This window comes from Rhodococcus sp. MEB064 (assembly GCF_000834565.1).
GTDB lineage: Bacteria > Actinomycetota > Actinomycetes > Mycobacteriales > Mycobacteriaceae > Rhodococcoides.
This window is the reverse complement of the sequence record NZ_JXQS01000018.1, coordinates 115343-172853: the sequence shown is the minus strand read 5'-3', so window position 1 is coordinate 172853 and position 57511 is coordinate 115343. Positions and strand designations below refer to the sequence as shown.

At 66.7% G+C, this 57511-nt stretch carries 59 protein-coding genes (2 of these 59 cut by a window edge); 38 read left to right on the top strand and 21 right to left on the bottom strand.

The genetic code is table 11. From position 1 onward, the window contains the following. Positions 1-372, bottom strand: the 5' portion of a protein-coding gene (locus RU01_RS10165) for a TetR/AcrR family transcriptional regulator (protein WP_027504457.1). 267 nt of this gene lie to the left of the window's left edge; only the first 372 of its 639 coding nucleotides appear in the window; the start codon lies at positions 370-372; its stop codon lies beyond the left edge, outside the window. 60 nt (positions 373-432) lie between these two features. Next, positions 433-1248 carry an esterase/lipase family protein gene (locus RU01_RS10160; protein WP_052493218.1) on the bottom strand — a complete coding sequence of 272 codons (816 nt, stop codon included), beginning with the start codon at positions 1246-1248 and terminating at the stop codon, positions 433-435. A 196-nt stretch (positions 1249-1444) separates the two neighbouring features. On the opposite strand from RU01_RS10160, the gene RU01_RS10155 reads away from it, so the two are divergent. The 8 genes from RU01_RS10155 to RU01_RS10120 are packed head-to-tail and all read left to right on the top strand — an operon-like array spanning position 1445 to position 9878. Beyond that, complete coding sequence (locus RU01_RS10155; RefSeq protein ID WP_052493233.1) at positions 1445-2185, top strand: MlaE family ABC transporter permease; 741 nt, start codon at positions 1445-1447, stop codon at positions 2183-2185. Between the two features lie 11 nt (positions 2186-2196). Then, on the top strand, positions 2197-3036 hold the full coding sequence (locus RU01_RS10150; RefSeq protein ID WP_197074732.1) for an ABC transporter permease: 840 nt from the start codon (positions 2197-2199) through the stop codon (positions 3034-3036). Between the two features lies 1 nt (position 3037). Beyond that, the gene (locus RU01_RS10145; protein ID WP_042574407.1) at positions 3038-4231 is read left to right on the top strand and encodes an MCE family protein; all 1194 of its coding nucleotides are present in this window, start codon (positions 3038-3040) and stop codon (positions 4229-4231) included. Between the two features lie 35 nt (positions 4232-4266). Beyond that, a complete protein-coding gene (locus RU01_RS10140; RefSeq protein ID WP_269430118.1) occupies positions 4267-5250 on the top strand; it encodes an MCE family protein in 984 nt (327 codons plus the stop codon). Then, a complete protein-coding gene (locus RU01_RS10135) occupies positions 5247-6302 on the top strand; it encodes an MCE family protein (protein WP_052493217.1) in 1056 nt (351 codons plus the stop codon). The genes RU01_RS10140 and RU01_RS10135 overlap by 4 nt, the downstream gene beginning before the upstream one ends. Further along, positions 6299-7456 (top strand): MCE family protein, encoded by a 1158-nt coding sequence (locus tag RU01_RS10130; protein ID WP_042574404.1) that lies wholly within the window; start codon positions 6299-6301, stop codon positions 7454-7456. The genes RU01_RS10135 and RU01_RS10130 overlap by 4 nt, the downstream gene beginning before the upstream one ends. Next, the gene (locus RU01_RS10125; protein WP_042574403.1) at positions 7453-8595 is read left to right on the top strand and encodes an MCE family protein; all 1143 of its coding nucleotides are present in this window, start codon (positions 7453-7455) and stop codon (positions 8593-8595) included. The genes RU01_RS10130 and RU01_RS10125 overlap by 4 nt, the downstream gene beginning before the upstream one ends. Next, a complete protein-coding gene (locus RU01_RS10120) occupies positions 8592-9878 on the top strand; it encodes an MCE family protein (RefSeq protein ID WP_042574402.1) in 1287 nt (428 codons plus the stop codon). The genes RU01_RS10125 and RU01_RS10120 overlap by 4 nt, the downstream gene beginning before the upstream one ends. Before the next feature lie 9 nt (positions 9879-9887). Here the strand turns inward: RU01_RS10120 and RU01_RS10115 are convergent, their stop codons facing one another. Both RU01_RS10115 and RU01_RS10110 read right to left on the bottom strand, forming a co-directional pair. Next, the gene (locus tag RU01_RS10115; RefSeq protein WP_052493216.1) at positions 9888-10460 is read right to left on the bottom strand and encodes a hypothetical protein; all 573 of its coding nucleotides are present in this window, start codon (positions 10458-10460) and stop codon (positions 9888-9890) included. Beyond that, on the bottom strand, positions 10457-10945 hold the full coding sequence (locus RU01_RS10110) for a hypothetical protein (protein ID WP_156148869.1): 489 nt from the start codon (positions 10943-10945) through the stop codon (positions 10457-10459). The genes RU01_RS10115 and RU01_RS10110 overlap by 4 nt, the downstream gene beginning before the upstream one ends. 185 nt (positions 10946-11130) lie before the next feature. Here RU01_RS10110 and RU01_RS10105 point away from each other — a divergent pair, with 185 nt between their 5' ends. Genes RU01_RS10105 through RU01_RS10080 form a run of 6 tightly spaced genes read left to right on the top strand, consistent with a single transcriptional unit; the run spans position 11131 to position 18188 of the window. Continuing rightward, positions 11131-12288 carry an alpha/beta hydrolase gene (locus tag RU01_RS10105; protein ID WP_197074731.1) on the top strand — a complete coding sequence of 386 codons (1158 nt, stop codon included), beginning with the start codon at positions 11131-11133 and terminating at the stop codon, positions 12286-12288. Next, positions 12285-13529, top strand: coding sequence for an oxygenase MpaB family protein (locus RU01_RS10100; RefSeq protein ID WP_042574400.1), 1245 nt, complete (start codon positions 12285-12287; stop codon positions 13527-13529). The genes RU01_RS10105 and RU01_RS10100 overlap by 4 nt, the downstream gene beginning before the upstream one ends. Continuing rightward, a complete protein-coding gene (hmgA, locus tag RU01_RS10095) occupies positions 13526-14839 on the top strand; it encodes a homogentisate 1,2-dioxygenase (protein ID WP_042574399.1) in 1314 nt (437 codons plus the stop codon). The genes RU01_RS10100 and hmgA overlap by 4 nt, the downstream gene beginning before the upstream one ends. Then, the gene (locus RU01_RS10090) at positions 14836-16317 is read left to right on the top strand and encodes an aldehyde dehydrogenase family protein (protein WP_042574398.1); all 1482 of its coding nucleotides are present in this window, start codon (positions 14836-14838) and stop codon (positions 16315-16317) included. Before hmgA ends, RU01_RS10090 begins: the two co-directional genes overlap by 4 nt. After that, complete coding sequence (locus RU01_RS10085; protein WP_042574397.1) at positions 16314-17384, top strand: lipocalin-like domain-containing protein; 1071 nt, start codon at positions 16314-16316, stop codon at positions 17382-17384. Before RU01_RS10090 ends, RU01_RS10085 begins: the two co-directional genes overlap by 4 nt. A gap of 48 nt (positions 17385-17432) precedes the next feature. Then, positions 17433-18188: a hypothetical protein gene (locus tag RU01_RS10080; protein WP_156148868.1), complete on the top strand. Its 756-nt coding sequence runs from the start codon at positions 17433-17435 to the stop codon at positions 18186-18188. A 24-nt stretch (positions 18189-18212) separates the two neighbouring features. On the opposite strand, the gene RU01_RS10075 is transcribed toward RU01_RS10080, so the two are convergent. Beyond that, positions 18213-18605, bottom strand: coding sequence for a hypothetical protein (locus RU01_RS10075; protein ID WP_042574395.1), 393 nt, complete (start codon positions 18603-18605; stop codon positions 18213-18215). Positions 18606-18700: 95 nt separating this feature from the next. Next, complete coding sequence (locus tag RU01_RS10070) at positions 18701-20008, bottom strand: NtaA/DmoA family FMN-dependent monooxygenase (protein ID WP_042574394.1); 1308 nt, start codon at positions 20006-20008, stop codon at positions 18701-18703. Positions 20009-20148: 140 nt separating this feature from the next. Here RU01_RS10070 and RU01_RS10065 point away from each other — a divergent pair, with 140 nt between their 5' ends. Both RU01_RS10065 and RU01_RS10060 read left to right on the top strand, forming a co-directional pair. After that, complete coding sequence (locus tag RU01_RS10065) at positions 20149-20772, top strand: TetR/AcrR family transcriptional regulator (RefSeq protein ID WP_042574534.1); 624 nt, start codon at positions 20149-20151, stop codon at positions 20770-20772. A 56-nt stretch (positions 20773-20828) separates the two neighbouring features. Beyond that, positions 20829-21536, top strand: a complete 708-nt coding sequence (locus RU01_RS10060) for an NADPH-dependent F420 reductase (RefSeq protein WP_042574533.1) — start codon at positions 20829-20831, stop codon at positions 21534-21536. 65 nt (positions 21537-21601) lie between these two features. Here RU01_RS10060 and RU01_RS10055 read toward each other — a convergent pair whose 3' ends face one another. Further along, positions 21602-22285 (bottom strand): GntR family transcriptional regulator, encoded by a 684-nt coding sequence (locus RU01_RS10055; protein WP_042574393.1) that lies wholly within the window; start codon positions 22283-22285, stop codon positions 21602-21604. 96 nt (positions 22286-22381) lie between these two features. Here RU01_RS10055 and RU01_RS10050 point away from each other — a divergent pair, with 96 nt between their 5' ends. From RU01_RS10050 to RU01_RS10035, 4 genes are all read left to right on the top strand, one after another. Further along, positions 22382-23545 carry a mandelate racemase/muconate lactonizing enzyme family protein gene (locus RU01_RS10050; RefSeq protein WP_042574392.1) on the top strand — a complete coding sequence of 388 codons (1164 nt, stop codon included), beginning with the start codon at positions 22382-22384 and terminating at the stop codon, positions 23543-23545. 134 nt (positions 23546-23679) lie between these two features. Then, positions 23680-24189, top strand: a complete 510-nt coding sequence (locus RU01_RS10045) for a PaaI family thioesterase (RefSeq protein ID WP_042574391.1) — start codon at positions 23680-23682, stop codon at positions 24187-24189. Positions 24190-24192: 3 nt separating this feature from the next. After that, positions 24193-24708 carry a winged helix-turn-helix transcriptional regulator gene (locus RU01_RS10040; RefSeq protein ID WP_042574390.1) on the top strand — a complete coding sequence of 172 codons (516 nt, stop codon included), beginning with the start codon at positions 24193-24195 and terminating at the stop codon, positions 24706-24708. Between the two features lie 118 nt (positions 24709-24826). After that, entirely contained in the window at positions 24827-25852 is a 1026-nt protein-coding gene (locus tag RU01_RS10035) for a YncE family protein (protein WP_042574389.1), read from the top strand. A gap of 24 nt (positions 25853-25876) precedes the next feature. Here the strand turns inward: RU01_RS10035 and RU01_RS10030 are convergent, their stop codons facing one another. From RU01_RS10030 to RU01_RS09990, 9 genes are all read right to left on the bottom strand, one after another. Further along, a complete protein-coding gene (locus RU01_RS10030) occupies positions 25877-26323 on the bottom strand; it encodes a GtrA family protein (RefSeq protein ID WP_082043014.1) in 447 nt (148 codons plus the stop codon). After that, positions 26275-26955, bottom strand: a complete 681-nt coding sequence (locus tag RU01_RS10025) for a TIGR04282 family arsenosugar biosynthesis glycosyltransferase (protein ID WP_042574387.1) — start codon at positions 26953-26955, stop codon at positions 26275-26277. The genes RU01_RS10030 and RU01_RS10025 overlap by 49 nt, the downstream gene beginning before the upstream one ends. Then, on the bottom strand, positions 26952-27608 hold the full coding sequence (locus RU01_RS10020) for a glycosyltransferase family 2 protein (protein ID WP_042574386.1): 657 nt from the start codon (positions 27606-27608) through the stop codon (positions 26952-26954). Before RU01_RS10020 ends, RU01_RS10025 begins: the two co-directional genes overlap by 4 nt. A 2-nt stretch (positions 27609-27610) precedes the next feature. After that, positions 27611-28672 (bottom strand): NAD-dependent epimerase/dehydratase family protein, encoded by a 1062-nt coding sequence (locus tag RU01_RS10015; protein WP_042574385.1) that lies wholly within the window; start codon positions 28670-28672, stop codon positions 27611-27613. A 40-nt stretch (positions 28673-28712) separates the two neighbouring features. Continuing rightward, positions 28713-30092, bottom strand: coding sequence for a hypothetical protein (locus RU01_RS10010; RefSeq protein ID WP_042574384.1), 1380 nt, complete (start codon positions 30090-30092; stop codon positions 28713-28715). Further along, positions 30089-30790 carry a class I SAM-dependent methyltransferase gene (locus tag RU01_RS10005; RefSeq protein ID WP_042574383.1) on the bottom strand — a complete coding sequence of 234 codons (702 nt, stop codon included), beginning with the start codon at positions 30788-30790 and terminating at the stop codon, positions 30089-30091. Before RU01_RS10005 ends, RU01_RS10010 begins: the two co-directional genes overlap by 4 nt. A gap of 189 nt (positions 30791-30979) precedes the next feature. Further along, on the bottom strand, positions 30980-31669 hold the full coding sequence (locus RU01_RS10000) for a hypothetical protein (RefSeq protein ID WP_042574382.1): 690 nt from the start codon (positions 31667-31669) through the stop codon (positions 30980-30982). 164 nt (positions 31670-31833) lie between these two features. Next, complete coding sequence (locus RU01_RS09995) at positions 31834-32346, bottom strand: hypothetical protein (RefSeq protein ID WP_042574381.1); 513 nt, start codon at positions 32344-32346, stop codon at positions 31834-31836. Next, a complete protein-coding gene (locus RU01_RS09990) occupies positions 32343-33569 on the bottom strand; it encodes a molybdopterin-dependent oxidoreductase (protein ID WP_042574380.1) in 1227 nt (408 codons plus the stop codon). The genes RU01_RS09995 and RU01_RS09990 overlap by 4 nt, the downstream gene beginning before the upstream one ends. Positions 33570-33789: 220 nt before the next feature. On the opposite strand from RU01_RS09990, the gene RU01_RS09985 reads away from it, so the two are divergent. The 6 genes from RU01_RS09985 (at position 33790) to RU01_RS09960 (ending at position 38081) form a co-directional block, all read left to right on the top strand. Further along, positions 33790-34164 carry a VOC family protein gene (locus RU01_RS09985; RefSeq protein ID WP_042574379.1) on the top strand — a complete coding sequence of 125 codons (375 nt, stop codon included), beginning with the start codon at positions 33790-33792 and terminating at the stop codon, positions 34162-34164. Then, positions 34161-35033: a hypothetical protein gene (locus tag RU01_RS09980; RefSeq protein WP_197074730.1), complete on the top strand. Its 873-nt coding sequence runs from the start codon at positions 34161-34163 to the stop codon at positions 35031-35033. Before RU01_RS09985 ends, RU01_RS09980 begins: the two co-directional genes overlap by 4 nt. A gap of 124 nt (positions 35034-35157) precedes the next feature. Next, positions 35158-36015: a GAF and ANTAR domain-containing protein gene (locus RU01_RS09975; RefSeq protein ID WP_052493215.1), complete on the top strand. Its 858-nt coding sequence runs from the start codon at positions 35158-35160 to the stop codon at positions 36013-36015. Beyond that, positions 36012-36368 (top strand): STAS domain-containing protein, encoded by a 357-nt coding sequence (locus tag RU01_RS09970; RefSeq protein ID WP_042574378.1) that lies wholly within the window; start codon positions 36012-36014, stop codon positions 36366-36368. The genes RU01_RS09975 and RU01_RS09970 overlap by 4 nt, the downstream gene beginning before the upstream one ends. A gap of 98 nt (positions 36369-36466) precedes the next feature. After that, on the top strand, positions 36467-36871 hold the full coding sequence (locus RU01_RS09965) for an ATP-binding protein (protein ID WP_042574530.1): 405 nt from the start codon (positions 36467-36469) through the stop codon (positions 36869-36871). A gap of 52 nt (positions 36872-36923) precedes the next feature. Further along, complete coding sequence (locus tag RU01_RS09960) at positions 36924-38081, top strand: N(5)-(carboxyethyl)ornithine synthase (RefSeq protein ID WP_042574377.1); 1158 nt, start codon at positions 36924-36926, stop codon at positions 38079-38081. Between the two features lie 392 nt (positions 38082-38473). Here RU01_RS09960 and aztA read toward each other — a convergent pair whose 3' ends face one another. After that, positions 38474-39121, bottom strand: a complete 648-nt coding sequence (gene aztA / locus RU01_RS09955) for a zinc ABC transporter ATP-binding protein AztA (RefSeq protein WP_052493213.1) — start codon at positions 39119-39121, stop codon at positions 38474-38476. Between the two features lie 55 nt (positions 39122-39176). On the opposite strand from aztA, the gene aztB reads away from it, so the two are divergent. Genes aztB through aztD form a run of 4 tightly spaced genes read left to right on the top strand, consistent with a single transcriptional unit; the run spans position 39177 to position 43483 of the window. Continuing rightward, complete coding sequence (gene aztB, locus RU01_RS09950; protein ID WP_231568661.1) at positions 39177-40043, top strand: zinc ABC transporter permease AztB; 867 nt, start codon at positions 39177-39179, stop codon at positions 40041-40043. Positions 40044-40097: 54 nt separating this feature from the next. Continuing rightward, on the top strand, positions 40098-41309 hold the full coding sequence (locus RU01_RS09945; RefSeq protein ID WP_042574375.1) for a hypothetical protein: 1212 nt from the start codon (positions 40098-40100) through the stop codon (positions 41307-41309). Positions 41310-41311: 2 nt separating this feature from the next. Beyond that, positions 41312-42238 (top strand): zinc ABC transporter substrate-binding protein AztC, encoded by a 927-nt coding sequence (aztC, locus tag RU01_RS09940; protein ID WP_042574374.1) that lies wholly within the window; start codon positions 41312-41314, stop codon positions 42236-42238. Between the two features lie 33 nt (positions 42239-42271). Next, positions 42272-43483: a zinc metallochaperone AztD gene (gene aztD / locus RU01_RS09935; RefSeq protein ID WP_156148866.1), complete on the top strand. Its 1212-nt coding sequence runs from the start codon at positions 42272-42274 to the stop codon at positions 43481-43483. Between the two features lie 77 nt (positions 43484-43560). Here aztD and RU01_RS09930 read toward each other — a convergent pair whose 3' ends face one another. Beyond that, positions 43561-44364 carry an alpha/beta fold hydrolase gene (locus RU01_RS09930; RefSeq protein WP_197074729.1) on the bottom strand — a complete coding sequence of 268 codons (804 nt, stop codon included), beginning with the start codon at positions 44362-44364 and terminating at the stop codon, positions 43561-43563. Between the two features lie 612 nt (positions 44365-44976). Here RU01_RS09930 and RU01_RS09920 point away from each other — a divergent pair. The 3 genes from RU01_RS09920 to RU01_RS09910 are packed head-to-tail and all read left to right on the top strand — an operon-like array spanning position 44977 to position 47594. Continuing rightward, complete coding sequence (locus RU01_RS09920) at positions 44977-46227, top strand: MCE family protein (protein WP_042574371.1); 1251 nt, start codon at positions 44977-44979, stop codon at positions 46225-46227. Positions 46228-46255: 28 nt separating this feature from the next. Beyond that, complete coding sequence (moaA, locus tag RU01_RS09915) at positions 46256-47344, top strand: GTP 3',8-cyclase MoaA (RefSeq protein ID WP_042574370.1); 1089 nt, start codon at positions 46256-46258, stop codon at positions 47342-47344. Further along, on the top strand, positions 47337-47594 hold the full coding sequence (locus RU01_RS09910) for a MoaD/ThiS family protein (RefSeq protein WP_231568660.1): 258 nt from the start codon (positions 47337-47339) through the stop codon (positions 47592-47594). The genes moaA and RU01_RS09910 overlap by 8 nt, the downstream gene beginning before the upstream one ends. A 28-nt stretch (positions 47595-47622) precedes the next feature. Here the strand turns inward: RU01_RS09910 and RU01_RS09905 are convergent, their stop codons facing one another. Together RU01_RS09905 and RU01_RS09900 are read right to left on the bottom strand one after the other, a co-directional pair. Beyond that, positions 47623-47835 (bottom strand): TOBE domain-containing protein, encoded by a 213-nt coding sequence (locus RU01_RS09905; RefSeq protein ID WP_042574369.1) that lies wholly within the window; start codon positions 47833-47835, stop codon positions 47623-47625. Between the two features lie 125 nt (positions 47836-47960). Continuing rightward, the gene (locus RU01_RS09900; RefSeq protein WP_042574368.1) at positions 47961-50204 is read right to left on the bottom strand and encodes a molybdopterin-dependent oxidoreductase; all 2244 of its coding nucleotides are present in this window, start codon (positions 50202-50204) and stop codon (positions 47961-47963) included. Between the two features lie 283 nt (positions 50205-50487). Between RU01_RS09900 and fdxA the strand changes: the two genes are divergently transcribed. From fdxA to RU01_RS09885, 3 genes are all read left to right on the top strand, one after another. Further along, positions 50488-50814, top strand: a complete 327-nt coding sequence (gene fdxA, locus RU01_RS09895; protein WP_042574367.1) for a ferredoxin — start codon at positions 50488-50490, stop codon at positions 50812-50814. Between the two features lie 26 nt (positions 50815-50840). Beyond that, complete coding sequence (locus RU01_RS09890; RefSeq protein ID WP_162245360.1) at positions 50841-52022, top strand: molybdopterin molybdotransferase MoeA; 1182 nt, start codon at positions 50841-50843, stop codon at positions 52020-52022. A 146-nt stretch (positions 52023-52168) separates the two neighbouring features. After that, a complete protein-coding gene (locus RU01_RS09885; protein ID WP_231568659.1) occupies positions 52169-52600 on the top strand; it encodes a molybdenum cofactor biosynthesis protein MoaE in 432 nt (143 codons plus the stop codon). Positions 52601-52608: 8 nt separating this feature from the next. Here the strand turns inward: RU01_RS09885 and RU01_RS09880 are convergent, their stop codons facing one another. Further along, entirely contained in the window at positions 52609-53619 is a 1011-nt protein-coding gene (locus tag RU01_RS09880; RefSeq protein WP_042574365.1) for a LacI family DNA-binding transcriptional regulator, read from the bottom strand. A gap of 113 nt (positions 53620-53732) precedes the next feature. Between RU01_RS09880 and RU01_RS09875 the strand changes: the two genes are divergently transcribed. After that, positions 53733-55964, top strand: a complete 2232-nt coding sequence (locus RU01_RS09875; RefSeq protein WP_042574364.1) for a glycoside hydrolase family 3 C-terminal domain-containing protein — start codon at positions 53733-53735, stop codon at positions 55962-55964. Next, on the top strand, positions 55964-57511 hold the 5' portion of the coding sequence (locus RU01_RS22100) for an alpha/beta hydrolase fold domain-containing protein (RefSeq protein WP_197074728.1). Its footprint extends 432 nt past the window's final position; the window shows 1548 of its 1980 coding nt (coding positions 1-1548); it begins with the start codon at positions 55964-55966; the stop codon falls past the right edge of the window. Before RU01_RS09875 ends, RU01_RS22100 begins: the two co-directional genes overlap by 1 nt.

The window sequence follows — 57511 nt, the reverse complement described above, 5'->3', positions numbered from 1 at the left end:
CTGCAGAAGCAGTTCCGCCATCACCTGCAGTCTCGCGTCCACGGGTACGGTGTCCACCTGCGCCAGCCCGCGAAGCGTGTCGTTCTGCTCGTCGCACCACTTGTCGGCGATGGCGGTCATCAGCTCGTCGATGTCGGCGAAGTGCCAGTAGAAGCTGCCCTTGGTCACCTTCAGCCGCTCGCACAGCGTCGTGATCTTCACTTCCGACACGCCCTCGCTCACCAGCAGTGCGAAGGCGGCGTCGATCCAGTCGTCGACGGTGAGCCGCGGAGCCCGTGGCGCGGGCGCCGACTTCTTCTCACTGCCACGCCGTCGACGCGCGGGGGCGCCACTCCGGGTGCGGGCATCGCCGGACGCGGCTTCGGGTGCCATCGCTCTCCTTCGTGTCGTGATGCTCGACTGATCCGTCGATCGTACGATCACCTCGCCGGGTCACACCCGACCGAGGGCGTCCAGCGCGAGTCGCCGGACCTGCTCGTCGCCCGAGAGCTGGGCGTGGTCGACCGTGCTCGTCGGATCGACGGACTGCACGACGATCACCTCACTGCCCGGCATCGCACTCGTGAGCGGATCGGTCACGAGTCCGTCGGTCGCCGTGGCGACGTCGACATACCGCACGCCGACCACCGGTACATCGACGGGCGGAGTCGTGAGAAACGTCGACCCCGTGACGATCTCACCGCACGCCCCGCACCATGGACCCACCACTGGCTTCTCCAGACGGGCCAGCTCGTCGTAGATACCGATACCGCGGTTGAACGCCGCAATGGTGCCGGCCCCGGCGAGGTTCGTTCCGCGCCAGAGCGGTCCGAGCGTGACCAGTGTGGACACGGGGGCAAGTCCGTCGTTCATAGAGCGGGTCAGTGCAGACTGCACGGCCAACGCTCCCGCACCGCGTGCCACGACGCGGATTCGCGACTCCCCGGTGCGGTACAGGATCCCGTCGATCGCCGACCGAATCTGCGACGCGGAGTCCTCGAGGGCAGCCAGACCGGCGACGGTGGCGACCGGCCGGAGCGCCTCCGTGAGAGCCGATTCGCCGTAGGTCAGCGCGACCGGACACCACCCCCGACTCGTCAGATCATCGGCCCACCCGTCCCACTCCGCCGCGGAGGAACCGAGATCGTGCACCAGGAGAACAGTGTCGACGCACGGATCCGCCGGGCCGGCCATGGACGGAGCCACGACACACGCCTGGACTCCGATCGCGATGAGCACCGCGTAAATGAGCCTGCTGCACAACGACATTCATGTCTCCCAGGGCCGGATCGTCGAAACCGTTCGAACACACCATACAGTGCGGTATGGTGGCCTGAGTCACAGACGCTGTGCCGAGGATCGCCGGAAGGGCAGGTCGCATGGACCACGAACGGACACAACCCGGTCGGGTAGGCCGGTGAGCGTCTCCACCTCGAGAGCAGTCACGTCCGCGGCACGCGGCGCGGTGTCGTCTCTCGGGGAGTTCTACGCCTTGACACTCGACACCGCCCGAGCCGTCGCGAAGCGGCCGTTCCAGTGGCGGGAGTTCGTCGATCAGAGTTGGTTCATCGCACGGGTCTCCCTGCTGCCGACGATCCTGATGTCGGTCCCGTTCACGGTGCTGGTCGTCTTCACTCTCAACTCGTTGCTCATCGAGATCGGTGCCTCCGATCTGAGCGGTGCGGGCGCAGGTCTGGGCGCCGTCACCCAGATCGGGCCGCTCGTGACCGTTCTCGTCGTGGCCGGCGCTGCGGCCACCGCCATCGCCGCGGACCTCGGATCGCGCACCATCCGCGAGGAGGTCGATGCGATGGAGGTGCTGGGCATCGACCCGGTACACCGCCTCGTCCTGCCTCGCGTTCTCGCCTGCACCCTTGTCGCGGCTCTTTTGAACGGCGCCGTGTGCACCATCGGACTGGTGGGCGGGTTCTTCTTCTCCGTGTACCTCCAGGACGTCACGCCGGGTGCCTATGCCGCAGGAGTCACGCTGCTGGTGGGACTTCCGGAACTGCTGCTCTCCGAGGTGAAGGCAGCACTGTTCGGTCTCCTCGCCGCGCTGGTCGCCTGTTACCGCGGACTGTCCGTGCGGGGTGGACCGAAGAGCGTCGGGGAGGCGGTCAACGAGACCGTGGTGTTCTCGTTCGTCGCCCTGTTCCTGGCCAACCTGGTCCTCACCTCCGTGGGCCTCGCCGTGAGCGGCCGCTGATGGTTCTCGAGATGAGCGACGTCGCCGCTGCGATGCGACGCCGGACGAACGCTGCCTCCGGAGCGGTCGATGTACTCGGCGAACGCGCGATCTTCTTCACGCGTGCACTTGCGTCCACCGGCCGAGCCGTCCGGTCGTACCGTGGGGAGACGATGCGCGTCATCGCCGAAATCTCCCTCGGCACCGGGGTTCTCGCCGCGATCGGCGGCAGTATCGTCATTCTCGGCTTCCTCACGCTGTTCGCCGGTGCCACCGTCGCGGTGCAGGGTTTCGACTCGCTCGGGAGCATCGGGGTCGACGCGTTGACCGGGTTCCTCGCCGCCTACGTCAACGTCCGGGTGGTCGCACCGGTCACCGCGGGAGTGGGCCTTGCCGCGACCATCGGCGCCGGGACCACGGCGGCCCTCGGCGCCATGCGGATCAGCGAGGAGATCGACGCGCTCGAGGTCATGGCGATCAAGTCGCTGCCGTACCTCGTCGGCACCCGCATCGTCGCGGGCATCGTCGCCGTGGTGCCGCTCTACGCGTTGTCACTCATCACGTCGTTCCTCGCGAGCCGGGTCGCGACAGTCGTGGTGCTGGGCCAGTCCGGAGGGGTCTACGACCACTACTTCTCCACGTTCCTCGTCCCGACCGACGTTCTGTGGTCGTTCGTCCAGGTCATCGTCATGGCCGTCGCGGTCATGGTCATCCACACCTACTACGGCTACACCGCCTCCGGGGGTCCCGCGGGCGTCGGCACGGCCACCGGACGCGCCGTGCGACTGTCCCTCATCACGGTCGTCAGCGTCACGCTGCTGATCTCGCTCGCGCTGTACGGCAGCGCACGATCCGTGCACCTGGCAGGGTGAGATGACGCAATCCTCCGCTCGCCTCAAAGGTGCTGCGCTCCTGTCGATTCTGCTGATCATCGGAGTGGTCGCGGCGGCCTACCTCGCCTATCGGGGCACCGTCACCGAAGCGATCATGCCGTCGGTCTCGGTGTCGGTGCAGTCCGATCGCGCCGGGCTGGTGATGCAGCGGGGCGCCCTGGTCAAGATGAACGGCGTCGAGATCGGCACCGTCTCGCAGGTCCGCCCGTCGACCCGCGGCGCCGTGATCGACCTCCGCCTCCGCGGCGACATCGCGCGTTCGGTGCCCTCCGATGTCGGGGCAACCATTGCCGCCACCACCATCTTCGGATCGAAGATGGTCACTCTCACCGCTCCCCCGGCACCGTCCGCCGTACCCATCGCCGACGGCGCCGTCATCGCCGCCTCCTCCGTCACCGTGGAGGTGAACTCCGTGTTCGAATCGCTGACGTCCGTTCTCGTCGCGTCGCAACCCGAGAAGCTGAACACCACCCTGGGAGCGCTCTCGACCGCCCTGAACGGTCGCGGCCGCGCATTGGGCGCGACGATCGAGGACCTGGACACCGTGCTCGGGGCGGTCACTCCGCTCGTCCCCACGCTCCGACGCGATCTCCGTTCCGCAGCAGTCACGTCCGGCGCGCTCGGCGACAGCGCACCGGATCTGGTCAGCACCCTGGCCTCGCTGACCACGACCGCGCGCACGATCACCGACAGCACCGATGCGCTGGGCCCCGCCCTGACGTCGCTGACGGCAGCGGCGACCGACGCTCGCACCGTTCTCGCGGAGAATGCCGACGGAGTGACAGCCACGGTGGCCGATCTCGTCCCGACGACCGGGTTGCTGCGGGAGTACTCCCCCGAGTTCACGTGCTTCCTTCAGGGCGCCGACATCGCACGGCAGGCCGCGGAGAAGGTCTCCGGCGGCAACGGCCGCACGATGTTGCTGAACAGCACCGTGCTGTTCGGGGTGCCGGCGTACGAGTACGCCACCGACCTGCCGAAGGTCGCTGCCACCGGCGGGCCCCGGTGCGGTGCGCTGCCGCTGCTGGCCGACAGCGACATTCCGGCTCCCTACGTCCGCGCCGACACCGGATCGAACCCGTTCCGCGCCGGTCTCACCGCTCCCGTCCTCGACCCGGCGTCCATCATCGACTTCCTGCCCGGCGGTCTCGCAGCACCGAGCACGACTCGATGAGTCACCGGGGCAAGCTTGTTCGGCTCACGAGCTTCGTGGTCACCATGACCCTGGTGCTCGCCGCGCTGGTGGTCGTCTTCGGCCAGGTCCGCTTCGACTCGACCACCACCCACCGGGCGCTCTTCACCAGCGCGTCCGGTTTGCGCAGTGGTGAATTCGTCCGAGTGGCGGGTGTGGAGGTCGGATCGGTGGGCACGGTGGACATCGTCGACAACGACCACGCCGTGGTGGAGTTCGACGTGACCGATGCGTACACCGTGACCGAGTCCACCACGGCCACGATCCGCTACCAGAATTTGGTCGGCGATCGTTACCTCGAATTGGCCGACACTGCCGGTGACGCAGCTCCTCTGGCCGCCGGCGCCACCATCCCGGTCGACCGGACCTCTCCTGCACTGGATCTGGACCGACTCCTGGGCGGATTCCAACCGTTGTTCTCCGGCCTCGACCCCAGCACCGTGAACAGAGTGACCGGCGAACTCGTCGACGTCTTCCAGGGGCAGGGCGGCACCGTCGCCTCGGTGCTGGCGCGGCTCGCGAGTCTGACGTCGTCGTTGGCAGACCGTGACGAGGTGATCGGACAGCTGATCACGAATCTGCGGACCACCCTGGCGACACTCGCAGGGCGCCAGGACGACGTGTCCCTCGCGATAGACAGTGCTCGGACGCTGGTGTCCGGCCTCGCTGTCGACACCCGTACATGGGGTGAGGCACTGACGAGCATCGACAGTTCGGCCGCCACGATCGGTGACCTGCTCGTCGACGCACGTCCGCCGTTGGACACCACCGTCGACCAGTTGCAGCGCACGGCAGCACAACTCGATGCCGGCAAGGACACCATCGCGAGCATCACCACTCGCCTTCCGGACACGTACGCCTCCCTCAGCCGCCTCGGCGCGTACGGGAACTTCTTCAACTACTACCTGTGCGGCATCAGGTTGAAGATCGACACGCCCGACGTCAAGGGCCTGACGACACCGCTCATCGGTCAGAACACGGGAAGGTGTGCCCCAGCATGATGGAACGCTTTCGCACGGTCGACACCGTCCGCACCGGCATCGTCGGCACCTTCCTCGTGGTGATCGCCGCAGCAGCAGCGATGAACGCGGCCGCACTGCCGATCGTCTCCGCCGGAACGTCGTACAGCGGATTGTTCCTCGACACCGGAGGACTCGAGACAGGCGCCGCCGTGGAGGTCGCGGGGGTGCGGGTAGGGACGGTCACTGATATCGCGGTCGCGGGACAGGCCGTCCTGGTGACGTTCTCGATCGAGGGAAAGGTGCTGCCCGGCAACGACACCCGTCTCGCCATCGCCACCGAGACCGTCCTCGGCACCAAGAACCTCCGGATGGATCCGCGTGGCGCCGGCCGCCTGTCGACGACGGAACCCGTCGGACTCGACCGCACCACCAGCCCGTATCAGCTCACGGACGCTCTGGGCGACCTCACCGACGACGCGGCCGGTATCGACACGGAGCAGCTCACCGACTCACTCGCCGCCACCACCGAGATGCTCGACCGCACACCGGACGACCTGGGCCGCGCCATCGACGGGGTGGGTCGTTTGTCCGCGACGGTCGCGTCGCGGGACGAGAGCTTGCGTGACCTCCTGGCGTCGGCCGAGAAGGTCACCGGCGTCCTTGCCGACCGCAGTGCGCAGGTCGACACGCTCATCGTCGATGCGGCCACGGTTCTCGCCGAACTCGACCGACGACGCGGCGCCGTGGACACACTCTTCGGAACCGTGACGCGGTTGGCAGACCAACTGCGCGGACTGGTGGCCGACAACGAGGCCGAGCTCGCACCGACACTGGCCTCGCTCGACTCCGTCCTCACCGTCCTGACCGACAACAAGGCGGACATCTCCGCCGCGATCGAGAACCTGGGGCCGTACGTGACACAACTCGGCGAGGCGGTGTCCAGCGGACCGTTCTTCAACTCGTACATCCAGAACCTGATCCCCGGCCAGGTCATCAGCCCGTTCATCCGGGCTGCCCTCGGACTGGGCCCGGCTCCGGCCGATTCCACCTCCGTCAATCCGCTGACTGCGTTGAACGGAGCACCCCGATGACCAGGAGGCTCGTCGGTGTCGTGCTGTTCCTCGTCGTCGCTGCGACCGCGTCCTATGCGATCGTGCCGCGGTTCACTTCGGTTGCGGTGACGGCGGAGTTCGCGAACACCACCGGTCTCTACGTCGGTGACGACGTGCGCCTGATGGGAGTGACCATCGGCTCGGTGACCTCGATCGAGCCTCGCGGCGACCACGCGGAGGTGGGACTGCGCTACGACTCGTCGTATTCCATTCCGGCCGACGCGAAGGCGGTCATCGTCTCGCAGAGTGTGGTGGCTTCGCGCTTCGTCCAGCTCGCCCCGGCGTACGACGGCGGCGACACCCTCCGATCCGCCGACACCATCCCGCTCGATCGGACCGCAGTGCCCGTCGAGTGGGACCGCATCACCGAACAACTCGCTCGCGTGTCCGAAACGCTCGCGCCGCAGGGCCCCACCGGGCCCGACTCGGTCGACGCCGCCAGGCCCCTCGGAGCGCTCGTCGATGCGGTGGACGCCAATATCGGCGGGCGTGGGCAGGACATCCGCACCACGCTGACCCAGCTGTCCGACGCGATGCGCACGCTCTCGGACGGTAGAACCGACCTCTACTCCCTCGTGCGCAACCTCCAGGTCTTCGTGTCGGCACTCGCTGCGAGTGATCAGCAGATCGTCACGTTCAACGAGACGATGGCCTCGGTCACCTCCGTGCTGGCCGACGATCAGGACGAGATCGGCAGCGCGCTGGCATCATTGGACGGCGCGGTGTCGGACGTGGAGCGCTTCGTCCGCGAGAACAGGACGGGCGTCGCAACCGCGCTGGGCAGCCTGGAGGAGCTTACGGCCGAGCTGGCGTCCCAGCGGGACGGCATCGCGCAGATCCTCCACGTAGCGCCTACTGCGCTGTCGAATCTGAACAACATCTACCAGCCGGCGCACAACGCGATCGTCTCGTCGTTGGCGCCGAACAACTTCGCGAATCCGATGGACTTCGTCTGTTCGGCCATCGCCGCCGCCGAGCAGGTGGGAGCGCAGGAGGGAGCAGAGTCGTGTGTCCGGTACCTGGGTCCTTTGCTGAAGACTCTCGCGTTCGACTACCTGCCCCTGCAGGCGAACCCCATCAAGGGTGTCGGCGCTCTGCCGGGCCAGATCGTCGACAGCGAGGGTGGGCGATGACGACACGAAAGGCCGCGGCGTCGGTGGCACTCGTTCTGTGCACGTCGACACTGCTGTCGGCGTGCGGATGGCAGGGCCTGAACTCGCTTCCGCTGCCGGGCACAGCGGGGGACGGTCCCGGATCGTACGAGGTGGTCATCGAGATGCCGGACGTCTCGACGATCGAACGCAACGCGCGAGTCCTCGTCGGCGACGTCACCGTCGGACGTGTGGCCGATCTGGCGCTCGTCGACGGGCACGCCGAGGTGACCGTGCGTCTCGACGGCAGTACTGCACTCCCTGCCGATGCCGTCGCATCGGTGGGGCAGACGAGCCTCCTCGGATCGACCCACATTGAATTAGTCTCTCCGACAACGGGAAACGCCCAGGGTCGACTCTCCGATGGCGATGCGATCCCCCTCGACCGGGCGGGCGCGTATCCGACGACCGAGCAGACGTTGTCGTCGTTGTCCCTGGTACTGAACGGGGGTGGGCTCGCCCGCATCAACGACATCACGACCGAGGTGGACGCGGCACTGGACGGCAACGAGGAGTCGCTGCGCTCGGTCCTGGCGGGTCTGGAGACACTGCTCGTCGGACTCGACGATCAGAAGAGCGACATCCAGAACGCCATCGTGGATCTGGACCGATTCGCCGGGACGGTCGCCGCGAACGACGCGGTCCTGGGCGACGCGGTCACCGCGCTGGCTCCGGCTCTGACCGTGTTGTCGGATCGCCGGGGGGACCTGGTCTCGGCCCTCGACTCCCTCGGACGCCTCGGCACGACGGCGGAGGCCATCGTGAACGACACCGGCGACGACCTCGTCACAGCACTGGACGATCTGGGCCCGGTCCTGAAGTCTCTCGCGGATTCGGGAACATCACTCACCGAATCATTCCGGTATCTCCTCACCTATCCGTTCCCCATCGACGTCTACAAGAACGCGGTGCGCGGCGACTACGCCAACGGCGAGGTGACGCTCGATCTCCGGATGGCCACGCTGGACAACGCTCTTCTCCTCGGCACACCGTTCGAAGGGATGCTCGCCGGGCTCGAGGGAGCCGTGGGCGCCATGGCACCCACACCGACGCCCACGCTGCCCACCGTGAACGACCTGCTACTGCCCCCGAACCTTCTGCCACAGAACGGCGCACCATGACTCCGACTGTCCGACTACGTGTTCAGCTGACGGTCATCGCCGTGGTGGCAGTGCTGTCGGTGGGGATCACGGGTGTCCACTACGCACGCATTCCGCAAGAGCTCGGGCTGGGCCGGTACAGCGTGACCGTGGAGCTCGCGGGGGGCGCCGGCCTGTACACCAACGCCAACGTCACCTACCGCGGCAGCGAGATCGGAAAGGTCAGTGCCCTGCGCGTCACTCCCACCGGTGCGTCGGCCGTCGTCTCCCTGTCCTCGGACGTGTCGGTTCCTGCGTCGACACGCGCCGAGGTGCACAGCATGTCGGCCATCGGCGAACAGTTCATCGATCTCCTTCCCGACACCGACGACGGGCCCTTTCTCGGGGACGGGTCGGTCATCCCGATCGACCGCACCACGATCCCGACGGCGGTTGCCCCGACCATCGACCGTCTCGACGCGGCGTTCCGATCCGTCGACCCGGTGACTCTCGGGCGCGTTCTCGACGACAGCTCCCTCGCGCTGGGTGCCGACGGTGACTCCCTCGGCGAGCTGCTCGACTCGCTCGGGTTCGTCACCACGGCGACGCGGGACAACATCGACCCGATCGCGGCCCTCGTCACCGATCTCGACCCGGTGCTCGGTGCGACCGCCGCGAGCAGTGACGCCATCCGGTCGTGGGCCGCGTCGCTGGCCACCGTCACCGGTCAGGTGTCGGCGCGCAACGGCAACCTACGATCCGTCATCGACGGTGGTGAACCCCTGGGCGCTGCGGTGTCGGGCCTCTTCCAGGATCTGCGCCCCACACTCCCCCTGTTGTTGTCGAACCTGATCAGCGTCGAGCAGGTGGCCGTCACCTATAACGCTGCGCTGGAACAGATCCTGGTTCTGTATCCCCCTCTCATCGCTGCCACGCAGGGCACCGGTAAAGCGAATGCCGATGCCGGTGACCCCGGCCAGAACACCTACTTCGCCGCACAACTCAACGACCCGCCGCCGTGCACGGAGGGTTTCCTCCCCGCCGACCAACGCAGGTCACCCGTCGAGGTCGACACCGTGCCGACGCCGACCGACCTGTACTGCAAGGTTGCGCCGGACGACCCCAGCGCGATCCGCGGTGCACGCAACCTGCCGTGCCAGGAGTTCCCGGGCCGGCGGGCGGCGACGGTGCAGTTGTGCCGACAGGGTGCCTACGACCCGAACAACGGGTCCTACATCACCGATGACGGGTCGCGATGGGTCGAGTCGACACTGTCCGACGCGCCGCCCGCAACAGTGGAACAGATGATGCTGCCGGACGAGTGACCCGGCGACCTACCGCACAGGATCCAGCGCGGAGACGAGCCAGCGGCCGTCCACCTGCGCCATCTCCACGCGGAGGCTGGTCGAGGTGGCACGCGGATCGGGAGAGTCTGCCGCAGTGACAGTCTGGTTGACGAACAGCAGCGCGACGGCCTCGGCGTCGTCCATCGAGACGAGCGCGGCACCCGACACGACCGTGCTCGAGGTGAGTCCGCGTTCGATCGCTCCCGGAACGACGGACTGCTCGGCGAAACCGGAATAGTAGGTGAGGAAATCGCCGGTGAGGCGTGCCTTCGCGCCGTCGACGTCGGACTGCACGCTGTCGGCTCGGTAGGACAGGACGGCGACGGTACCCTCCGTCGCCGCCCGGACGACGTCCGACTCGACGGCATCGGATACCGCCCGATCCGGGACCGTCAGTTCGATCCCGACCGGGACAGCAACCAGCGCAACGATTCCGACGACGATCGAGATCTGCGCACCCCTCCGGCGCAGGCCCCGTCGTCGATCGGTCGCCGCGCCGTCGTCGACCGCATCCTCAGGTTCCGTGTCGGCGTCCAGAGTGACCGCCACGTCGTCGCTCACGGCACGAACTGCACGTCGGACAACGCGAGGCGGTCACCGTCGCGTGCGACCGAGACGCGCAGGCGCCAGACACGCGGCTCGTCCGTGGCTCCCGAGGCATTGGTGACCGTCGATGTCGCCGCCACGAGCACCTGCGCGTCGGAATCGGTCATCGACTCGATTCCCGCCTCGCTCACCGCTCCGGTGGCAGTGACGTCCGCATCCCGGACGACGGACACGAAATCCGCAGCGCGCTGGGAGAACTCGTCGCGGAAGCGACCGGTGGACGCCGACGTCACCCGCTCGACGTCCGCATCGACCGTGTCTGCGGAGATGGTCGTGAGGTCGAGGACGCCCTGCCGTGCGACCTGCAGGTACTGCTGCTCGAGCGTGGTGCGCTCGCGAGCCTCCTGAGATCGCGTCCACGTCGTGGCCGAGACCGTGACCGAGGTGGCCACCGCGGCGACAGCGAGTACACCGACGATCACCCGCGTTCGTGTGCGCACAGCCACTCCTGTCCCGGGCCACTTCCAGCGCGGCCCTCAGGTCCGACCGTACTACAGAGTACGGATGCTGTTTCCGAAACAGCGGAACAGATTTCGTTGTCCGAAACGCTTTCTCCATACCCGGTAGTACGGTACGTTCGCTCCACACGAACAACCGGATTTCACCGATCGAAAGCAGGGGGCAGGTGCCGGAGACAGTCGACGAGTTCCAGCGAATACCGTACGAACCGGCGCGGGACGGGCGCGTGGAGATGCATTCCGGACTCTCCCGGCACTACCCGACGTTGCATGCGAATCTGGTGTCGCCCATCGGCAGGCCTGATCGACGCGTCGGCATCCTGATGGCGCACCCGTCGAGCGACTTCCTGTCGCACTTCCTGCTCCGCGGATTCGCGGCCGCCGGCATCCCCACGATGGGTCTCAACACCCGCTACTCCTCCAACGAGCCGGCACTGATCATGGAACGCGCGGCTCTGGACGTGGGCGCCGGTGTGCGGTGGATGAAGGACGAGCTCGGGTTCGAGAAGGTCGTTCTCCTCGGATTCAGCGGCGGCGGTTCGCTGTCCGCGTTCTACCAGTCGCAGGCCGAGACTCCGACGATCACGACGACTCCCGCCGGAGACCCTGTCGATCTCGCGTCGGCGGAGCTCGTTCCCGCGGATGCCCTCATGCTTGTCGGAGCGCACTCCGGACGCGCCCGCGTCCTGCGCCACTGGATCGACGGAGCAGTCGTGGACGAGTCCGACCCGTCCTCGGTCGCCCCAGACCTCGACCTCTACGCACCTGGACGTACGACGCCACTCGACCGCACGTGGGTCGAGGAGTACCGGGCGGCGCAGCTCGCCCGCATGCGCCGAATCGACACGTGGGCACTGGGCGAACTCGACGATCTCACGCGGCGCGGGGCGTCGGACCGGGCCTTCGTCGTCCACCGCACCGTCGCGGATCCACGCTTCGTCGACATCACGCTGGACCCGAGCGATCGGGTTCCGGGCAGCATGTACGGAGACCCGTTCGCGGCCAATTCCGCTGCCGGCGGACTCGCGCGCTTCGTCTCGGTCCGCAGCTGGCTCAGCACGTGGAGCCTCGACCACACGAACGCGGATGCCGTGCGCAACCTGACCGACGTGACAGTTCCTACCCTCGTCATGCCTCTGCTCGGTGACCAAGCGGCCTTCGCCGACGATGCGCGTGCGATGGCCGCAGCTCGCGGCGGCGCGACGGTCGTCGAGATGCCCCACCTGAACCACTACCTGGTCGATCAACCCGACGGAGTCGACCGAGTCACCACCGCAGCGCTGGCCTGGCTGACGGACGCCCTGTCGGAGAGGACATCGAGATGACCAGCGCCACCCGCACTCCTACCGCCTTTACCTACTGGGAGAACCGGCAGAGTCCCGGTATCCAGCGCGCTGAAGCGTTGTTCGAGCGAGTGTTCCGGTCGTCACCGTTCCCCAGCGATGACGTCGCGAGGGAGTTCTGCGAGAGTCTGTTCCTCGGCGACACAGTGGCCGAGAACTTCGTCGACGAGGTGTACGCGGCAGACCCGACGGGAACACGCGCCCTCCTCGACCGTGCACTCGCTCACGGGATCGATTCTCTTCCCGACGTTCCCGAGAGCATGCGCGTCCTGTTCGACGAGTTCGAGACCGAACCGGACTGGCTCGACACCGATCTGGTGGAACGCGGGGCCGCGGTGTGGCGACGGTGGGGCACGATGCTGTTCACCGTTGCCGGCGGCATCACCCTCGAGATGTACACCGAGGCTGCCGTCGCCACCCCGCTCTCACTGGCAGGCGGGTACGCCGGCGACAACGCGATGCGCCGATTCCTCGAGACCTGCAAGTTCTGGATCGACACCTCCGAGCCGGGTGCCCTGTCCCGCATAGGGTCCGAAGGCCGAGCCACCGCGATGAAGGTCCGCGTCATGCACGTCGCCGTACGTCGCAAGGTCGACGGACACCCGGAGTGGGATCGCGAGAAGTGGGGCTACCCCATCAGCCAGGGCTACCAGATGCTGACTCTCCTCGGCGGCAGCACCGTCCCTGCTTTGGCTCTGCGGCTGGTGGGTCTGCAGACCACCGCCGACGAGATCCGGGCGTTGCTCCATTTCCAGAAGTACATGGGTCACCTGCTGGGTGTCGACGTGTCGAACTTCCCCACCACCATCGCCGACTCACTCCGCATGACGGCGATGGTGTCGGCCGCCCGCAGTTACGACGCCGGACCACACGGCAAGGAACTCATCGAGTCCTTCCCTGCAGGGTTCGCACCGCGCCCCGAGCAGCGAGGCCTCGCGCGTCTCCGCGCGCGGTACAACTACGGCATTCACGGCGCTTACACCGCTCTCTTCATGAGTCCGGTGACACGGTCGGACTACACGATGCCTCGGGCGTTCCCGTGGATTCTGATCATCCTCCTGCGCTTCCCTCTCCTGACAGCGATCGAGCTCTCCCGACGATTCCTACCCGGAGTGGCGCCCGTCGTCGAGAAGGTCGCTGTGGCACAACGACTCCGGTGGTACCGGGACCAGATGGACGGCCGCGAGGCCGAATTCGACGCGAACGGAGCACTGCGACGATGACCGAGTATCTATCCGGCTTCGGCAACCAACACCAGTCCGAAGCCCTCGACGGTGCACTCCCCCGAGGTCAGAACTCGCCGCAGCGAGCGCCCCACGGTCTCTACGCGGAACAACTGTCCGCGACGGCGTTCACCGAGCCGCGAGAGGTCAACCGTCGCACCTGGACGTACCGGATCCGCCCCAGTGCAGCGCACCGGCCGTATCACCTCATCGACCACCCAACGCTCCGATCCGCGCCGCTGAGTGACGGAGTTCTCGACGTGAACCGGCTTCGGTGGAATCCCGTGGCCCGACCCTTCGAGACGGCCGACTTTCTCGACGGCCTCACGACCATCGCTGCCAACGGTGATGCGCTGCAGCGTGACGGCATCGCGATCCACCTGTACCACGCGACACGATCGATGACCGACCGCTACGTCGCAGACCTGGACGGAGAGTTGCTGATCGTTCCCCAGTCCGGCCGTCTACGGATACACACCGAGGTCGGAATCGTCGACGTCGCTCCCGGCGAGATCGCCGTCGTCGGACGGGCCATCACGTTCCGAGTCGTGCTGCTCGACGACGATGCCGCGGGCTATGTATGCGAGAACTACGGGTCCTACTTCACGCTCCCCGAACTCGGACCCATCGGCGCGAACGGTCTCGCCCACGCGCGGGACTTCCACTACACCGTCGCAGCGTTCGAGGACGACGACCGACCCGTCGAGAAGATCCAGAAGTTCGGCGGCCGACTCTTCTCGACAGAGCTGGACCACTCGCCTCTCGACGTGGTGGCCTGGCACGGCAATCACGGTGTGTACAAGTACGACACTGCCGACTTCAACGTCATGGGAACACTCGGGTGGGACCACCCCGACCCGTCGATCTTCACGCTTCTGACGTCGCCCTCCGAACGGCCGGGACAGGCGAATGTGGATCTCGCCATCTTCCCGCCCCGGTGGAACGTCGCCGAGCACACGTTCCGGCCCCCGCACTTCCATCGCAACGTCATGACCGAGTTCATGGGACTGGTCCGGGGGCAACACGATTCCAAGGCAGAAGGCTTCCTGCCCGGGGGTGCAAGTCTGCACAACATGTGGGGTGCGCACGGACCGGACCAGGAGACTTTCGACCTCGCCACCGCGGCCGACCTGGCACCGCAGAAGCTCGAAGGATCGTTGCCGTTCATGTTCGAGACACGGCTCCCCCTGCTCGTCACCCCACTCGCCCACGACGCACCGCATCGCCAGCCGGATTACGACTCCTCGTGGGCCGGACTGCAGCGCCATTTCACGTCTCCCCTCACTCCCAGCAACCCGGAGCAGCCATGACCGCGAGCACCACCACCCGTCCCTCTGTCGCCCTACCCGATCCGCTGCTGCGTATCGGCGGCGCCTCGCAGGCTGCCTCCGATGGGCAGACCTACGACAGCATCGATCCGACCACGGGTGCTCTCGTCACCTCCGTCGCTGCCGGCGCCGAGGCCGACGTCGACCGGGCCGTCCGCGCTGCACGTGCGCAGTTCCACGGTGACTGGTCGCGCGTCAGCGGCCCGGAACGTACGAGGATCCTTCTCACGATCGCGGATCTGATCGATCGCGACTGCGAGACCCTCGCCGCACTCGAAGCAGTCGAGATGGGCAAGTTGTTCCGCGACTCCGTGAACGGCGACATCCCGGCCGCTGCCGCGGTGTTCCGGCACTTCGCTGGGTGGGCGGACAAGATCTCCGGAACCACCGTCATGCTGCCGGACTTCGGACCGCAACGCCGGTTCGGCTACACCGTCCGGCAGCCTCTCGGTGTCGTCGCCGCGATCACGCCGTGGAACAACCCGCTGTTGATCGCCGCGTGGAAGCTGGCACCCGCACTCGCCGCAGGGAACACGGTGGTGATCAAGCCCGCGGAGGACGCGTCCCTGTCCACGTTGCACCTTGCGGATCTGTGTGCCGAAGCCGGTCTACCGCCGGGTGTGCTCAACGTGGTCACCGGTCTGGGCGTGACGGCCGGTGCGGCCTTGGCCGGCCATCCCGGTGTGGACAAGGTGTCCTTCACCGGCAGCCCCCGTGTCGGCCGGCAGATCCAGGCGCTCGCGGGCACCACGTTCCGCAAGATCGTCCTCGAACTCGGCGGGAAGGCACCACAACTGATCTTCGAGGACGCCGACCTCGACGCGGCGATGCCGTGGATCGCGATGGGCAACTTCTATCACCAGGGCCAGGTGTGTGCCGCGGGCACGCGCGTTCTCGCACACGAGTCCGTCGTCGATCGTGTCGTCGAGGGGCTGGTTGCTGCGGCCGACGCGGCCGTGATCGGAGACCCGTTCGACGACACCAGCACGATGGGCACCATCGTCAACGAACGTCAGCTCGATCGCATCATGGGTTACATCGACTCCGGTGTCACCGAGGGCGCAGAGCTGATCACCGGTGGGCGGCGGATCGAGGGACCGGGACAGTTCGTGCAGCCCACCGTCTTCCGCGGACACAACGACCTGACCATCGCCAGGGAGGAGATCTTCGGTCCCGTCGCCACCGTCATCAGCTTCTCGTCCACCGAGGAGGCCGTCGCGATCGCCAACGACACGCAATACGGCCTCAACGCGATGGTGTACTCGCAGAACATCTCTCGAGTGCACTCCGTCGTCGAGCAACTTCGCGTGGGCACCGTGTGGGTGAACGGGTGGGGTGTGCCGGACCCGGCTCTGCCGTGGGGCGGACGCGGCGCGAGCGGGGTCGGCCGCGAACTCGGTCGCACCGGACTCGACGGAGACACCGAAGAGAAGACCGTTCACATCGGATTCTCCGCATGAGCGCGCCGGAGATCGTCGAGACCTGGAACGGCCCCGGCCGCCGCGACGCACGACTGACCGACGTCCACCCGCGCCACAATGCTGCTCATCCCGTGCCGGGGAGCCGGTCCGGCTTCGAGCACTGGTACTTCGACGCCCACCTCGACGACGGTCACACCATCATCGGATTCCTCAACCTGCGCCGGCCCGAAGAGCCTGCGCTGGTGGCGAAACCGAGCGTGGAGATCTTGATCTACGCACCCGACGGCTCACGCCGACAGATTTTCGTCCGCCACTCCAAGAAGGACGCCATCGCGTCGATCGCCGCCTGCGACGTCGTCGTGGGGCCTAATCACGCGTGGGCGGAGTTCCCCGCCGACGGGCTCCCCATCCATCATCTCTACCTTTCCGAGGAGGACGTCACTTTCGATCTCCGCTTCCACAACGAACTTCCGAGCTGGATGCCCGGCGAGGGAGAGACGTTGTTCGGAGGCACCGACGTCTTCGGCTGGGTCGTCGCCGCGCCGCGTGCGCGCGTCGAGGGATCCATCACCATCGCCGGACGAACCACTGCCGTCACCGGGCGCGGCTACGCGGACCACAACTGGGGCGCGGGCGACATGAAGCGCGTCATCGACCGCTGGCACTGGGGCCGACTGTACGACGACGACTACTCGCTGCTCTACGCCTTGGTCAAGACGCAGGCTCGGCTCGGCGCCCACGAGAGTCGCCCGCTGATGTTGGCGTACAAGGGCGAGATCATCCTGAGCTCCGGCGAGGCGGACGTCACCGAGGGACCTATGGTGTTCAACGAGATCGCCAACCGGTCGTACCCCGCGTGGCTCCGCATCGAGGTACCGGGACAGGTGTCCCTCCTGCTGACCGTCCAGAACGTCGTGCACGCCCACGACCTGCTGGACGACGTTCCAGTAGCCGGCCATCGCATGTTCCGACCGTTGCTCTACAGCCTCGTCGGTCATCCCGGCTACTTCCGATTCGACTCGACCTTCGTGCTGACCGTCGTGCGCGACGGGGTGACCGAAACCCGCACGGGGCGAACTCTTCACGAACTCGTCGCCCTGAACTGACCGTTCACGCCACACAGGAAGATGTCGATGCACCTACACTCCAAGGGCGTGCGGCCCACGGCCGTCTCGTTCACCGCGGCGCTCGTGTTCGCCCTTGCTTCGGCCGTAGCCCCGTCCGCGTCCGCCACACCGAACGATGTTCTCGGCAGCTTCCAGCTTCGAGACTGCGTCGAGGTGTCCGCCATCGTCTCGGTGCCACCCGAGCGCGCAGCCGCGACACTGCCGGACGGCTACACCTCCTCGTCCTTCATCGGATTGCCCGGCGGTCCCGGCATTCCGGGTAACTCGTCACTCCTGATGGGTGTCGAGACCTGCCAGAGTGGGACCATCGACGGCGTCCCCGTCGACGGTCCCGTCACCTTCGGTGAGCGTGTGCTCTCCGTCGACCGCAAGGATGCTCGGCCGGGGTACCACTTCTACGCCGTGGAGCAGGTGACCGACAATCAGCAGATCCACGATCTGATGCGAACGGCCGGGTTCGACATCGCATTGGTGCCGGGAGTCGGTGCCACTGCCGACGCAGTCGGCGGAGTCTCGGAGGGCGGCTCCGTACGGATCGTGGACGAGGCGCCCGTTCCACGACTGCCGTCGCCTCTCGGGCAGGTCAGCATCTGGAAGGACACCGAGAACAGCAGAAGTTCTCTCCGTTTGACGGTCCATCGGCCGACGGCGCAGGCCGGGATCGGGCACGTGACCGCCGAACCGAATTCACCCATCGCGTCCCTGATGGGCACCGAGACGGCAACGGGAATCGGAGCGATCAACAGATTCGACTTCGATGCTCAGGTGGAGATGGTGCGCTGAGCGTCGGATCACGTGGTTCGGCCGTCAGCGATCCAGGTGCATCTCGGCCAGGGCGCCGGCGATGGCGAAGCCCCCGGCGATGATGCATCCGGCTGTCCGTGTCCTCGTCGGCAAGTCGGCCGTGCGGGCGAACGCAGCGGTGTCCCACACATCGACGACCACCCCGGCGCGGAGCAGCGTCCGCACGGCGGCCGGTGCGTGACGAGTTGCCGCGTACAGCCCACCGCCGATGTAGATCTCCCGGATACCGAAAGTTCGGGCCGCTGCGCGGGTCGTGGCGAGCGACGCGTCGGGGCCGGCGAGCAGCTCGTTCGCACGAGTCGGCGCGATCATGTGGGCGATACCGATCGCCGCGCGGGCGAGCCCGACTGCCGCGGAAAGGTCTCGCGAAAGCCCGCGCGGCGATGTTCGAAGCATGATGATCCTCAGGTTGCGGACTATGTGACGATATCGTCACCTATGACGGCATCCGCAGTCAAGGAGCCGACGTAGACAGGACGGCGCCACCGGGGTCACCTCGTCCCGTACAGCGCCGGGACGTCGAGGTGGTCTCGCAGGGTCGACCCCTCGTACTCGAGGTGGAACAGACCGCGGTCCTGCAGGATCGGGACGACTCCGTCGACGAAGGCATCGATCCCTCCGTCGTAGACGTCCGGTGAGACCCAGAAGCCGTCGACTGCTCCCGCCTCGAACCATTCCTGCATGTGATCGGCGGCATCGGAGGCCGGACCGACGATGACAGGGTGGTAGTCGATGACCCCGTGCGCGAGCACGTCGCGGACGGTCCAGCCCTCACGTGCGATGGCCAGGGCGTGGCCCGATCGGGGGTCGCCCGGCGACGGACGGGCCGCGGACAACTGCCGGGCCGACAGTGGTTCGTCGAGGTGCGTGTGATCGAGGTGCAGTCCCAGCATGCGTCCGAGGTAGGACGCGCGCTGAGGAAAAGTCCGCCCGCTGAGCAGGATTCGACGATCGAGGGCGTCCCTCCGCGTGTCGGCGAGGGAGGTCATCAGACCGGCGACGTAGCGAATCGCATCGGGGTCGCGCCCGGCGCGCTCGGCCGCGTGTCGGAACGCATCGCGCTGCGCACGTGCGTCCTCGATGGTGAATGCGGCACCGATCACGGCGTCGGCGAAACGACCGGCGAGCTCGAGGGAATTCGCGCTTCCGCCGGCGTGGAAGATGACCGGTTGTCCTTGCTCCGACGGTGGGATGTACAGCGGACCGCGGGAGGCCACATGGGCACCACCGAGGTTGATCGGAGCGATCTGTTCGGCATCCGCGAAGCGGCCGGTCTCCTGGTCGTGCACCCAGGCGGATTCTCCCCAGCTGCCCCAGAGCGACTGCACCAGCTGCACTGTCTCGTGCGCCCGTGCGTAGCGCTCGGGCCCGGAGGTCAACGACCTGCCGTAGTTGGCCGCGACGTCCTCGCCGCTCGAGGTGACGGCGTTCCACCCCGTTCTACCGTGACTCAGGACGTCCAGCGCCTTGAACTGCCGGGCGAGGGTGAACGGCTCGGTGAAGGTGGTCGAGCCGGTTGCCACCAGGCCGATCCGAGTCGTCTCTCGCGCGACAGCAGCCAGAGTAATTATGACGTCGAGGTTGAAGTTCGGCGGCTCGTTCTCGATGTCGCCGACATGGCTGGGCCCGTCGGGCAGGAACAGGAACTGCAGCTTTCCCCGCTCGGCCGCCTGTGCGTGTCGCACCTTTGCGTCGAAGCTCGCATAGCTGGTGGGTTCGACTCCGGGTGCCCGCCAGGAGCCGGGCAGATTGCCGTACCCGTTGCCCAGATGCATGCCGATGATCATCTGTTCGGACATCGTGTCTTCTTTCCGTGGCAGAGCAGTGTGGTCGCGATCGAGAGACGACCGGCTGTCGACACCGTCGACAAGAGGAGGTAGTCTCCACTTCAGCAAGATATGGAGACACTCCCCGCTTTGTCAACAGAGAGGTGATCGACGTGGCCGATGACGCGATCAGCAAGGTTCGCGCCCCGCGAGCCGATGCACGGCGCAACAGGGACCACATCCTCGGCGTCGCCGAACAGTTCTTCTCCGAACACGGAGTCGGCGGTTCCCTCGACGCGATCGCGAAGCAGGCCGGCGTCGGCGCGGGGACGCTGTACCGCCACTTCCCCAGTCGCGAAGCACTTCTCGCCGCACTGCTCACCGCACGGGACGACGCACTGGTCTCCCGACGCGACGAGCTGCGCACCCGATCGACGACCGCGGCCGACGCCCTCGACGGGTGGCTCGAGGCACTGACCGAGTGGGCGAGCGCGTTCGACGGGCTCCCCGAACCACTGCGGGCCGCGACGACGACGGACCAGTCCCCACTCGCCACGACGTGTCAGGGATTCATCACGGCGACCGAAGAATTCCTCGAAGCCGCACAGCGGGAAGGCAGTGCACGCTCCGACGTTCGAGCACGCGACCTGTTCCTCGCCGGCCTCGCCACGAGTTGGGTCCGAGGTGCGGCGATGGCCGACCGTGACTCCGCCGCGGCACTGGCCACGCTCACCCGCAGAGGGTGGGAGACAACCTCGCACACCCGAGACACGACCGGCGAACCCGCCGAGACGTGATCGACGACTTGATGTTTCACGACCGTGAGACGACATCGACAGAAGGAGACAGCACCATGACACGCCTGGGAATCATCGGCAGTGGATCGATCGGATCCGCGGTAGCCCGACTCGCCGTCGCCGCGGGCCACGAGGTCGTGATCGCGAACTCGCGAGGACCGGAGTCACTCACAGACCTGATCGCGGAGTTGGGACCCGGCGCTCGGGCCGGCACCGTCCGGGACGCCGCGGAGTTCGGTGACATCCCCCTGCTGTCCGTGCCGCTGGGAGCGTACGGGAACCTCCCTAGCGACGCCTTCGCCGGAAAGACCGTCCTCTCCACGGGCAACTACTACCCACACCGCGACGGACGCATCGCACAACTCGACTCCCTCGACAGCACCACCGCCGAGTACGAACAGGCACTGCTACCCGACACGGTGATCGTCAAGGCGTTCAACAACATCCTCTTCCATCACATCCCGAACCTGGCCCACTCCACACCCCGGACAGCCCTGCCGATCGCCGGAGACGACGCCGACGCCAAAGCGCGCGTGGCGGCCATCGTGACCGCCCTCGGTTTCGACACCGTCGACGCCGGGACACTCGCCGAATCCTGGAGCTTCGAACCCGAATCCGGCGCGTACACCCCGATCTACGCTGCAGATCAAGCCGCATTCGCCGCTGACTACCTCGCCGACCCCGGAGCGCCGGTCCCGGCCGACCGTCTCCGCGAGCTGCTCGCCGCCTCCCACCGACCTGACGTCGCCGCGCGACAGTTCTGACGGCGACCAGGCGCCGGCCCCTGAAGGCTCGGCCCGACCGGTGCGTGGGACGGCTGACGACCGGGTCAGGAAGGGGTGACCTCGTCACCTTCGAGCGCCTCGATAGCTGCGGCGGTGAGGCTGTTCACGATGTGCGTGCGGGTCAGCTCCCCCGCCGCGCGACTGTCACCCGAGACGACGAGTTCCAGGATCTGGAAGTGCTCCTCATGATCGACGGTCCGGGGTTCGGCGCCGGGCGGTAGCTCCAGGCCAACCCGGCGGTACCGATCGGACTTGTCCCACAGGTCCTCGAGCAGATGAATGAGAACGTCGTTGTGGGAGGCGAGATACAAGGTCCGGTGGAAGTCACGGTGCGCGATCAGACCTTCTTCACCCCACCTCTGCGTCACCGGAACCAGTCGAGAGGCCGCGGCCCGCATCTCGAAGATGTCGCGTTCGGTGCGCCGCTCGGCAGCCAGTTCCACGGCGGTCGGATCGAGAGACAGACGCACCTCGAACAACTGGCGTGCCTCGGTGGCCGACATCGATGCGATGCGCACGTTCTTGTGACTGTCGAGTTCGATCAGACCTTCACTGCTCAGTCGCCGCACCGCCTCTCGTAACGGGGTGATGCTCATCTGCAGACGGTCGGCGAGTTCGTACTGCGCCAGACGGGACCCCGCGGGAAGTGTTCCCAGCAGGATCCAGCTACGCAGTTGGGCATAGGCCACGTCTCCCTTGCTGGAGAAGACATTCTGCGCAACGGCCACGGTGGTCCGCCTCTCGGCACGGGTTGTGTTCTCGGTCGTGATGAGTATAGCCTTTGAATACCTTATAAGGCTTACAAGATGCAAGAAGGATTCCATATGAAGATCACCGCAGTGCACGAGGGCACAGTTCCGATCAGCTCGTCGATCCGCAATGCCTGGATCGACTTCAGCAAGATGGACTGCTCCATCGTCGCGATCGTGAGCGACGTGGTGCGCGACGGCGAGCCCGTCGTCGGATACGGCTTCAACTCCAACGGCCGCTACAGCGCCGGCGAGATCCTGCGGCGCCGCATCATCCCGCGCCTGCTCGACGCGACGCCGGACTCGCTCCTCGACGCAGAGGGCGAACTCGATCCCACCATCGCGTGGGACGTCATGATGAGCAACGAGAAGCCGGGCGGCCACGGTGAGCGGTCGGTCGCCGTCGGTGTCGTGGACATGGCCCTGTTCGACCTCGCCTCGAAGATTGCCGAGAAGCCGCTCTACCGTTGGCTTTCCGACAAGCACGGTGATGGCGTGCCCGACGACTCCGTCTTCGTCTACGCGGCGGGCGGGTACTACGCCCCCGGGAAGACCCTCGCCGATCTACAGGACGAGATGCGCGGGTTCCTGGACATGGGATACCACGTGGTCAAGATGAAGATCGGCGGTGCTGACCTCGCCGAGGACCTGCGCCGCATCGACGCGGTGCTCGAGGTCCTCGACGGTGACGGGTCACGCCTCGCCGTCGACGTCAACGGTCGATTCGACCTGGCGACCGCCCTCGAATACGGCGCGGCGATCGAGCCGTACGGACTCTTCTGGTACGAGGAGGTCGGGGATCCACTCGACTACCGACTCAATGCTGTTCTGTCCGAGCATTACTCGGGTCGCATCGCTACCGGCGAGAACTTGTTCTCACTCCAGGACGCTCGTAATCTCGTTCGCTACGCCGGCATGCGACCGGACCGCGACATCATCCAGGTCGACCCGGCGCTGAGCTACGGCCTCACCGAGTACCTGCGCATCCAGACGATGCTGAAGGACCACGGCTGGTCGTCACGTCAGTGCATCCCGCACGGCGGGCACCAGTTCTCGCTGCACATCGCCGCCGCATTGAAGCTGGGCGGCAACGAGTCCTACCCCGGCGAGTTCCAGCCCACCGGTGGATTCGCCGACGGGGCGGTCGTCGAACGCAGTCAGGTGGGACTTACCGAGAGCCCCGGAATCGGGTTCGAGGAGAAGGCCGCGTTCTACGCGGTGCTGCGCGAACTGCACTGATCTCCCGGATCCGCAGACCGCAATCATGGGCACCGACGAACACCATGGTCGGTTACTTGCATCATGCTAGTAACCACCATAGTGTCGGCACCACACGCCGGCGACGGCCCGATTCGAGCACCTATGGGAGCGCTATGCACAGCGACACCGACGAGCTTCAGCGGTCCGAAACCTTCACCTGGGCAGACCCGGGTCCGGTTCTGGCCCGGGCCGCAAGCATGAGCGGACTCGAGGTGATGCAGGCGTTGGTCGACGGCGAACTGCCTCCCCCACCGATCGCCGCCCTGATGAAGTTCACCGCCATCCGAGCCGAGGTCGGCACGGTGGTGTTCGAATGCACACCGTCACAGGCGCATTACAACCCGATCGGCACGGTCCACGGCGGACTCGCGTGCACTTTGCTCGACACGATCGTCGGGTGCGCAGCCCAGACGACGTTGCCCGCCGGCACCGGCTACACCTCGATCGACATCAACGTCAGCTACCTCCGCAACATCCTGGACACCAGTGGCCCGTTGACTGCGACAGGACGGGTGACCAAGACAGGGTCGCGGGTGATCTTCGCCGAAGGGTCCATCGTCGACAACCAGGGCAGACTCGTAGCGACGGCCACCAGCTCGCTGCTCGTCATCGCACCGCGATAACCGATGCAGCGCAGCAGCTTCGACAACGTGGGATGTCCCGTCGCGGGCGCCCTCGAGCAGGTCGGCGAATGGTGGACGCTGCTGATCCTCCGCGACGCTCTCGACGGTTTCACCCGCTTCGACGAGTTCGAACGCAACCTCGGTATCGCGCCGAACATGCTCACCAGGCGTCTGAAGTCTCTGGTCGAGGCGGGTCTGCTCGAACGTCGGCAGTACCAGGACCATCCACCACGTTCCGAATACGTGTCGACCCGCCGAGGACGTGAACTCACTCCCGTCATCGTCGCGCTCTATGCCTGGGGGAACAAGCACGTCGACCCCGACGATCGAGGGATGCTCCTCGTCGACGACGCGGGTGAGGAGATCGACCCCGTGTTCGTCGATCGTCGAACGGGCCGCACCCTCGGCGAGAGCAACGCTCGGTTCGTCGCCGGCCCCGCGGCATCCGAATCGCTCGCGCGGCGACTCGATCCCGACCTCCGAGCCGAGCGGCGCACACGGCAACCTTCTACCCGCTGAGGAGCGCTCGATACGATTCGCTGCGCCTGATCGAGCCCACTCGCGCAGATCGGGCCGGCCTCCCGGGTATGTTCGAAGGAACGCTCCACGCCGCACTAAGGAAGCTCGGTGGCACAACGTGAAAAGACTCGTCGTCGCTCTGTCGGTACTCGCTCTTCTCGCCGGCTGTTCCACCGAGGAACCTGCACCCGCGCCCACACAGACCCCTGCTGCCGAACCGGCCCGGGCACCCGAAGCACAGGATCCGATCGGCACCGTCGTCCCGCTTCCGGGAGCACCCGAGGGAATCGTCGTCACGGCGTCCGGCATCGCCGTCGCCGCAGTGCGTGAACCCGACGGCCTGAGGCTGCTCGACGCGGCGACCGGGGTGGAGCGGCAGTTCGTGCCGACGGTCGGCGCCCCGCGGCACCTCTCTCTGGCCGGCCCGGATGGACCTGTACTCGCGCCACTCGAGTCCAGTGACGAACTGCTCCTGGTCGATCCGGCGAACGGCGCGACGCTCTCCACCACTCGAGGCGTCGGACGGCAACCGCACGATGCCGTGGTGACCGCCGACGGCACGACCGTCGTGACCAACGAGATGGGCGGCGGAGTCGTCTTCGTCCGCAACGGTGTCGTGACAGCATCTCTCCCCGCCGGCCCCGTACAACCGGGCGGAGTTGCCGCTGTGGGCGATTACGCAGCTGTCGCCGATGTGCAGGGCAACGGGATCTGGATCTACAGCGGGCCGGACCAGAAGCTCGTCGCGCAGGGACCGTTGGGGACCAAACTGACGCATGCGACATCGCTCGGCCCCGACCTCGCTGCCTTCGCCGACACCGACGGTGGCGCGGTCTACCTCGAGCGCATCACCCCGGACATCAGCGAGGTCGCTCGCATCGACGCACCCGGTAATCCGTACGGGCTCGCCTACGACGCCGATCGGAAGTTACTTCTGATCACGCTGACCGAGAGCAACATCCTTCGGGTGGTCGATGTCGCCGACCCGGCGTCGCCGCGAATAGTGGCCGACTTGCCGACGGTTCGTCAGGCCAATTCCGTTGCCGTGGATCCACGCTCGGGAAACATCCTGGTGACAGGCAGTGATCCCGGCGCGGACTCGAGCCTCCAGATCATCCCTGCCGACAGCGTCGACGCACCGTGATGTGTGCCTTTCCGACGTTCCCGATCAGTGTTCGGTGAACACTCGGCGCAGCCCTACGAAGCGCACCACCGTGGCCACGAGGTTCGCGGCAACGAGGACGGATACCTCCACTGCTCGCGACGCATCGGGTACCCACCTGTGGAGGAGCACCAACGACCCGCTGGTCACCGCCAGCCCGAGGGCGAAGACGACAAGTCCTTGCACGTACTGGCGAACGATCGCATCGGTGCCGCGAATACCGAAGGTGAATCGGCGGTTGATCGCGGTGTTCGCGAGCGCAGAGACCAGGAGCGCCAGCACATTCGCAGCCTGGGACGACATGACGACCCGAAACACGAGAAACAACACAACGTACGCGACGGCGCTCGCAGCCCCGACGAGGTAGAAGCGGAACAGCACACTCCGGGTTCCGGATGTCGTAGTCAGAGCATCTCTCCCGTCGGCCTCGAAACGGGGAGCGCAGCCACGCATCGGGCGAACTCACTGTTCGGGTGGCACTGTCGTGCGATCGGGTCGAGATCGACGAGTTCGTCCGCGTCACGCAGAGTCGGTGCTGCACCGACGACGAGGCCGCAGCGCTGCAGGGCGTCCCGGGTGTCGTCCCCGGTGCGGTCGGTGGACATCTCCACTGCTCGCAGGGCCTGCGCATCGGATGCGTCGTGCAGTCCGAGCACCCACCACCCTCCGTCCTCGGCACGGCCCAGGATCGCCGACGACGGTGCCAGAGCCTCACCGACGTCGGTGAGCATCGCGGGGTCGACCTGCGGTGTGTCCATGCCTATCTGCACGACGGGACCGGATCCGGCGGCGTCGTGATGCGCGTGGATCAGGCGTTCCGCAAATCCGTCCCCGCGTTGGTCGATGACCAGAAAATCTGCCAGTGACTTTCGGATCTCGTCGCTGCGCATCGCCTCGGCCAGGTCGCCGGTCATCGCGACCACCCGCCGGGCAAAAGGAGCCTGCCTCGCCGCGGCGAGCGTGTCGAGCAGCGCCGCAGCCGCCACCGACGCGGCGTCCTCGGCGGTCATGGCGGCCATCAATCGAGTCTTGGCGAAGCCGGGTACCGGCGCTTTCGCGATGACGAGCAGCGTCGCATCGATCATGGAATCACCTTCGCGAAATCCCAGACGGCCACCACCGTGCCGCGAACCGACCCCGACACCTTCGACACTCCCCCGGTACGCGGGCGGTAGGTGATGTCGTGCTCGACAACTGTCCACCCTGCCCGAGCGGCGAGAACCAGCAGCTGCAGCGGGTAACCGGAGCGTCGGTCCGGGACGTCGAGCGAGAGCAGATCCTCTCGGCGTGCCACCCGAAGAGCGCCGATGTCGTGGACGTCGATCTTCAGCCGTCTGCGCAGACGCCAGGCAATGGCCTTGTTGCCGAGGCGGGCGTGCCACGGCGAGCCACTGCGGTGCACCGGGCGGCGCCGACCGACGACGAGTTGGGCGGAGTCCAACGCTGCGACGAGCCCGGGCAGCTCGCGCGGGTCCATCGACCCGTCCCCGTCCATGACGGCGACAACCGTCGTTCGCGCGGCGGTGATTCCGGCGTGCACGGCGGAGCCGTACCCGGGAACAGCCTCGACGACCACGTGCGCCCCGTGCGCGCGGGCCACGTCCGCAGTGCCGTCGGTGGAGCCGTTGTCGACGACCAGACGGTGATAGCCGTCGGGCACGGCGTCGAGAACATCGGGAAGAGATTGCGCCTCGTTGCGGCACGGGAGTACGACGGTGACATCGGAAGGATCGATCATCGTCACACCACCGGGGCCGAGCCGTCGGATGCCGCCCGCAGCGGTGCCGACGCGAATCGCGTCAGCCCCTCGTCCGGACCGACGGCAGCTCGGAACCCGAGAATCTCGCCGGCCCGAGCGGCACCGGCAACGATGTGCCGCACGTCGCCGGGACGGAACTGACCCGTCACCTTCGGCTCGATGCCGCCCCCGTGTGCACGACACAGAATGCGCGCTACGTCACCGATCGAGATCGGGTGTCCCGAACAGACGTTGCAGGCCACGAACCCCGCTCCGTCGTGCTCGACGGCGGCAAGGTTGGCGGCGGCGACATCGCGGACGTCGACGAAGTCCCGCATCTGCCCACCGTCCTCGTACACAGTCGGTGATTCACCGCCCTCGAGCGATGAGCGGAACATCGCGGCGACACCGGAATACGGTGTGTCACGCGGCATTCGGTCACCGTAGACGTTGTGGTAGCGCAGCGCCGTGACCGATCCGCCCGTCGCCAGCGACCAGGCGAGTGCATAGTTCTCCTGCGCGAGTTTGCTTGCTGCATAGAGACTTCGGGGCTCGAGCGGAGCGTCCTCGTCCACCGTCTCCCACGTCACCGGCTCGTCACCCTCCGGGCACTTCGCATCGAACACCCCGTTCCGCAGATCCGACGGGTTCCGTGGGCGCGGACGGACGACACCGTGCACGGGGCAGCGGTAGCGACCTTCGCCGTAGACGACCATCGATGACGCGAGAACCAGCTTCCGGCACTCGGCTCGGGCCATCGCGGCAAGTACTTCGGCAGTACCGAGGTCGTTGTGGCTGGCGTAAGCGGGCGCATCCGCGGTGCTGACGCCGGCTCCGACGACGGCGGCCTGGTGACACACCACGTCGACCCCCGCCATGACATCGTCCAGAGCGCGGGGGTCACGGACGTCGACAGTCGTGACGTTCGGCGCGTGCCGCGGCGTCGAGCCGTGTGCCGAAGGCAGGAACGCGTCGACAGCCGTTACGTCGTGGTCGGCCGCCAACAGTGCTTCGTAAATGTGTTCACCGATGAAACCGGCCGCGCCGGTGAGTAACACGTGCATCGTCTTCTCCTTGTCGTGTCGATCGAGGGGGGCGGGTCGCTCACCAGTTCGTGTACGTCAGATGGTTGATCGCCAATGCCAGCACGACCTGCGCTGCCAGCCAGAAGCGCACCGAGCGGTCCCCGATCGCGACAGTGGCGACCGTCATCCACACCTGGAACGGCAGCCAGATCCGCTCCGTCTCCGCCTTGCTCAGCCTGCTCAGGTCCGCGAAAGTCACGGCCAGCAGAGCTGCCACCACGAGTAGCGTCACCGGCTCGGCACGTCGCACACGTGGCAGTGACACCACGCGGGACAGGGCGGCGGGCACCGCGAGTCCCACGGCGCAGACCAGAGCGGCGATGTTGCCCCAGCTCCAGTACTCGAACGGGCGCGCGGACGCGATGCCCTGCCAATATCGTTCCTGGACCGCCACATACCCGTCGAACCACCAGAAGCCCGACGCGGTGAAGAGTCCGGCGACGACGAGGGCGCCGCCGATCGCCGGTAGCAGTGGCCGCACACGGCGGGATGCGATGAGCACCGCGAGAGCAGGCAGTCCCATCAGGGCAAGGCCGTAGTTCAGGTAGACCGAGAACCCGAGCAGGAGACCGGCCGCGACGGCAACGGCGTCGTGGAGCAATCGTCGACCGGCTGCTGCGACGGCCAGAAGGGCGATGCCCCAGGCGGACACGCCCGTGAAGAATCCGTCCGCTGAGACACCGATCCAGATCGCGCTCGGCGCGATCACGGCGAACGGGATCAACCGTCGGGCGGTGTCGCGGCCGACGAGCGCTGCGACGGCGACAGCGGTGGCAACGGCGGCCGATGACCCGACGATCACACACAACCATGCGGCGGCCGCGCCTCCCCCGAGTCCGATGCGGTCCAACCACACGAACGTCAGGATCGCGCCGGGGGGATGCCCGGAGACGTGCGTGGTCCAGGACTCCGCCTGGCCGTCGACGATCCGGTCGGAGAAGCCGCGCAGCGTGGCACCGATGTCGTCGATCCCGCCGACTTCGGACAGATACTCGTCGCGGGACGTCAACTTCTCGACGAACCCTTTCTGCCAGCCGTCGACCGCAGCCAGACCGACGGTCCAGACAAGGGTCGTCGCCCAGGTGACGAAGAGCAGCGGACGCCACGACATGCGTGCCGCCACGGACGGGCTGAGGATCACCACCAGGACGCCGACGATCACCGCGACCGGAGTCCCCGGCCCCACATGAGCGCCCCACCGCCCGAACAGAGGCGCGAGCGACGCGAAATCGTCGAAGTCGAAACCCATGCCGCCGATCAGCGGAGTGACGACGGCATTCTCCCGCCGCGCCACGACCACTGCCGCGACGACCAGTGCAGCCGCGAGGAGTGCGCCGATCAGTTCCGGAACTCGAGGAACCCACCCGCGCCGCCGATCGGTCGCGGTCGGGCCGCTCACTCGGAAGTCTCGGGGGCCGAACCGTACGGGGGTTTGACGAAGTGAGCGAAATGCCGACCGGCGATCGCGGTCACGCCCACCGGCACCAGCCCTCGTGCCGCAGCGAGCGGCGCCAGCGTCTCCGCATCGATTCGCGCCCAGTCGTACCAGGGCCCCGCAGTCTCGTCGCTCTCGATGCGCAGACATTCGGCGACGAATCCCGTTCCGGGGGTTGCCACTTCGACGTGGACCGATCCGCTCTCGCACGCGATGTCGTGAGCACGACCGATGACACGGCCGGGATCACCACCGATGCCGATGTTCCCGTCGACGAGAAGCACTGTGTCCCAATGCCCTTCGTGTGGAACGATGTCGAAGATGTCGGCCAGCTCGGCTTTGGCACCACGTTCACGGACCAGCGCGACAGCTGCCGGGGACGTGTCCACACCCATCGCCGACACTCCCCGTCGCCGCAGTTCCTCGACCAACCGGCCCGGCCCACACGCGAGATCGATCGTGCGTCCCCGGCAAAGGGCGAGCAACGTCTCGTCCACTGCGCGGTCATCGGCGTCTGCGTGCTCGCCGCCGAGCCAACGCCCGACCGGCAACAGGTTCCGTCGGCCGTCCCGGTGCCGCACCCACCACGCGGTACCGGTTGAGGCAGTGTCGAACAGAACATCGAAATTGTCAGGGGCCTCGCCCGCCGAAGTCGCTGTCACGCTTGTCCCTTCTACAGACCCCGACTGGTCCGGCACTTCCTCGATGTGGATGCTTGTCCATTCCCGGTGGACGTCGGCGACAAACGTCGCGTTCAGTCGTTTTCCACGTTCAGGGGCCATCGCCCGACTCGTCGACACGATCCGGCCCACATCGGTGTCGATGTGGGCCGGGTAGGAGGCTATGCCTCGTTACTGCGTGTTGACAGTGATCGTGGCGACTCCCACCAGCAGTCCCGGGGTGACGGCGTCGGTCTTGAACGTCTCGTTCAGCAGGCCGGCGGCGGTCTCGGAGACATGCACGGTCGTGCCCTGCAGAATCGCGGTGTTGTTCGGGCCGGTGGCCAGCGGCTCGAGTGTGCGGCCGTCGAGATCGAACAGCACGGCGTCGGTGGCGGCGCTCTCTCCGTTGACGGTCACATCACCCATGAGCAGTGAGGTGCCCGGATCGATGACGAAGTTGGTCAGCTCCACCGTGGTACCGCCGGCGGTCAGCGACAATCCGCTGCCTTCGTGGTCGATGGAGCCCTGCACGTATGGATCGACCGTGCCCGGCGTCCAGTACTTGACGTTGCCGCCGGTGATCGGGAATCGAAGTGATCCATCCGCGAGGGTCGCCGTGCCCACGGTTCCCGGGGTCAACCCGAGCGTGGTCAGAGCGTCCGTGAAGCCGGTATCGAGCGCAACGGCGGTGTCCACGCCGGTCAGAGCGTCGACCTGCGCGGCAGGTTCGGGCTGAGTGGACGTCGATGCGGCGGCGGAGGACGAACTGGACGTCGTCGCTGCCGATCCGCCGTCGTCACTGGACGAGCAGGCGGCCAGCGGAATCAGGGACATCACGCCGATCGCAGTAGCGGCCACGGATTTACGGATGGTGAACATATCAGCTCCTTGTCGTCGGTAATGGTTACTCCACATTCGCCGCGACACGGCCCATGGATGGTGTTCGACCGCAATCGTTCCCGCGGCCACCTGCGTGGCAGCGATGGTGGAACCTCACCCGATCGGACGTAGAACGTTGTAGCACAGCCATTTTCGCGCTACATCTACGCGCCCTGTGTATCCGTCCGGTCGTGGACGCGTGGCATCGCAGGTGACGGCCGCCTCACCGCCGCGAGCACCCGCACCAGGAACACCGCGACGCTGATCGCGACCATGGCCGCCACGACCCACAGCCACCGCTCGAGATACGGGTCACGGTTCAGGCCAGTGGCCGCCACGATGGCAGTGTCGTCGGTGTTCAGGATGCCCGGGAAGAACACCAGCAGCGTCAGGGCGGCGCCGAGGGCCGGCACCCGAATGTGCTGCCGCACCGGGACCTGTCGAACCGTCCAGTTGCGAGTCGGGCGCGTCGCCCGATCCGCCAGCGAGTACAGCGGGTACAGAACGAGGTCGTGCAAAATCGCCGCACCGATGAACCACACGGCGATCGACTGCCACCACCTGTCCGGGTTCCACAGTGCGTCCACCCCGAGAGTCAGGACGGCGGCACCCGCGAGGATGAAGGACACGACCATGACGGCCGCATGAGCGGCGCCCGCCCCGTACAGCCGCCTCATCGATCGGCCCCGCCGGCGAAGTCGATACGCGACACCCACTTGGTGTTGTGGACACCGGGAAGGCCCGGAACGATCACCCGAGCGGGATAGCCGTGGTCGAGCGACAGCGCCTCACCGTTGACGGTCAACGCGAGAAGCGAATCCGGATGCCACACCTGGTTCTGCGCCAGCGTCGCCTGCGCGAACGCACCTCCCTGTTCCAGCGAGGCCACTGTGGCGGTGCCGTCGGACACGCCGGCGAGGCCGGCGAGGTCCCGCAGGCGCACCCCGGTCCACTCCTGCGTCGTCGACCACCCCTCGACGCACGCGATCGGCAATACCGCGGTGTGCTGATCCATCGCCTCGAGTGCTGCTCGGTCGAGAACCACGCTCGTCGTTCCCGACAACTCCACACGCCACGAATCCCCGGTGGACGCCGGATCGATTCCCGCTGCGACCGCCGTGCGATTGATCTGGAAGTCGTTCGGCCCGTCGCCGTAGGAGCGGCCGCGGGGCACCAGCAGAGCGGTCGATCGCAATGGCCCGTCGATGGTCTGTCCGATAGTGAGTGCCGCCAGCAGTCCGCTCCCGCCGGCCACGAGTGCAAGGGCCCCGCGCCGAGAGATGCCGTCCGGCGCCTTCTGCTCGTGCTCCGGTTCCACCCCGGCCGCTCGATTGCGCTCCCGGAGCACCTCGGACAGCGACGTCTGTCGCAACGTCCTCCACATGACCGGAACCTTGACGGCCACGTGCGCGAGGAATCCGGCAATGAACACCCATGCCCCGAAGTAGTGGGCCGTGTAGAAGTCGAAGCCGAAGACGTAGTCGTACTGGATGTTGAGCACACCGGTGACGATCTCGAACAGCACACCACCGACCAGCATCAACAGGCTGAGCCGCTCGAGCGCCTGCGCCGGGGATCGGACCGGCGGCCACTGCACCAGCTTCGGCATCACCGACCACAGCTTCGCGAGCACCAACGGAATGATGACGATGCCGAGCGTGACGTGCAGGCCCTGGTTCAACCGGTAGATCCATGACGGATCGGTCGGCCAGTCGAACTGGGGCAATCTCAGCCACCCCACGTCGCCCGGGCGGGCCTGCCCGAACTGCGGCCCGTACGCGATGTAGGACAGCAGCCCGGTCACGGTGATCACCGGCAGTGCCACCAGAAGGACGGCACCGAACACCGACGTCAGCCAGGGACCGCGAATCGCACTTCGGAATTCAGGCAGCTGACGCAACGGCGGAACCCTTTCGACTGACTGTTCTCCGACTCTCGAAGTGTCGCACGGCCACGCGATGCAGGCCGGACGATCTCGAATCGTCGGCACAGCCGACCTACGCCCACTGATCAGCACGTATCGAGCGGGGTCGAATCGACGCGGACAACGTCCGGAACACCGATGAGATCGCGACCTCTCGCCGGTCTATACCCACGACACCCGACGAGAGGACAATCCCATGATCGACCACGTGCTGACCGTCGTACCCGTGCGCGACATCGATGTCGCACGCGATTGGTACACACGCCTGCTGGGACGTGAGCCCGACAACAACCCGATGCCGGGTCTGATCGAATGGCAGGTCGTTCCGGGTGCATGGATCCAGGTGTTCCGCGACGCCGACCGGGCCGGCCACACACAGACGAATCTTGCGGTCGACGACATCGACGCTCAGATCACGGAGGTCACAGGCCGCGGACTACTCGTCGGCGACACGACGGATGCCACCAACGGAGTCCGACTCGCACCGATCACCGATCCTGACGGGAACGTAGTCACGTTGATCGCCGGGTTCAGGCCGGTGTACAGACGGTTTGCGACACTGATCGAGTGAATGTCCAGGCTCTGTCCAGCGTCTCCGCCCCACCTGCCGGCAAGCGGGTTCTCTACGTCACCGACCTGGCCTACGAGGCTCGTGGGCGCCGCTATTGCGACGAGGACATCTACCTCTCGACACGTTTGCGAGAGCATTTCGACATAGGACTGTGTCATCCCTTGGACGCGTCGCACTTGATGGACTCGTTCGATGCCGTCCTCGTTCGAAATTCCGGCCCCGCAATCCATTACCGACAGGAACACGATGCGTTCAGGGCGCTTGCCGAGGCCCGGAAGGTCCCGGTGCTGTCCGAGTTGAGCGGCAAGGCCGACATGGCCGGCAAGCAATACCTGGTGGACTTGTTCGCCGACGGGTACCCGGTGATTCCCACCGTCGATCGTCCCGCGGATGTAGCACGCCTGCCCGAGTCGGTCGAATATGTCGTCAAACCGAAGTTCGGCGCAGACTCGGTCGGTTTGCGCTTCGTCCGTGATGCCGAGCTCGCGGACTTGGACGACGACGACAGTCTCGTGCAACCCCGGATCATGTTCGAGTACGAGGTGTCCTTCTACTTCATCGGTCACACATTCGAGTACGCGCTCTACGCACCGGATCCCAGCCGACGGTGGGCGTTGGAACACTACGAACCGACGCACGCCGATCTGACGTTCGCTCGAACTTTCATCGACTGGAACGACATCGACCATGGGATCCAGCGCGTCGACGCGTGTCGCACCAGCACCGGCGACCTACTTCTCGTCGAGCTCGAGGACTTGAACCCCTACTTGTCGCTGGACCGGGTCGCTGCCGCGACACGCGATGTCTTCGTTGCCGCTCTGGCGGCATCCATCACGTCGTTGATCGGAAGCCGGTCCCGGCGGAACTAGTCTGTGCGCGAGGTCAGGGGGTTGACCCGCAGCGTACGGTTGGCCTCATCCGGTGAAGTCATCACCGCGCAGCGTCCTCCGCGCACGTCGACAGGTGTCATGACTGCACCACAGAGGACTCCGCATGACGGATTCGATCTCGTCCGGCCTGCCCCCGGATGAACACAGCACGGCGGCCACGCTGGCGGCTGCGACCGCCTTCGACGACGAGATCGCGGGGGCGTTGTCGTCCCGCCCTACTCGTGCGACTCCCACCCCGATCACGATGCGCTACTTCGCTGCGGACACATTCGACGCGTTGGACGTATTTCGTGAAATCCTGCTGTCACACAGTCGGTTTCAGGCCCTTCTTCAGGGACTGTGCGACCAAGCGGTGGCCGCACTCCCCGGCGCGGACATGGCCGGGGTGACACTCCTGCATCACGATGCGGCCAACCCGGAAACCGCGGCGAGATCCGATTCGAGGGTCAGCGACATCGAAGCCGATCAGTACCGCGTGAACGAGGGCCCCTGCCTCGAGGCCGCCCGGACCGGGCGCATCGTGCGGGATCGCGTCGAAGAAGCAGCTTCGCGGTGGCCGCTCTTCGCGGCGGCGGCCACCGACGCCGGCGTACGCAGCTTCCTGTCCGCACCCTTGGATGTGGATTCGGAGCATGCAGGGTCGTTGAACATCTACAGCGTCGGCGATCACGGCTTCAGCGACATCGACGAGGTCCTGGTGAAGGTCCTCGTGACCGCCGTGGAGGTCGCTGTGTGGGAATCGCGGCACACCGCGGAGGCCCGGGAAGAATCAGGCAACCTGCGTCGTGCGATGGAGACCCGCGCCTGCATCGAACAGGCGAAGGGCATCGTCATGGCGGTGCGCGGCATCACCGCGGACGCGGCTTTTGCCGCCCTGGTCGAACAGTCTCAGCGGGAGAACGTACGTGTGTCGGTGCTCGCGGAGCGCACGGTCAGCTCGGTTGTGGCGGTAGCGCAATGAACCGGAACCACGACACCCGTTCCGTCGAGGTCACCACTGCCCTCGATGGTTCGGTGTTGATCGTCTCGGTCCGGGGAGACCTGGACCTCGACTCCACGCCGATGCTGACGGCAGAGCTCGACCGAGCGATGGCGCAGACGGTGCCCTCCGCTGTCATCGTCGACCTGACGGAGGTCGCCTTCCTGTCGTCCACCGGGATGACGGCTCTGATCGAGACGCACCGTCGGATCGGCGCGCTCGCGGTCGTCTCGAACGGCCCGGCCACGACGCGTCCGCTGATGCTCGTCGGATTGGACGAGATGCTCTCCCTGCACGCCGACCTCGACACGGCGCTGGCCGCGGTGTCGTCCTGAACGCCCGTGCGTTGGGCGTACTGGAGACGACACGCGACCCCGCCACAGACCGCAGCGGCGTCCCCGGCCTTCCGGTCACCCGGCACCCGCACTTCGTCATGTCCGAAGTACCCGCGGACGCCCTGTGCATCGGCGCCGTGCGGAGGGCTCTGGCCGCGTGGCTCTACATCCTGCCGTTCGACAGCACGCGCAGAGCAGACATCGTGCTGGCGGTGTACGAGGCGATGGCCAACGTCGTCGATCACGCGTACCTCGACTCGGACGGTGTCGGCACGATGCAGATCGGCGTCACATACACGGTCGACGTCGGTTCCCTCGACGTCACCGTGATCGATCGCGGACGGTGGAAGAACCCCGTACACAACGGTCTTCGCGGCAACGGCCTGCCGCTCATCTCGGCGCTGAGCACCGTCTCGACGGTCGACCGTTCGGCGACCGGGACCACCGTCCGCGCGAGATGGTCTTCCACGACACCCCACCCGCAGGAACCGGCATTCACCTGACGTCCGATCTCGTTCTCCGACAATCGGTTGCACTGCAACCGGAAGGGCACTCGTGCACCAGCTCACCCTCGGCGTCGCATCACTCTCCAGTAAACCGAGCGAACGTCGCCTCCCGATCCATCCCCGACACCTCGAGCGCATCGACGCCGATCTCCGGTCGCGCATCTACCTGGAGAAGGGATACGGAGCGCCGTACGGTGTGACGGACGACGATCTGTCGCGTCTGGTCGCAGGGTTGCGATCGAGAAACGACCTCATCTCCGACTGCGACGTCCTCCTCCTCCCCAAACCGCAGGTCTCGGACCTCGCGGGAATGCGCGTCGGGCAGACACTGTGGGGGTGGCCGCACTGTGTTCAGGACGAGAAACTCACGCAGAATGCCATCGACCGTCGGCTCACCCTGATCGCGTTCGAGGCCATGAACCACTGGTCCAGCAGCGGTTCGTTCAAACTGCACGTCTTCCACAAGAACAACGAACTCGCCGGCTACTGCTCCGTCCTGCACGCGCTTCAACTGGCCGGGTCGACCGGTGATTACGGTCGCCGACTCCGCGCGGCCGTCATCGGATTCGGCAGCACCGCCCGCGGCGCAGTGACCGCGCTGAACGCCCACGGCATCCACGACGTCGACGTCCTTACCCAGAGAGGCGCATCGGCGGTGAGCTCGCCCATCCACTCCGCGCGCATCGTCAATTTCGATGTCGACGAGCACGATCCGCACGAGAACCGAGCCCTCACCGACACCGGCCGAGTGCCGCTGCCCGGGTTCCTCGCCGACCACGACATCATCGTCAACTGCGTCCTTCAGGACACCGCGTCACCGTTGACGTTCCTCTCCACCGACGACTTGCAGGCCGTGGCGCCCGGAACGCTCATCGTGGACGTCTCCTGCGACGAGGGAATGGGATTCGAGTGGGCACGGCCGACGTCGTTCGACGCTCCGACATTCCTCGTCGGCGACAACGTCCGGTATTACGCTGTCGATCACAGCCCGTCCTACCTGTGGGACTCCGCGACCTGGGAGATCAGCGAAGCCCTGCTGCCCTACCTACGCACCGTGATGGACGGCCCGTCCTCGTGGGACTCCTCCCCCACCATCGCCCGGTCCATAGAGATACGGAACGGCAGGATCAGCAACCCTGCGATTCTCGCCTTCCAGCACCGCGAGGCGGACTACCCGCACCGGACGGTGCCGACAGCGACTGCGTGACAACCGATCAACCCGGCGCGAATCCAGGTGCGAGGCCGTTGTGGCGACGATCGCGGCGCCGTGTGCATCCACCACATCGGCGCACACACTCGCCCAGTCGGTTCCGCACGAGAGATCCGACAGCGAATGCCCCCCCCGGAGGCCCGTGCGGGTGATGGAGTCCGAGTCGGACACGGGACGACTACCGCCCGTGGGCAGCTAGCACTGTGAACGACTCGTTCAGTACTGGACGATGGCAACCGCTTCCGCTCGATCCGTTTCGGGACCCCTCATGGGTGTCAATGCCCACCTCAGGCGCCCCGCTGCGCCCGGAGCGGTGCGCCCGTCAAGCAGCGGCGAGCGCACCGTATCCGCACTCACGACCCGTATTCTGCGTTCTGCTCCGGGTGCTGTCAGGAAACGATGCGACCGTCCTCGAGTGTCACGACCCGATCAGCGGTGCCCAGTACCGACGGGTCGTGAGACACGCAGACAACGGCCGCGCCGCGCCGGGATTCCGTTCTCATCACGGCCCGAATCCTTTCCCCGCTCGCAGTGTCCAGACCTGTGGTGGGTTCGTCGAGCAGGAGCAGGTCTGCCTGGCCCGCGAGACCCTGGGCGAGAAGCGCGCGTTGACGCTGCCCACCGGACAGTGTCGAGAAAGGCACCGCGGCCAGTTCGGCGATGCCGAGACGGTCGAGGGCGTCGTTCACCGACGCGCGAGAGCCGGAGTCGAGTCTGCGCCACCGACCGGTTCGACCGCACGCGCCTACGGTCACGACATCGCGCACGGTGAGAGGCAACCGGTCGGACACCGCTGCGCGTTGCGGTACGAACGCAATCCGCTGTGTCGCAACACGATTACCCGACGTCAGCGGGGTGGTGCCGGCGATCACCTCGAGCAGAGTGGACTTGCCGGCACCGTTGGGACCGGCGATCGCCATGATCGCACCGGGTGACACGTCCAGGTCGACGTCGCGCACGGCGACGTGTCCCGAGTATTCGACGCGCACCCCACGAAGACGAGCGGCGGGTGACTGTTCGGATCGAGAGGTAGACACGAGCCCAGCTTAAACGATTTTGAAAACCGTTATCACTGTCATTAACATCCCGTGGGTGACAGTCGAAGCCATCAGCACCCTGTTCGAGCCGTTCACGCTCGGCTTCCTACAGCGGGCCATGTTCGGCGGCGCACTGGTGGCGGTGCTGTGCGGAGTCGTCGGCACCTGGGTCGTCATCCGCGGCATGGCATTCCTGGGCGAGGCGCTCGCGCACGGGATGCTGCCCGGCGTTGCTCTGGCCACGGTTCTGGGAGCACCGGTACTGGTGGGCGGAGCGGTGAGCGCGGTGGCGATGAGTCTCGGAATCACCGCACTTCAGCGGCGGGGAAAGTTGTCCTACGACACGAGCATCGGCATGCTGTTCGTCTCGATGCTCGCGCTGGGGGTCATCATCATCTCCCACTCGGGAAGCTTCGCGACCGACGCCACGTCGATCCTGTTCGGCGACATTCTCGCCATCACCGCCGTCGACCTCGTTCTCCTGGCAGTAACGGCCGTTATCGGTCTCGCGGTCGCAGTCGCCTTTCATCGGCCGTTGGTGGCGCTCGCGTTGGACCCGCGGATCGCCGCCGTTCTGGGTCTCGGTCCCCGCTCGGCCCAGGCCGGCCTCGTCGCTCTGGTGACATTGGCGGTCGTTGCCTCGTATCAGGCCGTCGGCTCGCTTCTGGTCGTCGGACTTCTCCTCGCCCCTGCCGTCGCGGCCGGGCAATGGACCACCCGCATCCCGACCCGGATGGTATTGGCCGCACTTCTGGGGGTGCTGTCGGTGTTCGGGGGGCTTCTGGTGTCCTGGCACGCAGCCACGGCCGCCGGCGCCTCCGTCGCCGCCACCGCAATCGCGATATCAGGCCTGTCGGTGGCCTCGAGATCTGCCGTCACATCGCTCGGACGCCGCGGCGCGGTGGCGGCTCTTCCCGCCTGACAACTGCTCGATCACCCACCTCTTACCCGTAAGGACACTGTGCGACAACGAATCATGACCGCAGCCCTCGCACTCGGCGTCCTCGTCGTCGGCCCGATCGCGTGCTCCACCGAGCAGGCGGCGCCGCTCCCCGTCGACGAGGCGTCCGGTGAAGGCCACGGGGCCGTCGCCGACGCGGCGGAACTCGCCGAGCCTCGCCTGGGGCTCACCACTATCGACCCCACCGGCGGCGTCTCACACCTCGATCTTCAGGACGACTCGGTGTCCGATCTCGGCGCCATCGGCGCACCCGAGACGATGACCACCGACGGCCGCTACCTGTTCGCCACCACGAGCGCCGGCATCGAGATCGTGGACAGCGGCGTCTGGACCTGGGACCACGTGGACCACTTCCACTACTACCGCGCCGAACCCCGACTCCTCGGCACCGTCGAGGGCGACGGTGAGCCGGCCGTCGCCACATCGAACCTGTCCACCTCGGGAGGAACGGGGCTCTACTTCCCCGACTCCGGCGACGCCGTGCTCCTCGACACCGAGGCACTGTCCCGGGGCGAGATCGCCGAGTCGTTCCGCCTGCAGAACCCACCCGGCGACGGCATGGTCGTGCCCGTCGGAACGTTCGCACTCGTCACAGACGGCGTCGGTGAGTCACGGACGGTCGTCGGCTACACCGCCGACGGTCGACGCACCGGCCTCGTCGAGCCGTGCCCCGATGCCGCCGGCACGATCACCACGCGGGTCGGCGCCGTTGTCGGTTGCTCCGACGGCGCACTGGTCGCGTCAGCCACCGGAGATGAGCTCACGGTGGAGAGAATCCCGTACCCCGCCGACGCGACCGCCCCTCCCGCAACAGCATTCGACAACCGCGAGGGTCGTCCTACTGTCGCAGGCCTTGCCGGTGACCAGGGCATCTGGTTGCTCGACACCCGCGAGAAGTCGTGGACGCTCCTGCCCACCCCCACACCGTTGGTGCACGTGTCGGCGGTCGACGACAGTGACGAGAACGTCCTGGGTCTCGCGACCGACGGTCGCGTCCTCGTTCTGAACGGAAGCGACGGTTCCGTGGTCGCCGAGACGGGTCCGCTCGTGGCCTCGTCCGTGGCCGCCGGGAAGGCCCCGACACTGATCGCGGATCAACAGCGCGCCTATCTCAGCGCACCCGACGAACGGCGTCTGTACGAGATCGACTATGCCGACGACGCCCGCATCTCACGCACATTCGAGACGGCGACCGAACCGGCCTTCACCGCCGAGACGGGACGCTGAGCATGAGACGACATCGGACAGGATCATCCCTCGCCGCGGCGGTGGTGACGATCGGCGTATTCCTCTCGGTGACAGCGTGTTCGGCGGCAGGAGACGACCGTCCGTCCGTGATGGTCTCGACGAACATCCTGGGCGATGTCGTCGAAGAACTCGTCGGCGACGAGATGGACGTCGTGACCCTGATGAAGCCCGACGCCGACCCGCACTCGTTCGAGATCTCCGCGCAGGAGGGCGCTCGACTGCGCTCGGCCGACCTCGTCGTCTCGAACGGACTCGACCTCGAGGAGGGCCTGCAGCAGCATCTCGACGCGGCAGCCGCGGAGAACGTCCCGATGTTCGTCGCCGGCGATTCCATCGACGTCCTCGACTACCGCGAGGGGGACGCTGCCGGCAGCCCCGACTCGCACTTCTGGACCGATCCTGCACGCATGATCGCCGTCGTCGATGCCCTCGAGCCGGTGCTTGCCGGACTCGACGGCGTGGATCCGACTGCGATCGCCGAGCGCACCGGCGTCTATCGCACAAAATTGGACACCTTGGACGCGGAGATGTCCGCCGCTTTCGCCGCGATCCCGGACGAACGGCGTGCGCTCGTCACCAATCACCACGTATTCGGTTACCTCGCCGATCGCTTCGACTTCGAGGTCGTCGGCGCTGTCATTCCCGGCGGCACCACCCTCGCCGCACCGTCGGCATCGGACCTGTCCGACCTCGTCGGCGCCGTGAACACCACTGGAGTCCGCACCATCTTCGCGGAGTCGTCGTCGCCGGACCGCCTCGTCCAGGCACTTGCCAGCGAGGCCGACATCCGTGTCGACGTCGTTCCGCTGTTCACCGAGTCCCTCTCCGGCGCCGACGGCGGCGCTCCCGACTACCTCACGATGATGCGCGTCAACACCGAGCGCATCGCCACCGGCCTCTCCACCTGATCAGTTCCGATCCCCCACAGAAAAGGACATCACATGCGCATCAGTCACGTCCGGCGAGCAGGCACCACGGTGCTCGCTCTGGGAGCAGTCGCTACCCTCGCGGCCTGCTCCTCCGGAACTACCACTGCCGCCGACTCCACCTCCACGACCACGCCGGTAGCGCACGAGGCCGGGCCCCGTGTCGCGGTCTCCTACGAAGGCGGCCTGCGGGTGCTGGACGCGGCCACCCTCGAGACCGTCGCTGACTTCGATTCGGAGGACTACACGCGCCTCAACCTCGCCGGAGACGGTCGCAACGTCATGGTGACCACGAGCAAGGGCTTCCAGGTACTCGACACCGCCGCCGGAACCACGGACGAACCCGTGCTCACCGACACTGTGTTCGAGGCGCAGAAGGCCGGCCACGTCGTCCGCCACGGCGGCAAGACCGTTCTGTACGCCGACGGGACCAGTGACACAACCATTTTCGACACGGCCGCACTGGAATCGACCGACGGACTCCCCGAGGTGGAGAGCATCCCCGGCGTCGAGGCGCACCACGGAGTCTCGATCGTCCTGGAGGACGGCACGTTCCTTACCACCGTCGGTAACGCCAACGGACGCACCGGTATCGAGGTGCGTGACACCTCCGGCGCCGTCATCGCACGCAACGACCAGTGCCCCGGCGTGCACGGTGAGGGAACGGCACGGAACGAGGTCGTCGTCTTCGGCTGCGAGAACGGCGCTCTGGTCTACGACAAGGGTGAGATCACCAAGCTCGACGCGCCGGACCAACCCTACGGGCGCATGGGCAACGCGTACGTCAGCGAGACCAGCCCTCTGATCGTCGGCGACTACAAGGACGACGCCGACGCGGAAGGCTCACTGCTGCACGCCGTCACGGTCATCGACACCGCCGCCAAGACACTCGAGGTGGTCCAGATGCCAGAGGGTGCCGAGTACACCTGGCGCGGGGTGTCCCGTGGTCCCGACGACAAGGCATACATCATCGGCACCGACGGCGCGGTTCACGTCTTCGACCCGACGACGCGCGAGTTCACCGCCTCCTACCCCGTCATCGGTGAGTGGGAAGGCCCCACCGAATACCAGGATGCGCACCCCGGCATCTCCATCACCGGCGACACCGCCTACGTCACCGAACCGGACACCGACGGCATTCACGCCGTCGACCTGACCACCGGTGACGTCACCGTCAGCAGCACACTCGACATCACCCCGAACGAGTTCGTGGCCGTCACCGACTGATTCTTTCGATCGACTGTCGCGGGTGCGGAGTGCGTGCTCCGCACCCGCGACAGTCGTCGCGGGGCGATCATGCGTGCTCAGGAAGTCGTCGTCGAGCCCGTGATCAGATCCGCGACGAGCTCCGGATCGTCCCATGTCGGAACGTGACCCAGGTGCTTGTGCGCGACGACGGCAACGAGCGACGGCAGCTCACCCAGGTCGGTCTCCGCTGCCCGGATCAGCGGGTCTCTGCCCCCGAAGACCACCGTGATCGGGACATCGACGTCTGCGCCGCCGCCGAATCGGGTGCCTTCGAGTGCCGCCATCGTGCGATCGAAGTCGCAGGTGGCGAGGTTCCGAGCATCGTCTGCCGCCACGGTGGGCGGAATGCGCCACGGTCGGCCGAACAAACCGAACAAGCCGATGGTCCGCAGCAGCGAGCGACGCAGGAGGAACCCCGCACCCGGAAGTCGAGAACCGTTCGTCCACAACGAGAACAGCACTTGCCGCCGCACACGCGCTGTGCCGCCCGTCGACCGCCACAGACCGGCGGGCATGAGTGCACACACCGACGTCGCCCGACCACGGCGCGCCAGCTCCAGCGAGAGCCATCCGCCGAGCGAATTGCCGACGAGGTGCGCACTGCTCCAGCCCAGTTCGTCCATCACCAGCTCCACCCGATCCGCCAGTCGTGCAGGCGTGGGTGCGTCACCGTCGCCGAGGGGATCGCTCTCCCCGAAGCCCGGGAGATCGATCGAGACGGTGTCGAAGTGTTCTGCCAGTATCGGTATCACCGGATCCCACATCTGATGTCGATGCCCGATCCCGTGAATGAGGAGCATGGGAGCCCCCCGGCCCGTCCTGCTGTAGCGGGGCAAGCCAGAGGCATCGATGTCGGTCACGTGACAAGTATCCATCCGAGACGGACGTCGTCGATGTGGACTGTGGCCAGTATCTGTCCCCGGAGTCAGGACACCCGACAACCGAGCCGTGTAGGTGGGCTTACGCGACGGCGACGACCCTCACGGGTGACGTCATAGGGCGGACTCAGAGCGTCCGGCATCGCTGTCGCCGCAGTACGCGAACCCGACGGTCTGAGGCTGCTCGACGCGGCGACCGGGGCGGAGCGGCAGTTCGTACCGACGGTCGGCGCCCCGCGGCACCTTCCCCTGGCCGGCCCCGACGGACCGGAACCCGCGCCACTCGAGTCCAGTGACGAACCGCTTCTGGTCGATCCGGCGAACGGCATGCCGCTCTCCACCACTCGAGGCGTCGGACGGCAACCGCACGATGTCGTAGTCAGAGCATCTCCCCCGTCGGCCTCGAAACGGGGAGCGCAGCCACGCCTCGGGCGAACTCGCTGTCCGGGTGGCCTACCCGCGCCGTCGACGCTCGGGATGCGTTGCGAGAAGGGCATAACATTGATATACATGCGCTATGACAGCGTTACACGGCACTGCACATCCCCACACGGTGACGGACTGCCCTCCTGCGGCTGACCGCGCGACCGCTGCATGACCGCCGTCGGACGCAGCACCTACGTCAGACTCGCCGCCCTCGCAGTAGCCGCGACCGCTCTCGCCGTGGCCGGCGGATCATATGTCCGCATGGAGTCCCTCCTGGGGATCGGCCAGTATTCGGTCACAGTGCAGCTCAGCGACTCCGGCGGCATCTTCACCAACGCGGAGGTGACGTCGCGCGGCATTCCCGTCGGTCGCGTCGGATCGCTGACACTTGTCGACGCGGGCGTCGACGTCGAATTGTTGATCGACGACTCGTCCGAACCGATTTCCGCGTCGACCTCCGCGGTGGTAGCCGCACGCTCCGCCATCGGTGAGCAGTACGTGGACCTGCGGCCCGATACCGACGAGGGCCCTTATCTGGAGGACGGCTCGATCATCGAACGATCGATGACGACCATCCCGACTCCAGTGGAGAGCGTGCTGTCCAACGTCGACGGCCTCGCGCGCAGCATTCCGGTCGATGAACTGCGAACCGTCGTAACCGAACTGGGCGACGGGTTCGACGGTATGGGAGGTGATCTCGCGACACTCGTCACATCACTCGACTCGCTCAGTGCGGCGCAGCTCGACGCCCTCCCCGAGACGTTGGATCTCGTACGGGATGCGCGCGTCGTGCTCGACACGCAATCCGAACAATCCTCCGCAATAATCGATTTCAGCTCGGGGCTCGACGACATCACCGCGCAGCTCCGCGCGAGCGACGGCGACCTACGTCGACTAGTCGACAGCGGAATCGACGCATCCTATGAAACCGGTGCACTGATCACCAGTGCAGGAGCGAGCATCACATCGATCGCGAGCGACGTCGCCTCGGTGACCGCCGCGGTCAGCCCACGGGCATGGGCCCTTCGACCGCTGCTGCAGGTTCTCCCCCGGACGGCCATGGGGGCCCGAGCTCAGAGCCCCGGTGACGGAACCACCCACTTCGGCCTCGTCGTGGAGACGAACAACCCCCCGCCGTGCACCGTGGGATACGAAGCCACCCAGAGAACCCTCGAGCGAGAACGCGCTGCCGATCCCGACTTCGACGAGACGACCCGGGACTTCCCGATCGATCTGTCGGTCGGGTGCACAGCACCGCGAGGATCCGTGACGGGCGTCAGAGGTGCCGGCAGTGCGCCCTACATGGATCCCGCCGTTCCGCAGCCCTGGGACGACAAGCCCAAGGTGGACCCCGGCGCACTCGACCTCAATCCGATTGCGAATCAGCTGGCCACACTCCTCGGTGTCACGGTGCGATGATGCCCGCGACTCGACGAGAGGTGATCGGATGACGGCGGTGAGCATGGGAATTCCCAGCCTGCCCGGTGTCGCACGCGCGCCGTCCGCCCTACCGCGTCCGCAGCACATGATGGTCGGCCGTCCGGACGTTCCGCACCTGCTGGACAGTTTCGGTCGCATCGCGCGGGACCTCCGCATCTCGGTCACCGAGAAGTGCTCGCTGCGATGCACCTACTGCATGCCGGCCGAGGGGCTGCCGAACCTGGAGTTCGAACAACTGCTCGCGGCGGAGGAGATCGCCCGCCTCGTCGGCATCGCCGATCGTCTTCTCGGTGTGCGGGAGGTGCGCTTCACCGGCGGCGAACCGCTGGTCCGCAAGGACATCGTGGACATCATCGCCCTGACTGCTGAGCACGCGCCCGGTGTCGAATTATCGATGACCACCAACGGGATCGGCCTCGAGCGCCGCGCGGAGCGTCTGCGCGCGGCGGGTCTGACGCGGGTCAACGTCTCCCTCGACACGGTCGACCGCAAACACTTCGCGTCGTTGACGCGGCGGGACCGTCTGCCCGCCGTGCTCGCCGGTATCGACGGGGCCCTGGCGGCCGGTCTGACGCCGGTCAAGATCAACGCCGTCCTCATGCGCGAGACTCTGCACGGCGCCCGGGACCTGGTGCAGTGGTGCCTGGACCGGGGTGTAGATCTGCGGTTCATCGAGCAGATGCCGCTCGACGCGGACCGGGAGTGGGCTCGTTCGACGATGGTGTCGGCGGCAGAACTGTTGGATGTGCTCGGGGGTCGGTTCACCCTGGAGGAGATCGGACGCACCGACCCGTCGGCACCGGCCGAGGAGTGGTCCGTGAACGGCGGCCCGGCCACGGTGGGGATCATCGCCTCGGTCACCCGCTCGTTCTGCGTCGATTGCGATCGGACGCGGTTGACGGCGGAAGGGACCGTGCGGTCGTGCCTGTTCAGCGACTCCGAGACAGATCTGCGGGTGGCGTTGCGCGGGGGTGCGACCGACGAAGACATTGCCGACCTCTGGCGCGGAGCGATGTGGAACAAGTGGGCCGGGCACGGGATGGAGCGAGAAGACTTCGTGCCACCGGAACGCTCGATGGGCGCCATCGGTGGCTGAGTCCGTGACTGTGAGCGTGCGGTACTTCGCAGGGGCCGCGGACGCCGCGGGCACCACGCAGGAGTCGTACGATCTGAGGGTCGGCGCGACCGTGGCGGACGTGAAGTCTGCGCTGCGTGGACGCCACGGGCAGAAACTGGATCGTGTGCTGGACGTGGCGGTGTTCCTCATCGGCGACGAGATGGTCCGCGACGATGCCTACCCCGTCGGTTCCCGGATCGACGTCCTGCCGCCCTTCGCCGGCGGCTAGCTGTGTCGACCCGAGACTGGTGACCGGCTCACTCGACGCCGATCGTCACCTCGGTGGACTTGACGAACGCGGTTGCGTGCTGACCCACTTCGAGGCCGAGGTCTTCGGCCGCCTCTCGTGTGATCGAGGACGTGACGGTCTGGTCGCCGCCGTCGAGACGTAGCTTCACGGTCGCCATCACGCTACCGAGAGTGACCTCGGTGATGGTGCCGACGAGCTGGTTGCGAGTGGACAGTCGCATGATGAATCCTCCTGTGAGAACGACGTTGTGACGACTTCGGGAAACTGGATAGTACCAACGGCGCAGGGTCGCAACACGTGCCGCAGTGTCGATGCCGCGTGCCCGTGTTCACTGCGCCGGCGCACTTACTCCGGAGTGTGCATCGCGTCCACGCGTGCGGGCACGTTCTTGTGCCAGGGGGTGGCCGAGTACTCGTCGCGGCGGGCAGCATCGGTCAACTCGTTGGGTGCCACACCCACGCGGGCCGAACCGGGAAGGTCGAGTCCGAACCCGTTCGGCAGGGCGATGTGGCCGGGCTGCATGGTGTCCGTGATCTCCACATGTGCCATCGCTGAACCCTTGGCAGTCGTGATCCGGACAGTGGAACCTTCGGAGAGACCGAGCTTCTCGGCATCGAAGGGGCAGATGCGCAAGGCGCCGTTTCCGCCCCGCTTGCGCCACGTGTCATCACGGAAGATTGTGTTCGCGGTGAACGCGCGTCGCTCGCCGGCGGAGAGAACGAACGGGAATTCGTCGCTGACATGGGACGGGTTCTTGCCCGTCAACGCCGTCAACGACTCCAGCAGGGGTGTGATGGCCAGCTGTATCGGTCGGTTCGCAGCGGGAACATAGTTCCACGCTCCACCGTCGAGATCGTCCACGGTGATCTCGACGCCTGATCTGGTCTCCAGGATCGCGGTGAACAGCGCCTCGGCGTTGCGATGGCCTGCTGCGCGGACCGAGTCGGGATGTTCGTGGAAAACTTTCTGGGACAACGCCCACATGACCGAGGCCGATGTCGCGCCGTTCGGGAGCGTGGGCCCCAGTGTCGCGTAGAGCAGGTATGCGGCGACCGGGACGCACCTCTTGTCCAGTCTGAGCAGCGCGAGAAAAACGACGCCGTACACCTTGTGACCGAGCTTCAGCGCTCCGCGCAGCAGCGCGAGCCACCACGGTTCGATCAGCCCGAGAGCGTCGATCAGTCGTGCGTAGATCTCGGGTTCGGGCAAGGTGCCCGGCAGCGGGTCCAGAATCGGCGCCCGGAGCTGAAAACTGTTGCGTGGGAACTCCAGACTGAAGAAGGTTGCCTCCCACTTCTCGAACTGGCTGGACGCGGGCAGCACGTAATCTGCGCACCGTGCGGTCTCCGTCATGGCGACATCGATCACGAGGCTGAACTCGAGGTCCTCCATGGCTTGCCGGAAACTCGCCGAGTCGGCCATCGAATGCGCCGGGTTGGACGACTCGATCACCATCGCCCGGAATCTTGCGGGGTGATCGTTCGACACCTCCTCCGCGATGGCGTTTCCCGGAACCAGCCCGCCGAACATCGGAGTGCCGTGGACCGGTGTGTGCTTCACGTCCAGCGAGTAGTTCACCACCGGCGCCATCCACGAGTGATTCTGCATGGCACCACTTTTCGCGAAATTTCCGGTGATCAGCCAGATGAGCTTCTCGAGGTAGGACACCAAGGTGCTGTTGGGGCTCTGCTGCACTCCGAGATCCTCGTACACCGAGACGCTGTCCGCTGTCCCGATGAGATGCGCCGCTCGTCTGATCGACGACTCGTCCACCCCGCACGTCCGCGCGTACGCCGAGACGTCGAGTCCGCGGACAGCGGCCACGATCTGCTCGACACCGGCCGTGTGCTCACGGAGGAAGGCGTGGTCCATCATTCCGTCGTCGATGATGACGGCGAGAACGGCAGCGAGGCACCAGGCATCGGTTCCCGGCTTGACCTGAAGATGGAGGTCGGCGCGCTCCGCTGTGTCCGTGCGTACCGGGTCCAGAACGATCATCGACCTGTTCGGGTCCTTGCCGATCTCCTGCAACACGGTGCGCGCCCGAGCGACACCGTGAGACTGCCACGGATTCTTTCCGAGAAAGACGCTCACCTGCGCACGATCGAAGTCGCCCACCGTGTGCCCACCGGTGAGGTGCGCGTCCACCCAGGCTTCACCGGTCTTCTCCTGCGCGATGGCGTTCGATCTGTACCTCGCGCCGAGTCCGCGCATCATGGCACCGGCGTACGCGCCACCCAGATGGTTTCCCTGTCCTCCACCCCCGCAGAAGAAGATGCTCTCGCCGCCGTGTTCGTCGCGTACCGCCCGCAGACGGTGTGCGATCTCGCCGATCGCCGTGTCCCAGTCGACCGGGCTGTAGGTGCCGTCGGTCTCACGTCGCATGGGGGTGTCCAGTCGAGACCCGCCGTTCTGGTAATGATCCAGTCGTAGCGCTTTGTTACACGTGTACCCCAGCGACTTGGGGTGCTCTTTGTCGCCACGTATCTTGGCGATACTCCGGCCCTCCATGGAGACAGTGATACCGCAGTTGTTCTCGCACAGAATGCATGCGGTCTTCTGCCAGCCGGGGCCGTTCTCGTCCGTCACGGTCGTCTCCAGTCGTTGTATGTGATGAAGCACGGATCGTCGCCGCGCGTGATCGCCGGGGGTGGGTCTTCCCGGTCGCGAATCGCTTCGAGCAGCGTCATTTCGCCCCGATGAACAACGCTGCCCGGACCGAGTGGCGATGACAAGGGGTGTGAGTACACGATCAGGTCGGAAATGCTGTGCACGCGCACACATCACTCATCCAGCCGACTGTCGCTTCGAGATACGTTGCGCCGCACGCGATCCTCTGTATTATGGCGATATACATAGAAGGGGATTTTTCATGACTTACGTGGTGGCAGAGCCGTGCGTCGATGTTCTGGACAGGGCCTGCATCGAGGAGTGTCCGGTCGACTGCATGTATCAGGGTGACCGCATGCTCTACATCCATCCGGACGAATGCGTCGACTGCGGAGCGTGTGAACCTGTGTGTCCGGTAGAGGCAATCTTCTACGAGGAGGATGTTCCCGCGCAGTGGTCCGCGTACATCTCGACCAACGTGGACTTCTTCGACATCATCGGATCCCCCGGTGGCGCAGCAAAATTCGGTGCCACCGGCGTGGACACGGACCTCGTGTCCGCTGTCGTCGTCGGCTCACCATCGCCGTGATGCCGTCGGCACCGAGCCTTCGGACGGTGGAGCAGCATCGAAGGATCATCGCCGGCCTGATCTCGCGCACGCCGACAGTGCTGACGCCGCTGGCGGCGGCAACGGGACTCGTCCTTGCCGAGGAGGTGAACGCGTCGATCCCGCTTCCGCCGTTCGACAACTCCGCTGTCGACGGATATGCGGTGCATGCCCAGGACGTGGCCGCCGCCGGATCGGACGCGCTGGTCCGGCTCCCGGTGTCCCACCTGATACCCGCAGGTCACCCGATACCGGAAGAGCTGCGCGCGGGAACGGTGGCGCGCATCATGACCGGCGCCCCGCTTCCTGCCGGGGCCGATGCGGTGGTGCCGGTGGAGGACGCTCGGTACGACGGCCTGCAGGTGGCGTTTCGTCGTCCCAGCACGCTCGGCGCGCACGTGCGGCGGACCGGCGAGGACGTCATGCCTCCCGAGCGGCTCTTCGGTGCGGGGACGGTCCTGACACCGTTGCGGATCGGACTACTGGCAGCGTCCGGCGTGGGGCAGGTTCTCGTGCATCGCCGAATCCGTGTCGCCGTGGTGTCGACCGGAGCCGAGATCGTCGACGCCTCCACTCCCCTGCGGCACGGTTCGATCCACGATGCGAACTCGGCACTCCTGTCTGCCGCAGTCGAAGACTGCGGGGCCGAACTCGTCGCGTGTGTCGCCGTGCCGGATTCGGTGGACCGGCTCAGCGCACACCTCGAAGACCTCGGAGCACGGGCGGACGTCGTCATCACCTCGGGCGGAGTCAGCGTGGGGGATCACGAGGTGGTCAAGCAGACGCTCACGCCCCACGGCGTACTCTTCGCCGGCGTGTCGATGTCGCCCGGGCGACCGCAGGGTGCCGGGACCGCCTTCGGTACGACCCTGCTGACGTTTCCGGGCAACCCCCTCGCGGCCTACGCCTCGTTCGAGATCTTCGCGCGGCCGATTCTCCGGCGCGCCATGGGTCTGGTGCCGGACAACCGTCCCACCGTGCGGATGCCGCTGGCCCACCCGATGGCCAGGAGGCCTGGCCGACACACGCTGGATCTCGCCGCCGAACGCCCTGACGGGTCGCTCGCCCTGCTCACCGGTTCGGGACGACACGGACTCGGGGCGGTGCGGGAGGCGCGCTGTCTCGTGGAGCTGGACGGCGAAGTTCCTTCGCTCGACGCCGGAGAGACGGTCACGGCGATTGTGCTCTGACCGGGGCGCCCGCGTCGGATCACCACCACGAGTGGAAGGAATCGTTCATGCTCGAGAGCAGCACAACCAGCGGATCGCAGAAGACGGACTGCCCGCCGTATCGACACACCTCTGCCGCTACGCACAGAACTGATTCAGCATCCGGCGTGAGCGACAGGCACCTGAGGCCAACGGTTCTCGCCCGGATCTCGAGCGACCCGATCGATCCCGCGGGGGTCTCCGACGCCGTGGCCGGTCCGGAACATGGTGCCGTGCTGGTGTTCTGGGGAGTCGTGCGCGACCACGACCACGACGAGTCGGTATCCGCACTCGAATACCGAGCCCACCCCGACGCCGTGAAGTTCCACCGTCGCTGCTGCGAGGACGCGGCCGCGTCGTCCGGCCTGCCGGCAGCGGCCGTCCATCGCGTCGGCGACCTGACGATCGGCGACACTGCTCTCGTTGCCGCGGTCGCGTCCCCTCACCGCGCCGAGGCGTTCGCAGCGTTGCAGGCCTTGGTCGACCGGATCAAGACGGAGGTGCCCATCTGGAAGCGCCAGCAGTTCGCCGCCGGCACCAGCGAATGGGTGGGTCTCTGACGTGGCGCTCACACGGAGTCGCGCTCGACCACTCCCGCGACGTCGGGACCCACCTCGGGAACCTCGCGGCCATCCAGCAACGCGGTGACCACGTCGACGACGAAGCCGGCACTCGCCGCCACGTCCAGGGTCACCATAGTTAGGGCGGGGAACGCGAGAGCCGCTGCGGAAGAATCGTTCACGCCGATGACGGCCAGGTCTCTCGGCACCTCGAGGCCGGCGTCGCGCGCTCCGGCGAGAACGGCGAGCGCGGTCAACGCATCGTGCGCGCAGACGGCGGTGACCGGAGCCGGCCCCTCCCGCCACGTCGAGACAGCGTCGCCGGCGAGACCTCGATCGAGCGGAACACGCACGGCGACCGGGGCGGTCAGTCCCTTTTCGGCGCAGACACGTTCCAGCGCGCGCAGACGGAGCGTCGCAGCTGGGGACAAACGGTCGTCGTCGGGCACCGCGTAACCGAGCGTTCGATGGCCGGCTCGACGCAGCCGATCGACCTGCAGGCGGGCGATTCGATCCTCGCGAGGTCCGGTGACCCACCGACCGATGGCGTCGGGCCCGGTCAGCGAGGCCGTCACCCCGACACCATTGCGCCGCAGACGATCCGCGTCCGTGCCATCGAGCGTCCACGCAATGACCGCCGCGGGTGTCACCGCCGTCCAGGCCGAGCCGCCCGGAAGATCGGTGGACGGCACAGTCATCAAGGTCAGTCCGGTACGGCCGAAGTCGTGCGACAGATGCTCCACCAGTTCCCCGACGTCCGAGGACAAGGGAAGTGCCGGAGGAAGGATCATCAACACCACGTCGCTGCGCCCCCGGCTCAGAGCGCGTGCCTCCGCGAACGGCGCGTACGACAACCGTGCCGCTGCGTCGAGCACACGGCGACGCGTCTCCTCGGGGAGCACCTTGTGCGGAGCGTCGTTCAACACGAAGCTCACCGTCGTCCGCGAGACACCGGCCTCCCGCGCGACGTCGGCGCTCGTCGCACGCCGCCCGCGCCCGGCGCTCACCGCATCGTCCATGAGCTCATCCTGTCATCCGGCCTTGCGCGGCTGTAAGTCCGTCTCTACTCTGACATGCGGTAACACGCGTTACTGACACGGGTTACCACACCCCGAACGTCTGGAGTCGACCCATGACCCATCCCGTCGTATCCGAGATGACGGCGGAGGAGAAGGCGCACCTACTCAGCGGTCGAGACTTCTGGTCCACCCACTCGGTCGAGAGACTCGGCATCACGTCCGTGACGATGACCGACGGTCCGCACGGAGTCCGGTTGCAACGACGTTCCGATGAATCGGGCACGCCCGCGACCTGCTTCCCTCTGGCCGCAGCCGTGGGTGCGAGCTGGGATCCCGCCGTCGCGCGCGCGATCGGTGCGGCGATCGCGATCGAGGCGCGCGCGCAGGGCGTCGGCATCGTTCTGGGGCCGGGGGTGAACATCAAGCGATCACCGCTGTGCGGGCGGAACTTCGAGTACTACTCCGAGGATCCCCTGCTGTCCGGCGTCCTCGGCGCAGCCCACGTAGAGGGTCAGCAAGCGGAGGGAGTTGGGGCGTCGGTCAAGCACTTCGCGGCCAACAATCAGGAGACGGACCGCATGCAGATCAGTGCCGACGTCGACGAGAGGACGTTGCGCGAGATCTATCTCCCGGCCTTCGAGCGGGTGGTCACCGAGTCCGCTCCTGCCACCGTCATGGCCGCCTACAACAGGATCAACGGCACACCCGCATCGGCGAACACCTGGCTGCTGACGGACGTCCTCAGGGGCGAGTGGGGATTTCGGGGTGCGGTGGTCTCCGACTGGGGAGCGGTCGCCGATCCCGTCGCATCGGTCCGGGCGGGTCTCGACCTCCAGATGCCCGGAACCGGCGGCAGAAGTGCACGCCTGATACTCGATGCGCTGGCCGACGGGTCGCTCGACGAGACCGTCGTCGACAGGGCCGCCGCGCGTGTGCTCGAACTCGGTCGCGGCGCCGCGGAGATGGACGACCGCGACGTCGACTTCGCAGCTCATCATGCGCTGGCCAGAACTCTCGCCTCAGAATGCGCGGTACTCCTGACCAACGATGGCACTCTCCCACTGCACCAAGGCACCAGGATCGCGGTGATCGGCGAATTCGCCCGGACTCCCCGCTTCCAGGGCAGCGGAAGCTCACGCGTGGCAGCTGTCGATGTCGACGAGCCACTCGCCTGTCTGCGCGAACTCGCCTCGATGCGCGACTGCGACGTCACCTTCGCACCGGGATTCACTCTCGACGACGCCCCGTCGACCGAGGCGGCCACCGCACTCCGCGCGGAGGCCGTGGCTACCGCGAGCGCAGCAGAGGTCGCGGTGATCTTTGCCGGACTACCCGACACCGCCGAATCCGAAGGGTTCGATCGCTCGACGACGCTCCTGCCCGAGCAGCAATCTGCGCTGATCACCGCGGTGGCGGCCGCCGCACCTCGCACCGTCGTCGTACTCGCGCACGGCGGAGTGGTGACCATGGAGGAATGGCACGACGACGTTCACGCCGTCCTGGACGTGTCGTTGGCCGGCGAGGCCGCCGGTGGTGCGGTAGCCGACCTGCTGTTCGGCGTCGCGAACCCGTCGGGCCGACTGGCGGAGACCATCCCGGTACGCCTGTCGGACACTCCCTCCTACACCAACTTCCCCGGAGAACAGGGGCATGTCCGCTACGGCGAGGGTGTCATGGTCGGATATCGCTGGCACGAAACTGCGGAGCGCCCTGCTCGACACCCGTTCGGACACGGGCTGTCCTACACCACCTTCGGGGTCGACGACCTGACTGTCACAGCGGTCGGCGACGACAGTGCCACGGTGACGGTGACGGTCCGCAACACCGGCCGGCTGGCCGGTTCCGAGGTCGTGCAGATCTATGTCTCCACCACCGCCGGCCCCGTTCGCCGTCCCGTACGTGAGCTCCGGTCCTTCACGAAGATTCGCCTCGAACCGGGCGAGAGTCACCGAGTCGAGTTCTCGTTGTCGCGACGAGCGTTCGCGTACTGGGACATTCGTCGCCACGGCTGGGTAGTGGCGCCCGGTGACTACACCGTCCAGGTGTGCCGGGACGCTGCGACGGTGCTGACAGATCAGGTCGTCACTCTCACCGGCGACCACACCGCGGCAGCACTGACTCTGCAGTCCACTGTCGAGACCTGGACGACGCACCCGCAGATCGGACCCGAGTTGCTCGAGTTGCTTGCACAGGTGCCACCCGATCGTGGACTCCCCGAGATCACACCCGAACTGCTCCGCATGGTCGGCTCCATGCCGATGCAGAAGATCGTCGACATGCTCGGCGACGTCCTACCGGCCCCGGTACTCGACGAGATGATGACACGCACCGAGACGGAGGCATGATGACCGACAGAGCGAGCGTCGTGATGCGCACTGCGGGATCGCTGGCCGGGATGCGCGCACGACGGCGAGAGGGCAGGCCCGTCGACCTCGACGCGGAGAGACGCAGTATCGACAGGATCACGGGTCTCCTGAGAGCCCCGCGGGGTGTGAACGTCACCTCGGAGCATCGCGGAGGAGTACCCGTCGTACGCCTGTCCTCCGGCGCAGCGCAGAGCGGTGTCGTGCTGTACCTGCACGGAGGTGCCTACGTACTCGGGGACGCCCGGCAAGGCCTCACCGTCGGATTCCTCGCCGCTCGCGGCGGTCTGGACGTGGTGAGTGTCGACTATCGGCTCGCACCCGAACACCCCTGTCCTGCAGCGGTGGACGACGCCCTGTCCGTCTACGAGGACCTCGTGGTATCCGTCGGGGCGCGGAACGTGATCGTCGTAGGCGAATCCGCAGGCGGTGGACTGGCACTGCTGATGCTGCAACGGGCCAGGAACCGCGGTGTGGTTATGCCGGCCGGTCTGGCCGTGGCCTTTCCCTGGGCCGACCTGACCATGAGCGGTGCCAGCATCGTCGGCAACAGTGGCCGAGACATGCTCACCCGATCCGAACTCGTCCGCGAGGCAGCGTGGTTCGCCGGCGAACGCGATCTCCACGACCCGGCAGTGTCCCCGATCCACGGATCGTTCAGGACGTTCCCACCCACCATGATCTCGGTCGGTACGCGAGACCTCCTGCTCGACGACTCGCGCGCGGTCACCCGCGCCATGCGTTCCGACGGCGTCGACGTCGATCTGGTCGAATACCCCGGCGCAATACACGGATTCACCGCTCTGCCGTCACCCGAACAACGGCGTCATAGACGCCACCTGCTCGCTTTCGTATCGACACACTTGCCCGCACCATCCGACAGCACAGGAGCAGCCATGGCCGTCGCCGACACACCCCCCGGCAGGCGCCGTTACGCCGCTCTCGGTCACGTGGTGCGCGTGATCACCCATCTCCCGGGACCGATTCGAGAGCGGTTGTTGGACAGCATGACCGGCTCCATCACCGGCGATCTGCCACCGGTCCCCGATCTGGTCCGTCTACTCGACGCGGCGGGCGGCATGCCGAACGGGAAAAGATGGAAGAACAGGCTCCTCGCGAGCGAACCGCACCTGAAGACCGTGCGTACGAGGGACCTCGTCGCCGACACCGGCGGTCGGTTACGCGCGCGCCTCTACCTTCCGCCCGCGGGTGGGCCCGAGGCGACCGCGGCGTTCGTCTGGGTCCACGGCGGCGCCTTCCTGGTGGGCGGCCTCGATCAGGAGGAAGCGCACTGGCCCGCCATCGAACTCGCTGCCTCCGGTATCCCCGTCCTGTCCGTCGACTACCGCATGTGCCTAGGCGGCGTGAGCTACCCCGCGCCGCAGGACGACGTGCTCACCGCATGGAGATGGGCGGTCGCTCACGCTGACGAGATCGGTGTCGACCCCACCGCACTGCACCTCGGCGGGGGCAGCGCGGGCGCCTGCCTCGTCGCCGGCGCGACCCTGCGACTGCGAGACGCCGGAGAA

Excerpts from the sequence above, each read along its gene's own strand:
- RU01_RS10160 (WP_052493218.1), bottom strand. The coding sequence starts at position 1,248 with ATGTCGTTGTGCAGCAGGCTCATTTACGCGGTGCTCATCGCGATCGGA.
- RU01_RS10150 (WP_197074732.1), top strand. The coding sequence starts at position 2,197 with ATGAGCGACGTCGCCGCTGCGATGCGACGCCGGACGAACGCTGCCTCC.
- RU01_RS10145 (WP_042574407.1), top strand. The coding sequence starts at position 3,038 with ATGACGCAATCCTCCGCTCGCCTCAAAGGTGCTGCGCTCCTGTCGATT.
- RU01_RS10135 (WP_052493217.1), top strand. The coding sequence starts at position 5,247 with ATGATGGAACGCTTTCGCACGGTCGACACCGTCCGCACCGGCATCGTC.
- RU01_RS10130 (WP_042574404.1), top strand. The coding sequence starts at position 6,299 with ATGACCAGGAGGCTCGTCGGTGTCGTGCTGTTCCTCGTCGTCGCTGCG.
- RU01_RS10125 (WP_042574403.1), top strand. The coding sequence starts at position 7,453 with ATGACGACACGAAAGGCCGCGGCGTCGGTGGCACTCGTTCTGTGCACG.
- RU01_RS10120 (WP_042574402.1), top strand. The coding sequence starts at position 8,592 with ATGACTCCGACTGTCCGACTACGTGTTCAGCTGACGGTCATCGCCGTG.
- RU01_RS10100 (WP_042574400.1), top strand. The coding sequence starts at position 12,285 with ATGACCAGCGCCACCCGCACTCCTACCGCCTTTACCTACTGGGAGAAC.
- hmgA (WP_042574399.1), top strand. The coding sequence starts at position 13,526 with ATGACCGAGTATCTATCCGGCTTCGGCAACCAACACCAGTCCGAAGCC.
- RU01_RS10090 (WP_042574398.1), top strand. The coding sequence starts at position 14,836 with ATGACCGCGAGCACCACCACCCGTCCCTCTGTCGCCCTACCCGATCCG.
- RU01_RS10085 (WP_042574397.1), top strand. The coding sequence starts at position 16,314 with ATGAGCGCGCCGGAGATCGTCGAGACCTGGAACGGCCCCGGCCGCCGC.
- RU01_RS10075 (WP_042574395.1), bottom strand. The coding sequence starts at position 18,605 with ATGCTTCGAACATCGCCGCGCGGGCTTTCGCGAGACCTTTCCGCGGCA.
- RU01_RS10070 (WP_042574394.1), bottom strand. The coding sequence starts at position 20,008 with ATGTCCGAACAGATGATCATCGGCATGCATCTGGGCAACGGGTACGGC.
- RU01_RS10060 (WP_042574533.1), top strand. The coding sequence starts at position 20,829 with ATGACACGCCTGGGAATCATCGGCAGTGGATCGATCGGATCCGCGGTA.
- RU01_RS10050 (WP_042574392.1), top strand. The coding sequence starts at position 22,382 with ATGAAGATCACCGCAGTGCACGAGGGCACAGTTCCGATCAGCTCGTCG.
- RU01_RS10045 (WP_042574391.1), top strand. The coding sequence starts at position 23,680 with ATGCACAGCGACACCGACGAGCTTCAGCGGTCCGAAACCTTCACCTGG.
- RU01_RS10040 (WP_042574390.1), top strand. The coding sequence starts at position 24,193 with ATGCAGCGCAGCAGCTTCGACAACGTGGGATGTCCCGTCGCGGGCGCC.
- RU01_RS10030 (WP_082043014.1), bottom strand. The coding sequence starts at position 26,323 with ATGCGTGGCTGCGCTCCCCGTTTCGAGGCCGACGGGAGAGATGCTCTG.
- RU01_RS10025 (WP_042574387.1), bottom strand. The coding sequence starts at position 26,955 with ATGATCGATGCGACGCTGCTCGTCATCGCGAAAGCGCCGGTACCCGGC.
- RU01_RS10020 (WP_042574386.1), bottom strand. The coding sequence starts at position 27,608 with ATGATCGATCCTTCCGATGTCACCGTCGTACTCCCGTGCCGCAACGAG.
- RU01_RS10015 (WP_042574385.1), bottom strand. The coding sequence starts at position 28,672 with ATGCACGTGTTACTCACCGGCGCGGCCGGTTTCATCGGTGAACACATT.
- RU01_RS10000 (WP_042574382.1), bottom strand. The coding sequence starts at position 31,669 with ATGTTCACCATCCGTAAATCCGTGGCCGCTACTGCGATCGGCGTGATG.
- RU01_RS09995 (WP_042574381.1), bottom strand. The coding sequence starts at position 32,346 with ATGAGGCGGCTGTACGGGGCGGGCGCCGCTCATGCGGCCGTCATGGTC.
- RU01_RS09985 (WP_042574379.1), top strand. The coding sequence starts at position 33,790 with ATGATCGACCACGTGCTGACCGTCGTACCCGTGCGCGACATCGATGTC.
- RU01_RS09975 (WP_052493215.1), top strand. The coding sequence starts at position 35,158 with ATGACGGATTCGATCTCGTCCGGCCTGCCCCCGGATGAACACAGCACG.
- RU01_RS09970 (WP_042574378.1), top strand. The coding sequence starts at position 36,012 with ATGAACCGGAACCACGACACCCGTTCCGTCGAGGTCACCACTGCCCTC.
- RU01_RS09965 (WP_042574530.1), top strand. The coding sequence starts at position 36,467 with ATGTCCGAAGTACCCGCGGACGCCCTGTGCATCGGCGCCGTGCGGAGG.
- RU01_RS09945 (WP_042574375.1), top strand. The coding sequence starts at position 40,098 with ATGACCGCAGCCCTCGCACTCGGCGTCCTCGTCGTCGGCCCGATCGCG.
- aztC (WP_042574374.1), top strand. The coding sequence starts at position 41,312 with ATGAGACGACATCGGACAGGATCATCCCTCGCCGCGGCGGTGGTGACG.
- aztD (WP_156148866.1), top strand. The coding sequence starts at position 42,272 with ATGCGCATCAGTCACGTCCGGCGAGCAGGCACCACGGTGCTCGCTCTG.
- RU01_RS09920 (WP_042574371.1), top strand. The coding sequence starts at position 44,977 with ATGACCGCCGTCGGACGCAGCACCTACGTCAGACTCGCCGCCCTCGCA.
- moaA (WP_042574370.1), top strand. The coding sequence starts at position 46,256 with ATGACGGCGGTGAGCATGGGAATTCCCAGCCTGCCCGGTGTCGCACGC.
- RU01_RS09905 (WP_042574369.1), bottom strand. The coding sequence starts at position 47,835 with ATGCGACTGTCCACTCGCAACCAGCTCGTCGGCACCATCACCGAGGTC.
- fdxA (WP_042574367.1), top strand. The coding sequence starts at position 50,488 with ATGACTTACGTGGTGGCAGAGCCGTGCGTCGATGTTCTGGACAGGGCC.
- RU01_RS09880 (WP_042574365.1), bottom strand. The coding sequence starts at position 53,619 with ATGGACGATGCGGTGAGCGCCGGGCGCGGGCGGCGTGCGACGAGCGCC.
- RU01_RS09875 (WP_042574364.1), top strand. The coding sequence starts at position 53,733 with ATGACCCATCCCGTCGTATCCGAGATGACGGCGGAGGAGAAGGCGCAC.